The sequence below is a fragment of the Ruegeria sp. AF1 genome (assembly GCF_056542125.1).
The window spans coordinates 1-50,377 of record NZ_JBQFZG010000020.1 but is presented as its reverse complement, the minus strand read 5'-3'; the positions used below and the strand labels follow the sequence as shown (position 1 = coordinate 50,377).

General features: G+C 55.3%; 48 protein-coding genes and 7 pseudogenes. 36 read left to right on the top strand and 19 right to left on the bottom strand.

What is annotated here, in order from left to right; genetic code table 11:
* Window positions 1–827 precede the first annotated feature (827 nt).
* Window positions 828–1,175 carry a hypothetical protein gene (locus ACR0BK_RS18570; RefSeq protein ID WP_480521435.1) on the top strand — a complete coding sequence of 116 codons (348 nt, stop codon included), beginning with the start codon at window positions 828–830 and terminating at the stop codon, window positions 1,173–1,175.
* The gene (locus tag ACR0BK_RS18565; RefSeq protein WP_480555869.1) at window positions 1,165–1,929 is read left to right on the top strand and encodes a hypothetical protein; all 765 of its coding nucleotides are present in this window, start codon (window positions 1,165–1,167) and stop codon (window positions 1,927–1,929) included. The genes ACR0BK_RS18570 and ACR0BK_RS18565 overlap by 11 nt, the downstream gene beginning before the upstream one ends.
* 390 nt (window positions 1,930–2,319) lie before the next feature.
* Here ACR0BK_RS18565 and ACR0BK_RS18560 read toward each other — a convergent pair whose 3' ends face one another.
* The 5 genes and pseudogenes from ACR0BK_RS18560 to ACR0BK_RS18540 form a co-directional block, all read right to left on the bottom strand.
* On the bottom strand, window positions 2,320–2,466 hold the full coding sequence (locus tag ACR0BK_RS18560) for a hypothetical protein (protein ID WP_480555868.1): 147 nt from the start codon (window positions 2,464–2,466) through the stop codon (window positions 2,320–2,322).
* A gap of 35 nt (window positions 2,467–2,501) precedes the next feature.
* Window positions 2,502–2,734, bottom strand: a pseudogene (locus ACR0BK_RS18555) (IS6 family transposase); the annotation flags it as partial.
* 259 nt (window positions 2,735–2,993) lie between these two features.
* A complete protein-coding gene (locus tag ACR0BK_RS18550) occupies window positions 2,994–3,674 on the bottom strand; it encodes a glutathione S-transferase family protein (RefSeq protein ID WP_480555867.1) in 681 nt (226 codons plus the stop codon).
* Window positions 3,675–3,691: 17 nt separating this feature from the next.
* Window positions 3,692–4,237 carry a thioredoxin family protein gene (locus ACR0BK_RS18545; RefSeq protein WP_480555866.1) on the bottom strand — a complete coding sequence of 182 codons (546 nt, stop codon included), beginning with the start codon at window positions 4,235–4,237 and terminating at the stop codon, window positions 3,692–3,694.
* Between the two features lie 107 nt (window positions 4,238–4,344).
* Entirely contained in the window at window positions 4,345–4,926 is a 582-nt protein-coding gene (locus ACR0BK_RS18540) for a TetR/AcrR family transcriptional regulator (protein ID WP_480555865.1), read from the bottom strand.
* 99 nt (window positions 4,927–5,025) lie between these two features.
* Between ACR0BK_RS18540 and ACR0BK_RS18535 the strand changes: the two genes are divergently transcribed.
* From ACR0BK_RS18535 to ACR0BK_RS18515, 5 genes and pseudogenes are all read left to right on the top strand, one after another.
* Window positions 5,026–5,883: a helix-turn-helix domain-containing protein gene (locus tag ACR0BK_RS18535; protein WP_480555864.1), complete on the top strand. Its 858-nt coding sequence runs from the start codon at window positions 5,026–5,028 to the stop codon at window positions 5,881–5,883.
* 77 nt (window positions 5,884–5,960) lie between these two features.
* Window positions 5,961–6,269, top strand: a complete 309-nt coding sequence (locus ACR0BK_RS18530) for a putative quinol monooxygenase (RefSeq protein WP_480474640.1) — start codon at window positions 5,961–5,963, stop codon at window positions 6,267–6,269.
* Between the two features lie 30 nt (window positions 6,270–6,299).
* Window positions 6,300–6,650, top strand: coding sequence for a nuclear transport factor 2 family protein (locus ACR0BK_RS18525; RefSeq protein ID WP_480474642.1), 351 nt, complete (start codon window positions 6,300–6,302; stop codon window positions 6,648–6,650).
* Between the two features lie 9 nt (window positions 6,651–6,659).
* On the top strand, window positions 6,660–7,151 hold the full coding sequence (locus ACR0BK_RS18520) for a VOC family protein (RefSeq protein ID WP_480555863.1): 492 nt from the start codon (window positions 6,660–6,662) through the stop codon (window positions 7,149–7,151).
* 241 nt (window positions 7,152–7,392) lie between these two features.
* Window positions 7,393–7,925 (top strand): annotated as a pseudogene (locus tag ACR0BK_RS18515) (IS6 family transposase); the annotation flags it as partial.
* Between the two features lie 19 nt (window positions 7,926–7,944).
* On the opposite strand, the gene ACR0BK_RS18510 reads toward ACR0BK_RS18515, so the two are convergent.
* Complete coding sequence (locus ACR0BK_RS18510; protein WP_480555871.1) at window positions 7,945–9,153, bottom strand: IS110 family RNA-guided transposase; 1,209 nt, start codon at window positions 9,151–9,153, stop codon at window positions 7,945–7,947.
* Between the two features lie 297 nt (window positions 9,154–9,450).
* Between ACR0BK_RS18510 and ACR0BK_RS18505 the strand changes: the two are divergent.
* A pseudogene (locus ACR0BK_RS18505) lies at window positions 9,451–9,635 on the top strand (DDE-type integrase/transposase/recombinase); the annotation flags it as partial.
* A 619-nt stretch (window positions 9,636–10,254) separates the two neighbouring features.
* Here the strand turns inward: ACR0BK_RS18505 and ACR0BK_RS18500 are convergent.
* Window positions 10,255–10,506 carry a WGR domain-containing protein gene (locus ACR0BK_RS18500; protein ID WP_480555862.1) on the bottom strand — a complete coding sequence of 84 codons (252 nt, stop codon included), beginning with the start codon at window positions 10,504–10,506 and terminating at the stop codon, window positions 10,255–10,257.
* A gap of 154 nt (window positions 10,507–10,660) precedes the next feature.
* Between ACR0BK_RS18500 and ACR0BK_RS18495 the strand changes: the two genes are divergently transcribed.
* Window positions 10,661–11,338: an ankyrin repeat domain-containing protein gene (locus ACR0BK_RS18495; protein WP_480555861.1), complete on the top strand. Its 678-nt coding sequence runs from the start codon at window positions 10,661–10,663 to the stop codon at window positions 11,336–11,338.
* An 88-nt stretch (window positions 11,339–11,426) separates the two neighbouring features.
* Here ACR0BK_RS18495 and ACR0BK_RS18490 read toward each other — a convergent pair whose 3' ends face one another.
* A complete protein-coding gene (locus tag ACR0BK_RS18490; protein WP_480555860.1) occupies window positions 11,427–12,032 on the bottom strand; it encodes a TetR/AcrR family transcriptional regulator in 606 nt (201 codons plus the stop codon).
* 193 nt (window positions 12,033–12,225) lie between these two features.
* On the opposite strand from ACR0BK_RS18490, the gene ACR0BK_RS18485 reads away from it, so the two are divergent.
* The 11 genes and pseudogenes from ACR0BK_RS18485 to ACR0BK_RS18435 all read left to right on the top strand — a co-directional run bounded on the left by ACR0BK_RS18485 (window position 12,226) and on the right by ACR0BK_RS18435 (window position 26,662).
* Window positions 12,226–13,638, top strand: coding sequence for an aminotransferase (locus ACR0BK_RS18485; protein WP_480555859.1), 1,413 nt, complete (start codon window positions 12,226–12,228; stop codon window positions 13,636–13,638).
* Between the two features lie 46 nt (window positions 13,639–13,684).
* Window positions 13,685–14,776, top strand: coding sequence for an extracellular solute-binding protein (locus ACR0BK_RS18480; protein WP_480555858.1), 1,092 nt, complete (start codon window positions 13,685–13,687; stop codon window positions 14,774–14,776).
* A gap of 93 nt (window positions 14,777–14,869) precedes the next feature.
* Window positions 14,870–16,033 carry an ABC transporter ATP-binding protein gene (locus ACR0BK_RS18475; RefSeq protein WP_480555857.1) on the top strand — a complete coding sequence of 388 codons (1,164 nt, stop codon included), beginning with the start codon at window positions 14,870–14,872 and terminating at the stop codon, window positions 16,031–16,033.
* 10 nt (window positions 16,034–16,043) lie between these two features.
* On the top strand, window positions 16,044–16,940 hold the full coding sequence (locus tag ACR0BK_RS18470) for an ABC transporter permease subunit (protein WP_480555856.1): 897 nt from the start codon (window positions 16,044–16,046) through the stop codon (window positions 16,938–16,940).
* Entirely contained in the window at window positions 16,937–17,758 is an 822-nt protein-coding gene (locus ACR0BK_RS18465; RefSeq protein ID WP_480555855.1) for an ABC transporter permease, read from the top strand. Before ACR0BK_RS18470 ends, ACR0BK_RS18465 begins: the two co-directional genes overlap by 4 nt.
* 31 nt (window positions 17,759–17,789) lie before the next feature.
* Window positions 17,790–19,217, top strand: coding sequence for an aldehyde dehydrogenase family protein (locus ACR0BK_RS18460; RefSeq protein ID WP_480555854.1), 1,428 nt, complete (start codon window positions 17,790–17,792; stop codon window positions 19,215–19,217).
* Window positions 19,204–20,601 (top strand): NAD(P)/FAD-dependent oxidoreductase, encoded by a 1,398-nt coding sequence (locus ACR0BK_RS18455; protein ID WP_480555853.1) that lies wholly within the window; start codon window positions 19,204–19,206, stop codon window positions 20,599–20,601. Before ACR0BK_RS18460 ends, ACR0BK_RS18455 begins: the two co-directional genes overlap by 14 nt.
* A 107-nt stretch (window positions 20,602–20,708) precedes the next feature.
* Window positions 20,709–22,090: pseudogene (locus tag ACR0BK_RS18450) on the top strand (IS1182 family transposase).
* Window positions 22,091–22,416: 326 nt separating this feature from the next.
* Window positions 22,417–23,364, top strand: a complete 948-nt coding sequence (locus ACR0BK_RS18445; RefSeq protein WP_480555852.1) for a DMT family transporter — start codon at window positions 22,417–22,419, stop codon at window positions 23,362–23,364.
* Window positions 23,365–23,630: 266 nt separating this feature from the next.
* The gene (locus ACR0BK_RS18440; RefSeq protein ID WP_480555851.1) at window positions 23,631–25,658 is read left to right on the top strand and encodes an oxidoreductase; all 2,028 of its coding nucleotides are present in this window, start codon (window positions 23,631–23,633) and stop codon (window positions 25,656–25,658) included.
* 168 nt (window positions 25,659–25,826) lie between these two features.
* Window positions 25,827–26,662: pseudogene (locus ACR0BK_RS18435) on the top strand (IS5 family transposase).
* A 68-nt stretch (window positions 26,663–26,730) separates the two neighbouring features.
* Here ACR0BK_RS18435 and ACR0BK_RS18430 read toward each other — a convergent pair.
* Window positions 26,731–27,090, bottom strand: coding sequence for a winged helix-turn-helix transcriptional regulator (locus ACR0BK_RS18430; protein WP_480555850.1), 360 nt, complete (start codon window positions 27,088–27,090; stop codon window positions 26,731–26,733).
* Between the two features lie 224 nt (window positions 27,091–27,314).
* Here ACR0BK_RS18430 and ACR0BK_RS18425 point away from each other — a divergent pair, with 224 nt between their 5' ends.
* From ACR0BK_RS18425 to ACR0BK_RS18415, 3 genes are read left to right on the top strand one after another with little or no spacing between them, the layout of a single operon-like run.
* Entirely contained in the window at window positions 27,315–28,091 is a 777-nt protein-coding gene (locus ACR0BK_RS18425; RefSeq protein ID WP_480555849.1) for an SDR family NAD(P)-dependent oxidoreductase, read from the top strand.
* A 54-nt stretch (window positions 28,092–28,145) separates the two neighbouring features.
* Window positions 28,146–29,297: a glutathione S-transferase N-terminal domain-containing protein gene (locus tag ACR0BK_RS18420; RefSeq protein WP_480555848.1), complete on the top strand. Its 1,152-nt coding sequence runs from the start codon at window positions 28,146–28,148 to the stop codon at window positions 29,295–29,297.
* An 18-nt stretch (window positions 29,298–29,315) separates the two neighbouring features.
* Complete coding sequence (locus tag ACR0BK_RS18415; protein WP_480555847.1) at window positions 29,316–30,095, top strand: methyltransferase domain-containing protein; 780 nt, start codon at window positions 29,316–29,318, stop codon at window positions 30,093–30,095.
* A 79-nt stretch (window positions 30,096–30,174) separates the two neighbouring features.
* Here ACR0BK_RS18415 and ACR0BK_RS18410 read toward each other — a convergent pair whose 3' ends face one another.
* Entirely contained in the window at window positions 30,175–30,561 is a 387-nt protein-coding gene (locus tag ACR0BK_RS18410; protein WP_480555846.1) for a DUF2267 domain-containing protein, read from the bottom strand.
* A gap of 75 nt (window positions 30,562–30,636) precedes the next feature.
* Here ACR0BK_RS18410 and ACR0BK_RS18405 point away from each other — a divergent pair, with 75 nt between their 5' ends.
* Complete coding sequence (locus ACR0BK_RS18405) at window positions 30,637–31,032, top strand: GFA family protein (protein WP_480555845.1); 396 nt, start codon at window positions 30,637–30,639, stop codon at window positions 31,030–31,032.
* 11 nt (window positions 31,033–31,043) lie between these two features.
* On the opposite strand, the gene ACR0BK_RS18400 is transcribed toward ACR0BK_RS18405, so the two are convergent.
* The 6 genes and pseudogenes from ACR0BK_RS18400 to ACR0BK_RS18375 form a co-directional block, all read right to left on the bottom strand.
* Window positions 31,044–31,529 (bottom strand): SRPBCC family protein, encoded by a 486-nt coding sequence (locus ACR0BK_RS18400; RefSeq protein WP_480555844.1) that lies wholly within the window; start codon window positions 31,527–31,529, stop codon window positions 31,044–31,046.
* Entirely contained in the window at window positions 31,522–31,992 is a 471-nt protein-coding gene (locus ACR0BK_RS18395) for an ArsR/SmtB family transcription factor (RefSeq protein ID WP_480555843.1), read from the bottom strand. The genes ACR0BK_RS18400 and ACR0BK_RS18395 overlap by 8 nt, the downstream gene beginning before the upstream one ends.
* 21 nt (window positions 31,993–32,013) lie before the next feature.
* Complete coding sequence (locus ACR0BK_RS18390) at window positions 32,014–32,769, bottom strand: SDR family oxidoreductase (RefSeq protein ID WP_480555842.1); 756 nt, start codon at window positions 32,767–32,769, stop codon at window positions 32,014–32,016.
* Between the two features lie 502 nt (window positions 32,770–33,271).
* A pseudogene (locus tag ACR0BK_RS18385) lies at window positions 33,272–33,361 on the bottom strand (IS6 family transposase); the annotation flags it as partial.
* A 9-nt stretch (window positions 33,362–33,370) separates the two neighbouring features.
* Window positions 33,371–33,646 carry a hypothetical protein gene (locus ACR0BK_RS18380; protein WP_480555841.1) on the bottom strand — a complete coding sequence of 92 codons (276 nt, stop codon included), beginning with the start codon at window positions 33,644–33,646 and terminating at the stop codon, window positions 33,371–33,373.
* Window positions 33,647–34,063: 417 nt separating this feature from the next.
* Window positions 34,064–35,011, bottom strand: a complete 948-nt coding sequence (locus tag ACR0BK_RS18375) for a LysR family transcriptional regulator (RefSeq protein ID WP_480473598.1) — start codon at window positions 35,009–35,011, stop codon at window positions 34,064–34,066.
* 128 nt (window positions 35,012–35,139) lie between these two features.
* Between ACR0BK_RS18375 and ACR0BK_RS18370 the strand changes: the two genes are divergently transcribed.
* The 9 genes and pseudogenes from ACR0BK_RS18370 (at window position 35,140) to ACR0BK_RS18330 (ending at window position 44,305) form a co-directional block, all read left to right on the top strand.
* Window positions 35,140–36,144, top strand: a complete 1,005-nt coding sequence (locus tag ACR0BK_RS18370) for a TAXI family TRAP transporter solute-binding subunit (protein WP_480555840.1) — start codon at window positions 35,140–35,142, stop codon at window positions 36,142–36,144.
* Window positions 36,145–36,233: 89 nt separating this feature from the next.
* A complete protein-coding gene (locus ACR0BK_RS18365; protein WP_480555839.1) occupies window positions 36,234–38,447 on the top strand; it encodes a TRAP transporter permease in 2,214 nt (737 codons plus the stop codon).
* A gap of 1 nt (window position 38,448) precedes the next feature.
* Window positions 38,449–39,687: an NAD(P)/FAD-dependent oxidoreductase gene (locus ACR0BK_RS18360; RefSeq protein ID WP_480555838.1), complete on the top strand. Its 1,239-nt coding sequence runs from the start codon at window positions 38,449–38,451 to the stop codon at window positions 39,685–39,687.
* A gap of 28 nt (window positions 39,688–39,715) precedes the next feature.
* Entirely contained in the window at window positions 39,716–40,459 is a 744-nt protein-coding gene (locus tag ACR0BK_RS18355; protein ID WP_480555837.1) for an aspartate/glutamate racemase family protein, read from the top strand.
* Window positions 40,460–40,615: 156 nt separating this feature from the next.
* Window positions 40,616–41,017 (top strand): annotated as a pseudogene (locus ACR0BK_RS18350) (IS110 family RNA-guided transposase); the annotation flags it as partial.
* Between the two features lie 145 nt (window positions 41,018–41,162).
* Window positions 41,163–42,062, top strand: coding sequence for a sterol desaturase family protein (locus ACR0BK_RS18345; protein WP_480521439.1), 900 nt, complete (start codon window positions 41,163–41,165; stop codon window positions 42,060–42,062).
* Between the two features lie 91 nt (window positions 42,063–42,153).
* Complete coding sequence (locus ACR0BK_RS18340) at window positions 42,154–42,552, top strand: IS110 family transposase (protein ID WP_480521441.1); 399 nt, start codon at window positions 42,154–42,156, stop codon at window positions 42,550–42,552.
* 441 nt (window positions 42,553–42,993) lie between these two features.
* Window positions 42,994–43,371, top strand: a complete 378-nt coding sequence (locus ACR0BK_RS18335; protein ID WP_480521443.1) for a SnoaL-like domain-containing protein — start codon at window positions 42,994–42,996, stop codon at window positions 43,369–43,371.
* Between the two features lie 88 nt (window positions 43,372–43,459).
* Window positions 43,460–44,305, top strand: a complete 846-nt coding sequence (locus ACR0BK_RS18330) for a universal stress protein (protein ID WP_480555836.1) — start codon at window positions 43,460–43,462, stop codon at window positions 44,303–44,305.
* Between the two features lie 123 nt (window positions 44,306–44,428).
* Here ACR0BK_RS18330 and ACR0BK_RS18325 read toward each other — a convergent pair whose 3' ends face one another.
* Together ACR0BK_RS18325 and ACR0BK_RS18320 are read right to left on the bottom strand one after the other, a co-directional pair.
* Window positions 44,429–44,950 (bottom strand): flavodoxin domain-containing protein, encoded by a 522-nt coding sequence (locus ACR0BK_RS18325; RefSeq protein ID WP_209508037.1) that lies wholly within the window; start codon window positions 44,948–44,950, stop codon window positions 44,429–44,431.
* A 335-nt stretch (window positions 44,951–45,285) separates the two neighbouring features.
* Window positions 45,286–46,470: a ferredoxin reductase family protein gene (locus tag ACR0BK_RS18320; protein ID WP_480555870.1), complete on the bottom strand. Its 1,185-nt coding sequence runs from the start codon at window positions 46,468–46,470 to the stop codon at window positions 45,286–45,288.
* 400 nt (window positions 46,471–46,870) lie between these two features.
* Between ACR0BK_RS18320 and ACR0BK_RS18315 the strand changes: the two genes are divergently transcribed.
* Together ACR0BK_RS18315 and ACR0BK_RS18310 are read left to right on the top strand one after the other, a co-directional pair.
* The gene (locus ACR0BK_RS18315; RefSeq protein WP_480555835.1) at window positions 46,871–47,374 is read left to right on the top strand and encodes an Hsp20/alpha crystallin family protein; all 504 of its coding nucleotides are present in this window, start codon (window positions 46,871–46,873) and stop codon (window positions 47,372–47,374) included.
* 1,099 nt (window positions 47,375–48,473) lie between these two features.
* The gene (locus ACR0BK_RS18310) at window positions 48,474–48,881 is read left to right on the top strand and encodes a c-type cytochrome (RefSeq protein ID WP_480521453.1); all 408 of its coding nucleotides are present in this window, start codon (window positions 48,474–48,476) and stop codon (window positions 48,879–48,881) included.
* A gap of 15 nt (window positions 48,882–48,896) precedes the next feature.
* Here the strand turns inward: ACR0BK_RS18310 and ACR0BK_RS18305 are convergent, their stop codons facing one another.
* Window positions 48,897–50,054, bottom strand: coding sequence for a cation:proton antiporter (locus ACR0BK_RS18305; RefSeq protein WP_480555834.1), 1,158 nt, complete (start codon window positions 50,052–50,054; stop codon window positions 48,897–48,899).
* A 121-nt stretch (window positions 50,055–50,175) separates the two neighbouring features.
* Between ACR0BK_RS18305 and ACR0BK_RS18300 the strand changes: the two genes are divergently transcribed.
* A partial coding sequence (locus tag ACR0BK_RS18300) for a transposase (protein WP_480555833.1) occupies window positions 50,176–50,377 on the top strand: 202 nt, incomplete at its 3' end.

Sequence of the window (50,377 nt, the reverse complement as noted above, 5' to 3'; positions counted from 1 at the left end):
CAGCGACGCTTGCGCTTCCTGTCTCGGTCCCATCATGGCTGATCCCTCCCTTTAGGAAGAATTGAATCAGCAACTTACCAACCGATCAAGCCCGAGTTTTTCAACAAAATATGCCCAAATTGGTCAAGCGTCTAAAGCAGTAAATCTGTGCGTCCAGAAATCTACTTCAAATTGGTTTGTTAGGGATGTGCCTAATTGATGTTCGATAAAGGCCAAATCCTACTCCCGCAACCAAAATTACCTACATAAAAACAATACACTAGCGTCCAACAGGGCGATTCCTGCGTTTGGCCCTGCCGAACCCGGTGCTACAACGGTGCTACGCCAAAGAGCAAAGAATAGCTATCAAAGCGTTCTCATTCTGGCGCTTCCTGAAGCCGAATCTTACCCCATCATGAAAACCAACCCGCAGTTTCCGTCTGCACTGTCAGCACCGTCAGCCATAACCCGAATGTCCGGTTCGAGCCCAAGGCGGTCGATCGTCAAATCATGTACACACGAGCTCAATGATTTAAATCAAAGTCACATTCAGTAAATGTAATATCTTTGTTTCTCCAGATTTTGCCTTTTGGGGAGGAGAAGCGATGGGACTGTTGAAATTGATTTCGAGGTATCTGGCTACACTTACAGCGCTGATCGGATTGGCGTCATGCGCGGGCGTTCAAGATACCACTGCAAATGCTTCGCTGCAAAGCGCATCCAGCGGAGGCGGAGTCCTTTCTTCAGTCTCACCGCGCGCCTTAAATGTTCAACCATTCACAATGGTACGAGGCGTCGGAGTACTACCCGGCAGAATTGGTGAACGGACAACCGTCGGAGGCGTCACAATGGGCTATGTGACGTTAAACCCTCCGCCGGAGGCATTGTTCACAGAGGCAATCAAGTCTGAGTTATCGGCAGCTGGGCATAGCGTGACCGGCGGGCAGACAAAAGTGTCTGGTGTTGTGGAACGGTTTGCACTCAGCACGCCCGCAACTGCAACCCATTGGGACGTGACAATAGACGCCGCGCTTAAGGTGTCTGTAGGCGGCACGACACGCGCCTATTCGGACGTTTGTGTTTCTCGCACGTATGCTTGGCCTTCTGACAAAATGATCGCCGACTTGTCCAGCAAATGCGTCAGCGGGATCGCAAGAAAATTTGCCGGAGACAGGAGCATCGCCAATGCGCTGTGACCGGAATCCTTCGAACTTGATCGCCTACCATTCAAAAGCAATTTTGCTGTGTTTGGTTGTGACGTTGTCAGCATGTGCCGCATCTCAGGTTGGAGTTCCAGCCGGTGCGAAATCAAAATATCAATCGATCGCCGTAATCCCGCGGGTAAATGACAACCTGCTATCTGTATATCGCCCAAACATGGCAGAGCTTGAAGTTTCAATGTCTCGATTGGGATGGGACGCCGCAGCCGGAACAGGACAGATTTCCAATGAAATCCTTGGGCGCACCGGGGCCTCGGTTGCTGTCACGCGCGACGAAAATAGCGCCGTGGCCAGAGCTGCCGACGCTTTGATCGTTTTGCAACAAACGCCTCTTGATCAGTATGGACAACAGTACACACCCGGACAGGATGTGTTGCTCAGTTCGGTCAGTATTGCGGCTGCCGCTGCTGCAGGAGGTATGGCCTACATCATAATTGATGATCCGCGACGTTACAGTTCTCGGTCAATACTTGAAGTAAACGGTAGCGACGGAAGCGGACCCAATCACTGCGCTATTGGCATAACCCCTGTATTGCTGAATGCAAAAACGGGTGAACTGACCAAGCAAGGAAGGCCGTTAATGGGTGTTGAAAAGCTACCAATCCAGCTTGCAGGAGGTACTTGGGAACGATTAACCCCGGCCGAAAAGTCGAATGTGCGCGCGTACTGTCAGTCAGCTCTCAGGCGGGTCGTCTCGCAATCATTCGTAGAGCTCGACATCGTCCAGTAACTTTGGACCAAGATTTGCTGTGACCGATAACAAAATAAGGAAAGCAACATGACAATTACACTCAGAATTGCATTCGGCGCAGTTGCACTTGCTGCTGTGGTAGCATGTGGTCCGCCGGACAGTGTGCTTTTAAATGATGGCTACGAAGTTGTCCGGACGGAGGGTTCGACGAGCTGTTTGTTTAAGGCCTCAACCGGAGACCGCATATCCTGAGCTTATCGGATCAGTGGGCGAATGACGCTTTTCCCGCATAGCAGACGAAGGTTAAACCCGGCATACGCGACGGCAACCCCCGATTCGCCAACTCAGTGTATAGCCAGTTCGCCATTCGGCCGGTCTCATGCTCGTCGCAACGGATGGTATCGACGTAGTCGCGCAATGCCGCATATTTCACATCCGGGTCCGTGATTTCCCTAACCGAAGATAAAGGACACCATTCTCGTCGAAGATACAAATCGACGTCTCGGCTTTCGAGACACCCAGTCCAACAAAACACTGTTCCATCTTGCTCTCCCATTGCTGTTCCGATGCCATCATGCACCGGCCAAGAGAGCTGCTGTTCAATTACTCAGAGTTCCGTCCATTCTCCACGAACGATCACATGGCCCTTTGCGGCGACGTGCTGCCTCAGCGATTGCACCAGAATACCGTGTTTCCCATCGGTTTAGCGTGGTGTGGTCCACTGAAACACCGCGCTCGGCCATGATTTCTTCCGGATCCCGGTATGATACGCCGTGTCGGACGTAGAAAACACCGCGAACAGGATCACATCCTTTGGATATTGCGCGCCCTTGAAGGAAATCATGGACTAACTTTCAACTGATTTTATCGAAAGTCATTCATCCGCAGCATCTAACCTCGTCAACAGCAAATGAGTCCGCAACAGATCCTCGAAAAACTCTGACGACGGTCACGCCTTGAATATGTCCGCGTCCAGGAAATTTGCGCACTGTGACAATAGTAGAAAACTCCGATTTCAAACGATCCAGTTTTCAGGGGGCAAAGCACTTGGTTGGATCAGAGACCAGGCCGAACGCCAAATGGCAGTCCGGTGTACTTTGTCGTCACTTTGCAAAAATTGACCGTGTCGCAGTGAGGGTTTCTTCTTTGACGCTGTCAGGCAAATGATATTGTGTGGCATGCGGGACCTGAACACCTTTGGAACATCCTTCGCGCACAGCAATGGCTGAAATCCAGCGTTGCAGATTGTCCAGGTCGTCCGCGCGAACGCCAGCCCAGTCATGTATGCGCGCCCAGCTCCAATGAGCGATATCGGCGATGGAGAATTCTCCTGCCAGATACTCGTTATCTACCAGTCTCTTGTCGAGAATTTCCAGCAGCCGACGGGTTTCATCCTGATAACGCTTGATCGCCACTGGTACCTTCTCGGGGAAGTAGCGGTAGAAAACATTCGCCTGACCCTGCATTGGCCCCAACCCGCCAACCTGGAACATCAGCCACTGCAGCACTTCTGAACGTCCCTTTACGTCGGTCGGCATCAGTTTTCCGGCCTTTTCGGCCAGATAAACCATAATCGCTCCGGATTCGAAAATCTGGAAACCACCATTGTCGTTGTCGACAATCGCAGGGATGCGACCATTGGGATTGATCGCGACAAAGTCCGGCTCTTTTTGAATGCCGGTCGTGATGTCGATCGGGTGGACCTGGTAGGGCAGGTCGAGTTCTTCGAGGGTGCAGGAGATTTTCCAGCCGTTTGGAGTTGCCCAAGTATAAAGATCAATCATTTTCCGTCCTTAGCCTGTCATCGCCACTTGATTGAGCAACCCATGCTGGGCGTTTGCCGGCGTGGTCCTTGTCCGGTCCTGGCGATCATCAGCATGGCATCCAAAAGTTCGGGGTTGCGACCAGTCGGATCACCCATCATCGCGCTGTCAATCCGACCGCGATATTGCAGTTCGCCCTTGCCGTTGAAGCCAAAGAAATCAGGAGTGCAGACCGCATCATATGCTTTGGCGACACTTTGATCCTCGTCGACCAGATAGGGAAAGCGGAACCCGAAATGTGCTGCGAATTTCGTCATCATGGGGGGGGCGTCTGAGGGGGCATAGCTGAAATCATTCGACATCACGGCCAAAACACCGATCCCGTTATCCATCAGCACGGATGTGTCCTCGGCAAGTCGTTTGGCAATGGCTTGTACATAGGGGCAATGGTTGCAAATGAATGCGACCAGAAGCCCTTTGGGGGTCAGATGATCGGAAAGGCTGTGTAATTTCCCCTGGGGGTCCGGCAGGGTAAAGGCTGGAGCTTTCCAACCGAATTCACAGACGGGGGTATCAAGTAGCATCGCGGAAATGCTCCTTATGCTGGAGTGGAACAGGTTTTCGCAGTTTTAGAACGATCGGTATAAACAAGTAAAGTCTAAAACGATCAGTCAAATCAAGTTCCCGATGATCAGTCGAGCAAACGTTTTGCCTGATCTGCGACGGCTTGCAGTGTTTCCTGGGTGAAATCGCCTCGGCCCATAACTCGCATGGCCAGCACGGCACCCATCAGCGCTTTGGACGCGGCCTCGGCGTCGACCCCAGACGATATTTCACCTGTCACTTGCCCCGCCCGTAAATTCTGTAAAAAGAAATCTTCGAGGTCATGCAGGCCGTTCATCACCACATTGCGCACGTCATCCCCATGAGTCGGAAGTTCGACAAGCGTATTCACCAGAAAGCAACCGCGTTTCTGGGTGTCGGCGAGCGTATCTTTCACAGTGCCATCCATTAGCGCAATAATAGCATTGCGAGGGGTGTTTTCCACCGACAGGCGCGTCAGCCCTGCGCGCCTGTTTTGGCGGTCGTATTTAAGCAGAGCCCGCAAGAACAGCTCTCTCTTGCCGCCAAACGCATTGTAAAGGCTGCCTTTGTTGATACCCGTGCCTTCAACAAGGTCGGAAATCGATGTCGCGTCATAACCGTGTTTCCAAAACAGAGCGGTTGCTTTGTCCACGGCTTGTTCTTCGTCGAAATTTTTCTGCCAGGGCATTGAGCGGACTCCGGAACAGTAGCGCTTATCCGACAATATTTTGACTGATCGGTACAATCAATAGTATATTGGCGGGAAATCTTTGAAGGGAGGTGTTGCATGACTAGGCCAGACATCATTCCGCTGCACAAGCTGAAGGCGCATGCAGCAAGCCATTTTGCGACGCGTCCGCTGGCGCAGAGGCTGGCAGCGGCCTTCCGGGATGCACACTATCGGCCGAATGAACTTCACAGGCATGATTATTTTGAACTGTTTCTTCTGAGCGATGGTGGCGGAACCTGTTCCATTGAGGGCACAGATCACCAGCTTGACCCCGGTACGGTTCTAACGTTGCCGCCCGGTGTTGTGCATGGCTGGACTGACCGCCGGGAACTCGATGGGTTTGTGGCCCGCGTCCCTTTGCATCTCGGGTTTCACATGCCCGTTCTTTCGGACAACGAGGTTTTCGCCCTTGCCTTACCGCGACGTCTGCGCGGGCATCTGCTGTCGCTGATGAACTGGATCACGGAGGAGGATGAGAGCCGCGCGCAACGCCGTCAACCGTTACAGCAGCAGCAATGGCGGCTGTTTCTTGATTGTGTGGCCTCTGAACAGAATATGCGAAAGCCAGCCGCTCAAAGAAGGCAGACTAGGCCGGATCTGTTTGGCGCTTTCCTGACGCTTCTGGAACGTAAACACCACTTGCGATGGGGTGTGCAGGATTATGCGAATACGTTGTCCGTCAGTCGAAGCAGGCTTTTGCGGATTGTACAGAAGCGGGCTGGCTGTTCTCCGGCCGATATGATCAGGGCTCGGACGCTGAAAGAAGCGGAGCGTCTGTTATTGGTTTCCAAAAAAACCTGCGCCGAAATCAGTGACGAGTTGGGTTATTCCAGTCAAGCACAGTTTTCGCGCTCGTTTTCGGCGCAACACGGTATGTCACCCAGCCAATATCGCAGCAAAATGGCAAATCTCTGACGCAAACAGCTAAAGACTGCCCATCTCAACTTTATTAGCCTTGAGAACTCAACATTGGCTCTTAAGGAGAAATACGAATGAGCAACGATGTTCTCGTCGTCATCGCCATCGTCAAGGCAAAGCCGGAAAAAGCGGATGAGTTGTACCATCTTCTGGTCGACCTGGTCGCACCGACCCGGGCCGAAGAAGGTTGCATCCGATATGAGATGAACGTTTCGGACGACCGTTTGACTTATGTCTTCACCGAGCAATGGGCCAGCAAACCTCTTTGGGAAGCACATATGGAAACGCCGCATCTCGAAGGGTTCAAAGCGGTCATGGACGACCTGGTCGATGGGTTCGAACTGCACACGCTCAATTTGGATCCGGTCAACTCAAGCCTCTGAACGTAAGCGAAAAAAGGGAGGAAACTACAGATGTCTCGTACACCGAAAGAGATCTTCATGCACCACCTGGAAACCCTTGGTGGGCGCGATGTCGACGGAATCGTCGCCGACTATACCGATGAGTCCGTGGTCGTGACCGGCGAACGCGTCTACAAGGGAAAGGCGGAGATTCACGAGTTCTTCACAAAGTTGCTGGCCCACCTGCCAGAGGCGGAATGGGGCCTGCACAAGGAGATTTACGAACAGGACACGCTTTATATCGAGTGGAGCGCGAAGTCGCCCACTCATAACGTGACATCGGGCGTTGATACATTTGTCTTCCAGGACGGAATGATCCGCGTTCAAACGGCTTATGCGCCGTTGATCCGCACAGGGATCTGAGGTGTTCCGATGCAAGTCACAGGCGTGTTCCATATTTCGATCAAGACCCAGAAGCCTAATGCGACAATGCGTTTCTATACCGAAGTTCTTGGTATGGAAGAAGCTCCTCGTCCGCCATTCGAGTTTCCTGGGTTTTGGCTGAAACTCAACACTTCGGTTGGAGAAGTGCCGATCCACCTCTATACCGGTGACGCGGCATTGAACAATGATGGATCAGCACCGGAAGGGACTGGCTGCATCGACCATCTTGCATTCTCTGTGCATGGTTTTCAGGAAATGCGCGAACGCTGTCAGCGTCTTGGTGTAGACTACCGGGAACGGCGCATTCCTTCGCTGACACTGGTGCAGATGTTCATGTACGATCCGAACGGAGTTCAGATCGAACTGAATTTCAACTCGAACAGCGAAGAACCACTGCCGGAAATAAACCCGGAGAACTTTCCCAGTGCTGGCGGACAGTGGTTTGATCCTGCTTCAGTCGCGCACTGGGGGCAGGACTAACGCTAAAGCAAGAGAGCCTGCCCAGCGGGTGGGCTCTTTTGGTATGTAATCTGAGATGCTTAACTGGAAGAAATGCGGAATGGTGGGGTATTCGAAGCATTGACAAAAATGATCTGTTGAATTCTGCGCCTTCCATGTGCTCGTTTCGGGGATGTGTCGCAAACTCTGGGGTTTAGGTGACGTGCATGCGTGATCTGAGGTTTGTACTCGTCGAATAGTTTTCGAATAGGTTTTTTTTAGCATAATCTCATTGAAGGGCTGTCATTTCCCCAAGGATGCAGTTTTGTATGCTGTGTACTTCTATCTGCGATACACGGTGTCGTATCGGGACTTAGAGGAAATCCTGGTAGAACGCGGCGTTCAGGTGGACCATGCCACTCTCAACAGGTGGGTTGTGAAATATTCACGATGATCGCAGCAAGAGCGCAATCGAAGAAACGCCCAACGCTGAGCTCCTGGTGCATGGACGAGACCTATATTCGTTTTCGCGTCAATTGGATGTACCTTTACAGGGCCGTCGACAAGGCAGAGAATACCCTTGATTTCATGCTGTCCGAGCGCAAGAACCGTCCAGCTGCCGCCAAGTTCTTTGCGAAAGCGCTGTCTTCAAATGGAATCCTGATCAAGATTGTCATCGACAAGAACGGTGACAACACCGCGGGCCTCAAGGCCATCAACAAGATGTTGCAAAGCCTTGGCTGCCTGTTCCCAATTGAGATGGTGAGGCGAAAGTACTTGACGGATGTATTTGACAAGAACTTTTTGAGGCACCGCCCCCTTTTCTTTGGGTGAGCTACTGAGGTGCGACGGGCTTTGCCATCGGAGATTTCTGTTTCCACTTTATTACGAAACGCCGGTAAACCTCTTCCGCGTGACCGACAGCTTCTCTCTCCTGATCGCACACTGATTTGAGGCTGTAGTCGGCAGCTGAGCCTTTCGTTCTTCCACCGCGGTGAAAGAGGTAGCCAGCCGTCGGTTCCAGCTTTCGGAGCTTCCAGTCTAGGAGAGCTGGACGACTCCAGACGTATTCTTCGCCCCTGGATAGCATGTGCCAGATGACCACTGTCAGCTTCCGCGCAGTCGCCACCGCTGCGATCAGACTGCCACGCTTTTCTCTGACCCTTCGAAAGAAGGCTCTGAGCGGTCCGGGCGTACGAGAGACCGACCAAGCCGCTTCAACCAGCATCGCTCGCGCATGGGACCGGCCCTGTTTTGTGATGCGGCCGTGATACGCAGCTTTGTCACCCGATTGGCGAACCCGGGGATTGAGGCCGAAATAACTGACGAGTTTCTCCGGAGACGAGAAGCGCCCGATATCGCCAATAGCGGCCAGAACTCTCAGAGCAACGATCATGTTTACGCCGGTAATTGCCATCAACTGTTTTGCGCGCGGCTCCTGAAGTGCTGTCTGTGCCAGGTCTTCATCGATCTGTTTGAGTTCGCAACAGAGACGATCCAGTTCGCCAGCATGACGGAGGATGACGCGTCTCTGGTCTTGCGCGACGGGTTGTTCCTCCAGCCATTTTCTCCCACGCTTTGTAAAAAGAGATGCATTGTACTGCGGGATCAGATTGGCTTGCAGCACCGAATGGGTTCTATTCTTGAGACGGGTCATCTGAGAAACCAGCTGCGCCCGCTCAGCAACGACCCGACGCAGCCGTTCCGTTTCTACATCCGGCATCCAGACTTCTGGCAGAAAGCAACTGGCGTGAAGCTTCGCCAGAACACTTGCATCGATCTTGTCGTTCTTGACTTTGGCCCAGGCGATGGCGCGAACGAGCAGCGGGTTTGAGATGATAACACGTCTCACAAATGGGGACAGTAGCCGCACGATGGCCTTTGTGTTGACCGTCGCTTCCAGGACGATCTCATCCTCGACATTTAGTCGTTCTGCAAATTTCAGGATGTGTTCTCGCTCAAGCTCGAGGCGACCTGCGTCCCCGATCTTACCATTCTCCAAAATCGCCACCTGAGCAAAGGTGCGATGCACATCAAGCGCAATGATTTTCGTAGCGGGCTCCTTTCCAAGGTGAGTAACCAAGGGAGCCAGCGGGCTACACGACAACTACGGATCCGCGCTCGCAGCGGCCGCTAACGAATTGCGCCACCGGTTCAAGCACCAGTAGCGGCGGGCAAGTCGAAGGGGTGGCCAGACAACAACTCGAGCTCACAGCGCATCAGATACTTCGGCCTGCCCGCCATTCGTGCTCCCAACGCCCCAATACCGGTGGATCAATTCTAACCCACCTCGAGTCTTTCAAAACCTCTGATCGGAGCGTCACGCCCATTCATGCCGGATAACAACATCGTCGAGCAGGATCACCGGTTCATCAAGAGACGCGTGCGGCACATGTGCGGGTTTAAATCGTTCAGATCCGCTTCGGCTACTCTGGACGGTATTGAGGTGCGAACATGATCCGAATGCAGCAATTCCCCAACACTACGACATCTGGCTTTCGGCAATTTGCCGATATCGCAGGATGAATGCGTCCGGTAAGTCGATACTTTGGCCATTCTAAAAGTTCGCGACACATCCAGGCTCGTGTCATTTGCGAAGTCTTTTGTCGTCTCAAGGTTCAAATCTGTTTCTCCTTTGTGGTGTGGCCTTCGGGGTTGATCCCCTTTTGGTGCTGGTTTTGAGCCGAGCCCTGAAAGGGCGTCGTCTCTAAAACCTGCCCCGTGGCGAACGCAGAGAGGGGCGAGACATGACAAATCGACAAGAGTGGTGCGGCCCGCAGCGCAACACGCGAGGACACGGTCTTGTCTATTTGTCTTGTCCGAGGGGGGAGGCCGCGCCTTCCCCCTGACGTCGGGGGCGTTTGGCTTGTCCAAATCCCGCCTGACCAACAAAAGAAGCCATAGGTTCTTCGATCCTGCGGGAGCGCAAAAGGGATCGTCTCCCGGAGGGCAGATCACCACGGCATGGAGCGACCATGACCCAAAGCCCCTGCCCCGGCTCGCATGAGACGGGTCAGGGGCTATTGGATCAGGGAGATTATGCCGGGGTGTTCTGGGTGGAAGCCGATAGGTCGGCTGGAACCTAGAGCCCGCTCACGAGGCGATAGGCTCGGGATATGCTACGAAAACAGATTGCAACCTGAAGTCACGCACCGACCGGGACGTAGCCTCGTCGGTGCTTTTGCTTTTTGAGTTTCTGGAGCGCTTCAGCAGCCTGGGCTTCGTCTTCGTACGTCACCATCATGGCTTGCCCATTTGTGCCGATACGCCCCCAGGTACGAAAGACAGACACCTCCCCAAACAGCGTAGGTTGAAGTTCAATCTCATGGAACCGCGCCATGATGAATTCTGAATCCACATGGATCAGGTGGACAAGTGTAGTTGCCGACAGCTCCATACAGCCACTATCCTTCGCTACAGCACGTCTGTCCAATGACTTTACAACAACAATTCGTAGGTTAGGATTCTGATCCTGAATTGAATAGGAAATCGAACACACTCGCTTTTCTTATCAAACCCTCCTGGCCAGTATATGAATAAAAGGATTAGCCATGTTTCGTCTTTTACTGTTTGCGTTCGTGACAGGTCTTGCCGCCAACGCGGGCATGGCGCAGACGCCACCTTCGGCTGGAGAGATCGCGGATTACAACGGTCTCTTCGCGGCCGCTCACACCGGCAACGTAGAAATGATCCGGCAACTTGTGAAGGCGGGAGCAAACGTCAACGCGCGGGATTCGCGAGGGAGAACACCAGCCCATGTTGCCGCCTTTGCTTCTGAGGATGAGGCGTTGCGTGCGATGGCTGAGGCCGGAGCTGACATGAACGCGCTGGAAGGTCAGGCCTACGACGTGATCACAATTGCGGCCGTTGCAAATGATCCAGAACTGATGACGCTCGCAATCGAGTTGGGAAACGATCCCGGACTAACGACCAGCCCTTATGAAGGAACGGCACTGATTGCAGCCGCGCATCTCGGTCATGTCGAGATTGTCAGACGGCTGATCGCCGCTGGCGCGCCTCTGGACCATGTGAACAATCTGCATTGGACCGCAGTTGTCGAAGCCGTTGTGCTTGGCGACGGCGGCCCAGACCATCTTGCGGTTCTGGATGCTTTGTTGGCAGCGGGCGCTGACCGATCGCTTGCCGATCGAAACGGAACTACACCACTCGAACACGCCGAATTACGCGGATTTTCTGAGATGGCAGAACGGCTAAGAAAAGATGACTGAGACCAGTCCAGCAGGCTGAAGCAGTGAAATTACGTGAAAGGCGCTGATGGCAGCTTGGATAAGCCAAACCTCAGGTCTTGGTTAACGCTCAGAAGTAACCTGGGAAGAAAGCACGAGCGGTAGTTTGGCAGATATCCACCGCATTTTCCCTGCAGAACTCATCGGGATGGGCGTGAAAATCGGTCCACAACCCTTCCAGTAAAGACATGATTGCCATGGCCACTTTTTCAGGATCACCTTGAGTTCCGCAAGCCTCGCAGAGCACCTTGCAGCAGCCGCGCACATGATCATGCAAATCAGTTCCACGAGTTTCGATGTAACCTGATCCAATTGCCTGGAGATCAGGTTCAGCGCGGAAGGCGAAGGTCAGTCGTACGCTGCGCTTGTTCAGCACTGCTTCTGAAAAATCCGTCGCGAATAGCGCCTGCAGACGGGCGGCGGCATCTTCCGGAGTGCTAACTTCTTCCGGTGCCTGGCTGGTGAAGCCCTGCCAGGCCTCATTGTATTCCCGCGTCATGTGTATCGCGAGTTCGCGAATCAGATTGTCCTTTGACTGGAAGTGCAGGTTAATCATGCCGCGGGAGAGCCCGGATTCCTCTTGGATTCTGCTGATTGTCGCGCCGCTCACCCCATGACGCAGGATCACATTGGCAGCAGCTTCAAGCAGCACTTCACGGTGCAGATCTTTGTCCATCTTCCGCTTTTTTCTTGTATCTCCAATACTTGTCATTTGCCTGCCCTTTTCTTATCCCGGCCGGGTTAGCGTCTTTAGAACACCTTGCCCAATATCGAAACAAATTTCCATCGACAATGAACGGTCATTCATTTACTTTCAATGTATGTACGTTCATTCATAAAGAAACAACAACTCCGGACAGAGGGCCGTGATGACCAAACTTAGAAACGACTTCAAAAACTTTAAAACCTGGGACAAGGAAAATTACTTCCATCCGTGGGAAGGGCTGGAAGTCCAGGGCGACGGAAAAACCGACAGGACGTTCAGCGAATATGCCGAAGGCATCTATGTATACGACGAGCATGGGAACAAGGTGATCGACGGTCCTGGCGGCATGTGGTGTATGCAGCTTGGCTATGGCAACGCTGAAATTGCCGATGCAATGGCTGCACAGGCCCGCAAGATGGCCTATTGTTCGCCCTTCAGCGAGGCAACATCGGTGAGCGCAGAATTCGCCCACGCCATTGCCGAGCGTGCGCCGGGCGACCTGAACCGGGTCTATTTCACAACTGGCGGCTCAACGGCAGTAGACACCGCTATCCGCTTTGTCCACTTCCGCAATAATCTACTGGGCAATCCGTCCAAGAAGCGCATCATTACCCGGGCGCATGCCTATCACGGCGGCACCTATCTGACTGCGTCACTCAGCGGCAAGCCGAGTGAGCGCCAGTGGTTCGACACCGATAAGGTTATTCCTCATTTCCTGCCGGACGTGAACGCCTTCCGCCGACCGAAAGGCGTAAGCATTGAAGCCTTCCTCGATGAAAAAGTCGCAGATCTGGAAAATGCCATCCTGGATCTGGGCGCGGATAACGTCGCCGCCTTCATCGCCGAACCGGTGCTGGGCTCCGGCGGCGTGATCGTACCGCCCACAGGCTACCACAAACGCTGCCTGGAGGTATGTCGCAAACATGACGTCCTTTACATTTCAGACGAGGTCGTCACCGGCTTTGGCAGACTTGGCCACTGGTTCGCGTCCGAGAAACTCTTCGGTGTCACTCCGGATATAATCACATGCGCCAAGGGGTTGACTTCAGGCTATGCACCGATGGGGGCCGCAATCTTCTCTGACCGTCTGTTCAAGGACATCGAAGGTGATATCTCCAAGGACGTCTATTTCACCAGCGGCTACACTTATTCCGGACACCCGGTTTGCGCCGCCGCCGGTCTCAAAAACATCGAGATCTTTGAGCGCGACGGCATTCTGGAGCACGTCCGCAGCGTGACCCCGCATTTCCAGAAGCGCCTGAGTCAAATGTTGGAACTGCCGATGATTGTGGATGTGCGTGGAATGGGGTTGGTGGGCTGCCTTGAATGCTCGCTGACGCGCGATGGTAAGGCCAATGCCGAGATTGATGCGAGCATTGGTGCCGTCATTGACGCCCGCTGCCAGGAGCTAGGCCTGATGGTCCGCCCCTATGGCAATATGGCGATTTTCTCGCCGCCACTGGTGATCACTGAAGCGCAGATCGACGACATGTTCGACATGCTTACCGAAGGTGTCGAACACGCCACTCTGGAATTGCTGGGTCAGGGGCTCGAACTGGAACGGGAGCGGGCCTGAGGCCCGCACCGCAAGAAAACACTTAACGCCATCACGGGAGGAAACCATGAATACCAAGCTGACAACCAGCCTTATGGCCGGAGCCGCCGCTATCTGGGGCATCGCTGCTGCAGCAGAGGGCGAATTGGTGATCTATAACTGGAGCGACTATCTCGACCCAGCGATCATCGAAGCCTTTGAAGCGGAAACCGGTATCGACGTCACTTATGATACCTATGATTCCAACGCGATGCTGGAAACCAAAGTGCTGGCGGGAAGTTCCGGGTATGACATCATAGTACCCTCCTCCACTGGCACCGCCCGGCTAATCTCGGCTGGAGTTTTACAGAAGATCGACAAATCCAAGATTCCGAACTTGGAACATGTCTGGCCCAAAATCGCCGGGCTGATCGAAACCTTCGATCCTGGCAACGAGTACCTGGTACCTTACAACTGGTGGACCTTCGGCATTGCATATAACACCGACAAGCTGGCCGAGCGTCTGGGCGAAGACCATCCCAAATCCTGGGATCTTCTGTTTGATCCCGAGATTTCCGGCAAGCTGACTGATTGCAGTGTAATGATCGCCGATTCCCCGATTGATGTGATTGGTGCCGCGCTGATCGATATGGGCTATGACCCGAATACCAGTGACAAAGATCAAATCGCAGCGGCGGGAGCGCATATCGGCGCGATCCGTGACAATATCACTCAGATTTCGACCGATGGCATGATCGGCGCGCTATCTGATGGCGACGCCTGCCTCGGCCTGACCTGGAGCGGTGATGCCTACTGGGCCGCAGAAGGTGCCAAAGAGGCCGGCAATGGCGTTACTCTGGAATATATCATTCCAGAAGAAGGAACGATCCTGGACTTTGACGGCCTCGCCATTCTGGCCGATGCCAAAAACGTATATGAGGCCCATGCCTTCCTGAACTATCTGATGCAGCCTTCTGTGTCGGCGCAAAACGCAAACTTCATTCGTTATGGCAGCGCCAACCTCACCGCCCAGGCCGAGATCGACCCGGAATTGACCAGCAACCCAGCCGTCTATCCAACCGAGGAAACGATGGAGGTGCTAACCACCCCAGTGCTGCAGGACCGAAAGACCGAGCGGCTTTACACCCGCACATGGTCGAAGGTCCGCACCGGCGAGTGACCTGACGTACGGCTTTCGGGCCGCGCATCCTTAGCTCTGCCGCAGCCCCCTCCCGGTCCGCGGCAGAGACCAGCAACAGAGGAACCTGTAGCAATGAACCTCTTTGATCCGGCCCATGCCGCCGCCCACGCCGAACCTGCCAGTCCGCAGGAACGGCCCCGGACACCATTGATCCGCTTCGAGAATGTGACCAAGTCCTTTGGTAGCTTCACTGCAATCTCGGATCTGAACCTGGACATTCAGGAACGCGAGTTTTTCTCGCTCCTCGGCCCCTCTGGCTGCGGCAAGACCACGATGATGCGTTTGCTGGCGGGTTTCGAGGAGGCAACTTCGGGCCGAATTCTGCTGGATGGGCAGGATCTTACAGGTATCCCGGCAAATCGGCGGCCGATCAATATGATGTTCCAGTCCTACGCGTTGTTTCCACATATGTCGGTGGCCAAGAACATCGGCTTCGGTCTCAAGCAGGAACGCTGGAAGAAGCGCGACATTCAGGACCGTGTGGACGAGATGCTCGCGCTGGTACAGCTCGAAGGGTTTGCGTACCGCAAGCCGCACCAATTGTCCGGCGGACAGATGCAACGGGTGGCGTTGGCGCGCTCTTTGGCCAAGAAGCCCAAGGTACTGCTGTTGGACGAGCCGCTGGGCGCGCTCGACAAAAAGCTGCGCGAGGAAACGCAGTTTCAGCTGATGGACGTCCAGGACCGGCTGGGCCTTACCTTCATCATCGTCACTCATGACCAGGAAGAGGCGATGACCGTTTCCTCTCGTATCGCTGTCATGAAGGCAGGCAAGCTATTGCAGACCGATACGCCCGCGCGGATATATGAACATCCTGCGTCCAGCTACGTTGCTGACTTCATAGGCAATGTGAACCTGTTGGATATCGAGCTGTCTGGCATGGAGGGAGAATTGGCGATAGCCCGTTGGGACGTCGGTACCCAACTGGTGATCCGCCCACAACCCGGTGATGTTCTGACGCCCGGTGCACGCAAGATTTTGGTGCTGCGCCCCGAGAAAATCCACCTCACCAAGGATCAGCCGGCAGCAGCGCACAACGTGAACTTGGTCGAGGGTACTGTCGAAGAAATTTCCTATACCGGCAGCGCCTCTACCTTTCTGGTTCGGCTTGACGGAGGCCTTTTGATCCGTGCGCAGGAAGCCAACCGGCTGCTGACCTCGCGGCGCGAGATCGACTGGAACGATAGGGTCTGGCTCAGCTGGCGCGCAGGTGCCTGCGTGCTGGTCGATGCGTGAGGGCCAGATCATGATCACATCACGACGCCTGCTTATCTTCGTGCCCTACCTGTGGTTGACGCTTTTTTTTCTGGTGCCCTTCCTGATCGTCATCAAGATTTCCCTGTCGGATTCCGTCACCGCCAGCCCGCCCTACGCCCCTACCTTCAGCCTGGATGAGGGGCTTGCCGGGCTGCGCACTTCCTTCGCGGAACTTGATTTCGAGAATTTCCTCTGGCTGACCGAGGACGGCATTTACCTCAAGGCCTACCTCAACAGCGTCAAGGTCGCCGCCATCGCAACCCTGCTCGCCCTGCTGATCGGCTACCCGGTAGCCTATGCCATGGCCAAGGCACCTCAGGAGTGGCGCAAGACGCTGCTGATGATGGTGATCCTGCCGTTCTGGACCAGCTTCCTGATCCGCATCTACGCCTGGATCGGCATCCTCAAGAACGAGGGTTTCCTGAACCTCACCCTGATAAAGCTCGGCCTCATCGACCAGCCGCTAGCGATCATGCACACAGAAACCGCGGTCTATATCGGCATCGTCTATTCTTATTTGCCTTTCATGATCCTGCCGCTATATGCCTCACTGGAGCGGATTGACGGCCGTCTGCTGGAAGCTGCCGAGAACCTCGGCTGCAGCGCTTTTTCAGCCTTCCGCCAGATCACCTTGCCGCTGTCAAGGCCAGGGGTGATCGCAGGTTGTTTTCTGGTCTTCATTCCCGCAATCGGCGAATTTGTGATCCCTGACCTGCTGGGCGGATCCGGCACACTGATGATCGGCAAGACCCTGTGGCTCGAGTTCTTCTCCAACCGCGACTGGGGCGTCGCCGCGGCCGTGGCCATCGTGCTGCTTACTATCCTGATAGTGCCGATCGTATTGTTTCAACGCCATCAGCAGAAACATCAGGAGGAATTGGGATGATCCGGCGCTTCAACTTGTTCAACCTGACATCGCTGACCTTCGGCTTTGTGTTCCTCTACCTGCCGCTGCTGCTGGTGGTGATCTATTCCTTCAATGCCTCGCGCCTCGTTACCGTCTGGGGCGGTGTCAGCACCAAATGGTATGGTATTGTGCTGAACAATGAGGCTTACCTTGAAGCGGCCTGGATTACACTCCGCATCGCCTTTGTCTCTTCGACGCTTGCCACAATCCTGGGCACCCTCAGCGCCATTGTCATGGTACGTATGGGTCGTTTTCCGGGACGCACTTTATTTTCCGGCATGATCTACGCCCCTCTGGTGATGCCCGAGGTTGTGACAGGCCTTTCGCTTCTGTTATTGTTTGTTGCCATTGGTCTCGACCGTGGGTTTTGGACCATCACCATCGCTCACGCGACCTTTTCCATGTGCTATGCTTCAGTGGTGGTCACCTCCCGGCTGTCAAGTTTTGACAGGTCGCTGGAGGATGCGGCCCTGGACTTGGGTTGCACTCCGATTTCCGCATTCCGTCAGGTGACCCTGCCGGTAATCGCGCCTGCGGTAATCTCGGCCTGGCTTTTGTCATTCACTCTCTCACTCGATGACCTGGTGATCGCTACCTTTACCTCAGGACCCGGCTCCACCACCTTGCCAATGAAGCTCTATTCCTCTGTCCGGCTGGGCGTCTCGCCCGAGATCAACGCTCTTTCGACCATGCTGATAGGTGTCGTCACCACCGGTGTCATCGCCGCGTCGCTCATCAACCGCCGACTAGAACGTCGCCAGAAACAGGAAACCCGCGCAGCAATGGCCTCCGCGTGATACACACTCAGGCAAAATTGGAAACACAATAATGCAGTACAACTTGTCCCAGTTTTACATCGGCGGCAGCTGGACCGATCCCCATGGCACCGGTTCCGTGGACGTTGTCAATCCCGCTACCGAACAGCCTATCGGTTCGCTCGTACTCGGCAATGATGCAGACGTCGATGCCGCAGTTGCTGCAGCCAAGGCCGCGCTGCCAGACTTTGCCGCCATCCATCGTGAGGAACGCGTTGCGCTGCTGGAAAAGGTGCTGGAGGCCTATAGTGCCCGTGTAAAAGACTTCGCTCAGGCCATATCGCTGGAGATGGGCGCCCCGATCACCATGTCGCGCGAGATGCAGGCCCAGGTGGGCATCGACCATCTGGAAGCCATTATTGCTGACCTGAAAACAATTGATTTTGAAGAGAGGCTGACCAATGGCGACACGCTTGTGCGGATGCCGATAGGCGTTTGCGGGCTGATTACCCCGTGGAACTGGCCAATCAACCAGATCGTGCTGAAAGTCGGGCCTGCACTGGCAGCGGGCTGCACCATGGTGCTGAAACCGTCGGAACTAACACCGCTTTCCGCGGTGCTATATGCTGAAGTATTGCATGAGGCCGGTGTACCTGCTGGTGTATTCAACCTGGTTCACGGCGAAGGCCCCTTGGTTGGTGCTGCGCTGTCACGCCACCCGGATGTCGCCATGATGTCTTTCACCGGGTCGACCCGCGGCGGTGTCGCTGTGACTCGGGACGCCTCGGAAACGGTCAAGAAGGTGGCACTGGAACTGGGTGGCAAGTCCCCGAACCTGATTTTCGCCGATTGCGATCTGGAAACTGCTGTCACCGAGGGTATCGAAGCCTGTTTCATCAATGCTGGTCAGAGTTGCGATGCCGCCACCCGGATGTTGGTAGAGTACAACGTCTATGACCGTGCAGTGGAACTGGCGCAGGCGAAATGCGAGCAAATGATCGTCGGCAACCCAGCTGAACCGGGCGATCACATGGGCCCGCTGTCCAGCGCGCAGCAATATACCCGCGCGCAGGAGATGATAGAAGCCGGTATTGCCGAAGGCGCGCGGCTGGTCGCCGGTGGACCTGGCAAGCCTGAAGGATTTGAGACTGGCTACTATGCCCGTCCCACCATTTTTGCCGATGTAAACAATGCAATGCGCATCGCGCAGGAGGAGATCTTCGGCCCGATTCTGGTAATGATCCCTTTCAACAGCGAGGCGGAAGCCATCGCTATTGCCAATGACACGCCTTACGGCCTTTCTGCCTATGTGCAAACCGGCGACAGTGACCGCGCGGCCCGCGTCGCACGCGCCCTGCACTCAGGTATGGTCAATGTGAACGGCGCATTCCTTGGCGCGGGCTCTCCCTTCGGTGGGATCAAGAGATCGGGAGTCGGGCGAGAGGGTGGCCGTGAAGGTATCCTCGAATATCTTGAAACCAAGTTGATTGCAGCGCCCTGAAGGGGCGCCGCTGGAACGGACCGTCGCCATGCTAAATCTCCACCGCATCTACGACGCCCACGCCTATGACACCGAGACACCGGTTGGCAGCTATTGGGAGGCTACGATGCCTGCCACGCCTGCCTTTCCGGCACTGGACGGAGATCGGCGCGCAGGCGTGGCCATTATCGGTGCTGGCTACACCGGTCTCAGTGCGGCTCTGCATCTCGCCAGCGACTACGGCGAGGCGCCGCTTATAGTCGAGGCCGCCCAGCCCGGCTGGGGGGCATCAGGGCGTAATGCCGGCTTCTGCGGCTTCGGCGGCGCCAAACTGGGAGATAGCGCGATCATCCACCGCTTCGGCGAGGATGACCTGCGCGCTTTTTACAGCGCCCAGAAAGAGGCCGTCGGCTTGGTCCGAGATCTCTCCTCCGGCAGTGGCATTGAGGCAGAGGCCCAGGTGGCCGGCGAATACTGCCTGGCCCACAACGCCTCAGCCGCCCGTGCACTACCAGAGGTGGCGGACGGTCTGCGCCGCTATGCCGGGGTTGAATGCCCGGTTCTGTCAGCACAGGAGATGAAACAGGAAGGCTTGCACGGCGACGGTTTTCACGGCGGTTTTCTGCTGCCCCAGGGCTTTGGCTTGAACCCAGGCAAATATGCTGCTGGTCTGGCTCGTCTGGCACAGCAGGCCGGCGCCGTGATCCACGGCAGTACCCCTGCGCTCTCGGTGCAGGAAGAGCCGGGCGGCACTTACATCATAGAAACGCCTACCGGTCGGATTCAGGCTGATCGTCTCATCGTCGCCAGCAACGGCTACAGCAGCGACAACCTTCCGGACTGGCTACGGGGGCGCTACTTGCCGGTGGTGTCACATATCATGGTCACGCGGCCATTGACCGAACTGGAAAAACAGACCCAGGGGTGGACCACACGACGCATCGCCTACGACACCCGTAACCTGCTGCACTATTTTCGCCTGCTGCCGGACGACCGTGTGCTGTTTGGTATGCGCGGCACCAGCAACATCACAGCTGGCTCAATGCAGCGGATGCGGCGTCAGATCCGCCACGAATTCGAGGCCATGTTCCCGGCGCTGATCTGCGCGGAAACTGAGTTTCACTGGAGCGGTCTGGTCTGTCTCACCAGAGGCCTTATTCCTTATGCCGGGCAGATCGGAAACTGGCGGCGCGCCTGGACCGGGTTTGGCTATCACGGCGGCGGTGTTGCAATGGCGACCTATACTGGGCGGCTGCTGGCAGGAATTGCGGCTGGCAAGCCCTACAAATCACCTTTGCCTTCGCTCATGCAGCAAAAGCCTGCGGCAATCCCTTTCCCCCGACTTCGCCGCCACAGCCTGCCGCTTGCATACATGTTTTACGGAGTGAGGGATCTGGGTTGGTAGTTCCCGAAACTCCAATTTTGACAAAGAGCTGATTCCGTTGAGAAACTCTTCCTTGATCGTGGGGCAACTGGCTGATTCAATTTCGGTATTGATGGAGGCGGATCACGATGATGGGACCGAGGCAGGAAGCGCAGGCGGCTCTGTTTTACGAGTTTTCGCTGGAAGATCATGTCCCGCAGGATTACCTTCTGCGATCGGTTGACCGGTTTGTCGATTTGGGCAGCATCCGCGGTCACTTGTCGGGCTTCTACAGCCACACGGGCCGTTCTCCGGTCGATCCGGAGCTGCTGATCCGTATGCTCTTGTGGGCTATTGTTTTGGTATTCGCTCCGAGCGCCGTCTGTGCGAAGAGGTTCATCTGAACCTGGCATATCACTGGTTTTGCCGCCTTGATCTGACCGAGCGCATTCCCGATCATTCAACTTTCTCAAAGAACCGCCATGGCCGGTTCCGCGAGAGCGACCTGTTGCGCCACGTATTCGAGGCGACCGTCGCGCGGTGCATGCAAGAGGGGCTCGTCGGCGGCCAAGGGTTAGCGGTGGATGCCAGCTTTATCGTGGCAGATGTCCAAAAACAAAATTCCAGCAATCCGGAAGACTGGGCGGCCCGAGAGATCAACCCCAATGATGCGCCCCGAGCTGTTCGCGAGTATCTCGAAGTGCTGGACGACGAAGCTTTTGGTGCGGCCAGCGAGGTGAAGCCAAAGTTCACCGCCCATGCAGATCCTTCCAGCCAATGGACGGCGGCCCGCAAGGGACCGGCGTTCTTTGCCTATTCCGACAACTACCTCATTGATACCGATCACGGGATCATCGTCGACGTGGAGGCCAGCCGTTCGGTCAAAACCGCCGAAGTGGGTGCCCTGCGCAAGATGATCGACCGGACAATAGAACGCTTTGGACTGAAGCCCGATTGGGTGACCGCCGACACCGCATATGGCTCTGGCGAGAACTTGGCCTGGCTTGCTCTAAATCGGCAAGTCCTTCCGTTCATTCCCGTGTTCGACAAGTCCGAACGCAAGGATGGCACCTGGTCTCGATCCGACTTCACCTGGGACCCGGACAATGACCGTTACCTCTGCCCCGAAGGCAAGGTGCTGAGGCGCACGCGGCAATATCACAAGGACCCGCACAACAAACAGCAACGGACAGGACGCCGTAAGTATCGGGCTAGCAAGATGGTCTGCAGTATCTGTCAATCCAGGCAGAAATGTTGCCCCAAGGTAGATGCCCGATCTGTTACGCGAGGGCAGTTCGAGGAGGTCCGTGAGTTTACCAAGCTCTGCGAGGCTTCACCTTTCAACCCGACCGCACAGAGGAGGCGAAAGAAGGTTGAGATGCTCTTCGCGCACCTCAAACGTATCCTCGGGCTGGGGCGTCTTCGATTACGTGGCCCCAGCGGCGTTCAAGACGAATTTACCCTCGCAGCAACAGCGCAAAACCTTCGGAAACCGGCAAAGCTCAAGCCGATGGCGCCCGCAACAGGTTGAGTGGGTGGGCTGGAAGCGCATTGCCGCAAGAAATCAGACCAGTCGCCCCGGTAAGGTCAACAAAACCAACGAGTTCTTCAACGCAATCAGCTCTCAACTTCCATCGGATGCGGCGCAGCATCTGGTCAGTCTCAGCTTTGATTGGTGGCACGCCGGCCCATTCCCGCCATTCCCATCACTTTCCGCACGCTGCAATGCGGCCTGCCGAAGGAGACGTTAGCTGAAGGCGCAAAATCCAATCCAACCAGAGCTCGGGGATTTCGAGACTTTCGCCTGGTGTCGCATTGAGAACAGACACGCATTTGGCGACATTTCTACATGATCAAATGACCACCATTGCTTCCATACCTCAATCTGCGGATCGCATCCTTGCAGGCGTTTCGCTGATGCTTGGATTTTGCCTGACTGCTCCTTTGCTGGATGTGGCTGCGAAACTCGCATCAGCCAGCGTTCCAATTGGGCAGATTACGGCTGCCCGCTTTTTAGTGCAGTGCGCGTTGATGGCACCGTTCATCTGGATAATGGGGCTGCCGTTGCGTGTGGCGCGAGGTGACTTGATGGCACTCGCAATCCGCTCACTGCTTTTGCTGTTTGCAACTTTTTGCTTTATTGCGGCAATCCGTGTGATGCCACTTGCCGACGCTTTGGCTATCGTATTTGTGGCCCCGTTCATTGTCTTGCTGGTCGGCAAGTTTTATTTCGGCGAGGATGTCGGCCCTCGTCGAGTGGGAGCGGCTCTTGTGGGATTTGTTGGGGTTTTGTTCGTTATCCAGCCCAGCTTCGCGGCCTTTGGCGCTGTTGCCATAATCCCTCTTGGTACCGCGGTCGCCTTTGCTTTCTACATTCTTGTGACGCGGGGATTGTCACGCCGGATGCACCCCGTGGCTCTGCAATTCCACACTGGCCTGATTGCCAGTCTGTTTTGCATTCCCGTACTGATAGCTGCCCAAGGTTCCGGCTCCGAGCTGTTCGATCCTGTCTGGCCGGCAGGCCTCGCGCTGTTGTGGCTTCTGGGGGCGGGCTTTTTCGCAACGGTGAGCCACCTGATGATGACCTATGCCCTTTCCTTTGCACCTTCGGCTACATTGGCTCCCCTGCAGTACTTTGAGCTGCCGGTAGCGGCCCTGTTTGGCTATCTTGTCTTCAATGACTTCCCGAACATGCTTAGCCTGCTTGGTATTGCCATCATCATCAGTGCCGGGCTGTACATGATCCATCGCGAAAGGGTCATAGCTAGACAGTTGGTCACTGAGCGCGCAGCACCTCCAATCTAAGACTACACGTGGTCGTGGCCCTTAGCTGACCCTGGTGGATTGAGAGGCATCTATCAGGTCCCCGTCTCTGCTCAACGAGTTTTCCACATAGAAGTCTCTTGGCCGGGTCGCCTTTTCACACAGCTATGTCGGAAGCTGCGAATTCTTGCGTGTTGCTTCCCATGTAAAATACTTTCGAAAACAAACTTCATCGGGCGTGAAATCTGACCAGAGGGCCCGACCTTGAACGGTTCTCTGTCAACAGATTTGGCCGAAGGGATACGAAAGTGGCAAACCTACTTGATCCGTTTCAATTGAAACATCTGGCTTTGCGCAATCGTATCGTAAGCACTTCCCATGCACCGAATTTTGTCGAAGATGGCCATCCCCGGGACCGTTACAGATTGTACCACGAAGAAAAGGCCAAGGGCGGAGTCGCCCTGACCATGGTCGGCGGGTCAACCAATATCGCCCCTGACAGCCCATCAGTGTTTGGCCAGCTCTATGCCGGCGATGACAGTATTATCCCATGGTTTCGGAAACTGACGGATGGCGTACACGAACATGGTGCCGCCATCATGTGCCAGATCACCCATATGGGGCGGCGCACAGCCTGGGATGATGGGTATTGGCTTCCGGTTCTGGCTCCGTCCGGTATCCGAGAGCGCGCGCACCGCGCCTTTCCAAAAGTAATGGAACAAGAGGATATCGACCGGGTGATCCGCGATTTCGCAGCTGCCGCGCGACGCTGTCAGCAGGGCGGGTTCGACGGGATCGAGCTTCTGTCCCACTCACACCTTCTGGGGCAATTCCTGTCCCCACTTACCAACAAGCGCGACGATGACTATGGCGGGACGTTGGAGAACCGCATGTGCCTGAGCCTGCAGGTGCTTGACGCGGTGCGCGCTGAAGTCGGCCCCGAGTTCATCCTGTCGATGCGCATCACCGGTGATGAACAAACCGAAGGAGGGCTGAGTGCCGAAGATTGCATAGCCGCCGCCCGGATGCTGGAAAATTCCGGCCATGTCGACATTCTCAATATCCTTGCCGGCGCACCCTACGATGATCTTGGTCTGGCCGAGTGGGTGCGCCCCATGGGGTTGCCTGCGGCCCCGCACATCACCGTGGCCGGACGCATACGTGATGCGGTCGATCTACCGATCCTTCACGCAGGAGGGATTGCGGATATTGCCACGGCCCGTCACGCGGTATCTGGCGGCCATGTCGATCTGGTGGGCATGACCCGCGCACAGATAGCCGACCCCTATTTGGTAGAAAAACTCGCACGCGGGGAAGAAGAGCGTATCCGCCCTTGTGTCGGCTTGGGCTACTGCGTGGACCGTGTCAATCAGGGCAAACCTGCCGTGTGCGGACACAATGCTGCGACGGGACGTGAGCAGACCTTGCCTCATATCATCATCCCCAGCGACACTCGCAAAAAAGTGGTTATCGTCGGTGGCGGGCCCGGAGGGCTGGAGGCCGCGCGGATTTGTGCCCTGCGTGGCCACGACGTGGTGTTGTTCGAGGCGTCGGATCGTCTGGGCGGACAGTTGGGTCTGGCCGCCAAGGGGATGACGCGCAGGCAGGTCTGGGGCGTTGCTGACTGGTTGATTTCAGAAGTGACGGTGCTTGGGGTCAATATCCGCTTGAACACCTATGCCGAAGCCGAAGATGTGCTGTCCGAAGTCCCTGATGTCGTGATCATTGCGACAGGTGGTTGGCCCGGTACCTTAACCATCCCCGGCGGTGACCTGGCAATCTCCAGTTGGGACGTGTTGTCCGGTGAGGTGCGTATCTCGGGCGAGGTGCTATTGTTTGACGAGATCGGCGACCACCCTGCGGCCGTCACGGCTGACGTGCTGGCTGGTAACGGTTGCAGTGTCAATCTGGTGACCCCAGATCGGGCTCTTCTGCATGACCTTGGCCCAACGACCTCTGCTGTCGCATTACGCGATCTGGCCGCTAATGGAGTCGCCTTCACTTGCCTCCAGGAGCTCACCTGCCTTTCGCACGAAGGCGATCGGGTTCTTGCCAGCCTACGTCATTCGTTGACGGGGGGCGTCATTGAACGTCTTGTAGACCATGTGGTCGTTGAACATGGTCTGTCCCCTATGGCCGAACTCTATCACGACCTCAAACCAATCTCGTGCAACCTTGGGCAGGTTGAACACCAAGCGCTCATTGGCGGGACGCTTCCATTTCCTGATACCAATCGGAGCGGTCAGTTCTATTTGGCCCGCATTGGCGACGCGGTTACAAGCCGAAATATGCACGCCGCAATTCTCGATGCCTTGCGTGTTTGTGCACCGATCTGAAAGAAACCAAGCCGCTCTGCCGATTAAGGATGGGAGCGGACTATCAGTTCTGGCTCAACTTATGACAGGAAAGCATCCACTTTCATAGGTATCGAACGGCCCTAGGCTCAGGATTCGTTGATTTTCAAAGCTCTGCATGATTCACGGTTCGAAAAACGGAGCGGTGATATGAGCGACCTTTTCTGGCGGACTGACGAGCAGATGGCCAGACTTTCCCCTTTCTTCCCGCGGTCGCATGGCAAGCCGCGGGTCGATGGCGAGAGGGTGCTGAGCGGGATTATCTTCATCAATCGCAATGGGTTGCGGTGGCGTGACGCACCCAGAGAAAACGGGCCGCACAAGACGCTTTATAGCCGGTGGAAGCGTTGGAGTGAGAAAGGTATCTTCGCTCGGGTGATGGCCGGCCTGGCCGGCGAGCACGGCGAGGAAAAGACCGTGATGATCCCCTCTCATCGAAACTGCGTTTCGACTGCCGGGCAGTGGACGCGACCTATCTGAAAGCACATCGTACCGCGACCAGCATGGCCGCGAAAAAGGGGGGCGTGGCCGCCTGATTCACTGCCCGGCAGGCGCATCCGAAGGATGCTGCCGAGAGGGGCCGAACCAAGGGCGGCATGAATACCAAACTGCATGTTATCTGTGACAGCCAAGCGCGACCGATCAGCCTTTTTGTCACCGCTGGCCAAGTCAGTGACTACATCGGTGCGCGAGCGCTACTAGGCAGTATTTCAGATGTCGACTAGCTGCCCAGGGATCGCGGTTATGATGCCGATTGGTTCCGGGACGCGTTGAAAGACAAAGGAATAAGCGCCTGCATCCCAGGTCGAAAGCAACGCAAGACAACCGTGAAGTATGACAAGCGCCGATACAAACGGCGCAACCGTATTGAGATCATGTTTGGCAGGCTCAAGGACCGGAGGCGCGTAGCGACACGTTATGACCGATGTCCCAAGGTCGTCCTCTCAGCCATCGCTCTCGCAGCAACCGTCATTTATTGGCTATGAATCCTGACACTAGTTTTTGGCGAAATGACGATCCGTCAATCCCGTAGCAGGCCACCATTGAGCCAATCTCATTTCTCACATTCTAGAAGCCACCAATCGTGCATTGCGTGAAACATCTTGGTCAGGGCCATCGCCTTTTGGGTCGCCGTGTATTCTACCCGTGGCGGCACCTCTGGAAATATCTCGCGCGTCACCAGCTCATCTTCCTCCAGCGCCCGAAGCTGCCCAGTCAGCATGGTCTGCGTGATCCCGTCCACGTCCCGCTTGAGTTCGCCGAAGCGCTTCGTGCCCTGGAAGATCAGAACTTGAAGAATGATCAGTTTCCACTTGCCGCCAATCAAGCGGGCGATATCGGGCATGGGGCAGCGCTCGGCAAAGGCGTCGTTCGATGGCCGTGATTCGTCCGTGACGTTTTTCATGACATTCATGGCAGCCTCCCTAGTACTAATTTGCTACCAACCATTATTTTGTAAGTTTGCTCACAAATCAAACCATTTGTATGGAAATTCATCGGGTTGCCCCAAGGCGCGACCAGAGAATCGCCGCCAATAGTAGCAAAAACCTGACCAAGTAAAGAAAAACTGCCTTCTTTTCAATCAGTTGCAAAATCCCATATTGATGCAGCGCACACAGGAACAGGGAAGATCAAGCTATGCTTTTGGAAGGGAAAACCGCAATCGTCCTCGGTGTAAACGGGCATATCGGACGCCATGTCGCCGAGCGTTTTTTGCGGGAAGGGGCAATCGTGTTCGGTGCCGGCCGAAACGGCGCCCGCTCACGTATCGCTGAAGAACTTGCCGACTACCGAGATCTTGACGCTACGGACGCTTTGGCGGTGTCCGACTTTGTGGACGCGGTCTGGGACACGCAAGGCCGCATCGATATTGTCGTGAACCTCGTAGGCGCACGACCGTTGGACTATCATCACGGCCACCCAAGCGTCGAGGTATCCTCTGAGCAGTTCCTTCTGCCACTGTCCGTCGACACCTGCGCTCAGTTCATCTCGGCCAAGGCGGCTCATCCTCACATGGCCCGGCAGGGGTTTGGTACGGTGATCTTCAACACCTCGACACTGGCCAAGGTCGGAGCCCCGTGGTCAGCGGCCGCTTCGGCGTCTCACGCCGCGACTGAGGGGTTGATGCGTGTACTGGCGCATGAATGGGGACCGGCGGGCATTCGTGTTCTGGGTGTGCGGTCCGAAGCGATGCCAGAATCGTCAACCATCGATTACACGTTCAAGACGATGGGCGGGCAAATAGGCCTCGACTACGCGGGTATGAAGGATTTTGTCGAGCAGAACAAGACCGCGCTCAAACGCCCGCCATCTGCCGAAGATACCGCCGGGGTCTTTGCTTTTGCGGCGTCCGATCTCGCCTCTTGCATGGCAGGCACCATGCTCAACCAGTCGGCGGGACATATCCTGGAATGATGATATCCGTGCCGCCCCGTAACAATTCCGCACTTGAGGATTAGGACCTGAACCATGACATTGACCATCCACACAATCAGCGGCGCACCGCGACCCTGGCGAGTGCTTGTGGCACTCGCCCTAAAAGGCATCCCTTGGGAACAGCACGTTCTGCAAGCCTCCGCCGGAGAACACAAATCCGAACCCTTTCTGTCGCTGAATCCGCGCGCCACCGTCCCGGTGTTGGAAGCCGACGGCATCGTCATCCGCGATTCAATCGCCGCCCTTGCCTGGCTGGATCGGCGCTATCCCGAGCCTCCACTCTTTGGCGCAACACCGGACGAGGCCGCGCGAATCTGGCAGGTCACCATGGAAGCTTGCGACTATGTGCGCGAGGCCAATCGTGCTGTGCTGGTGCCGGTCTTGCTGCAGCGGCTCGACCCGGAGCCAGGCAGCGAAGAAGACAAGGCACTGGTCGGAGCCAGTGAAAAGCTGCATGCTGAATGCCGCTGGCTTGAGGGTCTGCTGGCAAATAGTTCCTATTTGGTTGGGAATACGCCGAGTGCGGCTGACGCGGTCGTTTTCCCGGAAATCCGCCTTATCCAGCGGGCGGTCGAGAACCACCACAAGGTAATGGACCGGCTTGGTTTCGGCTATCCGCCTGATCTTTATCCACGGGTATCCGAGTGGAAAGCCCGGATGAGAGAGCTTCCCGGTATTGAGGACACGTTGCCTCCGCATTGGAATGAACAGGAGGCAGTACCTTCCATGCGAAACTATAAAAAGTCTCTCACGGTCGCGGCCACCCCGGAACAGGTCTTCGAAGCACTGACGAAAGGGTTCGAACACTGGTGGACCACTCCTGATCAGCCGATCCGGAAAGAGGGCGACCGGGCCAAGTTCACCTTTCCGCCGGGCCGGTCGTACTGGACTTTCGAAGCCAGGCGGCTTGTTCCCGGAAAACTGGTCGAGTTGGAATGCGTCGAGGCGCTGCACCTGCATGAAGGCAAGCCCAAGGAGATCGAGACAGAATGGCTCGGCACGCGGACGATCTGGACCATCTCGCCCGAAGAAAACGGCGCGCGAGTTCGTTTCGAACATGTGGGGCTTTCACCAAGCCTTCTTTGTTACGAGGTATGCGAGGCCGGATGGGACAGGTTTTTTGTCGACAGCTTAAAGGCCTATCTCGACACCGGTACGGGTATGCCGCACCGCCCACCGGTTTGAGTTTCGGCCGTAAGGACAATGGAAACTGGCTGTTTGGCAGTGAACAACGTTGACCAGATGACTATGGGGCTGCTCGAAGCGGCAGGTATCGGTTCGGGCATGCGCGTGCTTGATATCGGCTGCGGCACCGGCGCGGTGTCATTCATGGCGGCCGAACGGGTCGGATCGCACGGTCAGGTGATCGGTCTTGATCGGGACGCAGGCGCATTGCAATTGGCACGCGCCAGACGGGCCGAGTTGGGTTTGCGCAACGTCACATTCTCTGAAGGAGGTTTTGACGCGACTGGAATCAGGGACGAGACCTGCGACGCCACTATCGGACGGCGTGTGCTGATGTATCAGCGAGATCCCGTGGCAGCGGTAAGCAGCCTTGCCCGCGTCCTCAAGCCGGGTGGTCGCACCGTGTTCCATGAGCATGACCTGGCCACAATCGAACAGGTCGGAGCGCCTTGGCCGCTGCATGATCGGGTCCGTGGCTGGCTTCGCGATATGCTGTTGGCCGAAGGCGCCGACATCCACATGGGCAGCCATATGCACGCCGTTCTTTCGGAAGCGGGACTGGAGGTGGAAGCGATCCGTGCCGAAGCGAACCTTTTGACACCCTCGTCTCGCTATCCGGTTGCTTCGATTGTCCGCGCGGCGCTTCCGCGCATTGAACGATACTCGATTGCATCGAAGACTGACATCGACATCGATACCCTTGAAGACCGGCTTGCCAACGAGCGGCGGCAGTCCCGACCAACCTGTGTTTGGGAAATCGTTTATTGCGCCCAGGCCCGGAAACGACGTTCTGCTTGATGGCCTGAAAGGTGGGGTCGCAACCTAGTGGCCCTTATACACGGCTCTGGGTTCCTCTCAAAGCCGGGCGACTTTTTGCTTAGATAATACGCTGTTCCAGTTCAGATGGATCCGAGACTTCGACGTACCAGAAATCACGGGCCTCTGGGGGCAGCTTGTCGAGCACCCGCTGGAAATTACGCGCGTTTTTGTACTGCCGCAATGCCCAGGCGGCCGCTTGGATGGCATTATCGGGAGTGAGGTTGTGATGTTTTCGGACGGCTTTGACTTCTTCGACAAGAGAGGCGCGGTCACCAAACGGAAGCGGTTGATCCGAGATGTCCCAATCCTTCACGAAAATCGCCCGGGGAACGCACGGGAGCACACTGGCGAAATCTAGCTCCTCCTGGGCGGTTAAGCGCCCTCGAAACACCTGAAATACCACATCAAGTGCGGTATATGTGTTGTTGTCAGAATCCAGGTACATTCTTCATCGCACAAACACCATTGTTCACTTAATGTTCTCATCAAGGTTGTCTGTTTGACACGAAGGAATCGTCTTATGATTCAGGGAAGCTGTTGCTGTGGGGCGGTAAGATTTGAGCTTTCGTCCGAGCCGTCGATGATGGGCACCTGTCATTGCTCGCGCTGCCGCAAGGTTGGCGCCAGCGTCATCGTCTTCGTGAAGAAGGAAGACCTGAACTGGCTGCAGGGAAAGGAGTATGTGGCGACCTATCGGCCCGCTCCGCCCTACAAGTACGCGCGGTGCTTCTGCAGGTTCTGTGGCACGTCGCTTGGGGAAATCCTCTCGGACGATAACAGTTTTCCGATTGCCGCGAATGCTCTGGATACGGAGTTCGGCGTCAGAAACCAGTTTCACGAATTCGTCTTTGAAAAACCGGACTGGTATGAGATTTGCGATGACGCCCCGCAGTCTGATGGCCATCCACCGTCATAGTCTGGATCGAGTCAGGGCGCGCCCTCAACGAGCTTCATGAGCTTCTCGAATGCCTGGGTCCAGCCGCTTTCGCCCGCTGATCCCTCGGGCACACCGATATGGATCATTGTCATGCGTGTCTTGCCGTCCGCTTCCGCCAGTTCCACAATGACGTCCGTCACGTCCGGCGTACCCTCGGGTATTCCCATGCTGGAGGGCGGAATGAGGATGCCGTCGGCATCACACATGCTCTCGGTATAGACCAGGCGGGTGGGCGCCGTGACCTCTTTGTAGACGCCGATGAACCACATGGACATGGTCCGGTCAGGCGTCTTCATCTCCATGCAGATCTTGCGCTGCCCGCCAACGACGACATCCATTTCCGCAAATGGCACGGTCATGCCCATCGGGCCATACCATTGTTTGAAGAGCGCCGGATCGGTCCACATATTCCAGACCGCATCGATTGACGCCGCAAGCTCGCGTTCGATGCGAACCCATCTTTGAACTTCATTCATCGGAAATCTCCCCGATTTGCTTCAGGACGTCGGCCATGGCATCGAACCTTGCCGCCCAGATATGGCGGTATTGTTCTGTCCATTCGGCGATGGCCTCCAGCGGTCTTGCATCCATCCTGCAAGGTCGAAACTGAGCGTTCTTACCGCGTGAGATGAAGCCTGCGTCTTCCAGAACCCGGATATGCTTCGATACGGCCGGCAAACTCATTGCGAACGGTTCGGCCAGTTCGTTCACGGTCGCCTCGCCCTGTGCTAACCTCGCAAGTATGGCTCGCCGTGTCGGATTGGCGAGGGCCGAGAAAGCCGCATCAAGCTTGGTCTGGTCAGTCATACGTACTTTATTAAACCAGTAGGTTAATAAATCAACTGGTAAAATAAGAAATTCGGAGTGCCGGCCTTGGCAACAGGCGTCACGCAGCAACGCAATCCCCACCGAACGGGCCGAATTGAAGCCGTTGGCCATAAGAAGGCCAACGGCAAGATCTCAGAGCAGCCGGACCGACATGCCGCCATCGGCGACGAGTGGCGTCCCGGTTACGAAACTCGCCCGGTCCGATAACAAGTAGAGCGCAGATTGGGCAATCTCCTTTGGCTCGGCAAGGCGTTTTACCGGATGCAGGCCGGCGATGAATGCATGCGTGTCGGGATCGTCGCCGGCCATCGCCGTCATCGTTCCCCCGGGAAGCACGGCGTTGACGCGAACCCCATCCCCGGCATGTTCCGATGCCAGGGCCTGTGTGAAGCCGATCATCCCTGCCTTGGATGCGGCATAGGCGGCCATCCCCGGCATGCCACCATTGCTGAACCCGACGAATGAGCTGGTAAAGACTATCGACCCTTTTCCTTGCGCGGCCATGACCGGGATCTGGGCTTTCGCCGCGTAGAACGCGCTGGTCAGGTTCGCAGCGATTACCGCGTCCCAGTTCGCCGTGCTCATCGAGGAGACCGGGCCCATGTCGCCCATGATGCCCGCATTGTTGAAGGCACCATCGACCGCGCCGTATTTGTCCAGCGCAAGCGCCACCAGCGCCTTCGAGTAAGCTTCGTCAGTGACATCCCCGGCAAGGCAGGTTGCCCTGCCATTGCTTTGAGTGATCTGCCCGACCAGCTGGTCCAGTTCGGCCTGCCGCCGCGCACCGAGGATGACATTGGCGCCTTCGGCGGCAAAGAGCAGCGCCGCGGCTGCCCCGATGCCACTGCTTGCGCCGGTGGCAATTACGGTCTTGTTCTTCAGTTCCATGATCATGCCTTTCAACTTATTTGCATGACCATGGGTCTATCGGGCCGACCGCCGGCCAATCGACCCGTTTCTTGCTACTGGCACGGGTGTGGGACCCAATGCGCAAGAACCGGGTCGTGGGGTGCTGAGGATCGGGCGGGCACGAGACGATGGCGGGCGGCCAGCGCGGGGCCGCCTGCGCCACGGCCCTGCCGGGCTTTCCCGGCTCGCCCTAACTGGCTGGACTTAAATCCAAAGCCCGGTGCGGTATGCCTCGCACGGTATCGAGATAGGCTTTGAGGCTTTCGACGACGAAGCGGTCCCAGCCGGCCTCGCAGACCTCGTTGCTGTGGAGATTTGGCGCAAGACGCACATGTTCGAAGCGGACCACGGCACTGTTCTCGGTACGAGAGATGTTCCAGATCGCGCGAGTGCCGAGCCATTCGGTCTCGGTTCCTCTGGGCTCGCCTTCGTGCAGGTGCAGGGCCTCGACACATTCCAACTCCACCAGTTCGCCGGGGACAAACCGATGGTATGTCCTAACCGCGTAGGCAATGACCTCGCGAGGGTAGCGAAAGCCTTTCAGGCGCGGCATGCCGGACGGAATGTTCATTCATTGCCTTTAGTCGTCGTCGAAACGCCAGACAACTTGGCAATACCGGACCAACAGATCTCGTGCTTTGAAGGTCAGGGCCACTGCTTGATTGTCTTCGCTGCGGACCTGCACAAACTGCATCGTTGATCGCAGCGCTACCTCGTACATGGCCTCAGCGTCAATCGCATCACTCTTGCTGCCTTTCACAAACGGTTTGATATATTTGGGCGCGATCAAACGAAACGTATGTCCGAGGGCTGCAAATTCTCGCCCCCAATAGTGGCTCTCGGAACAAGCCTCCATGGCAATGGTGCACGTCGGTAGTGTAGCAACGAACAATAGAAGGTTGTTGAGTCTGAGTTGTTTGCGAAAACTACTTCGCCCGAGGAATTGCACCCGTGAAGCTGAAACACATTTTTCGCCAGATCTATGCCAACAAGCTCCAAGTCCGCCATTTTGCTAACCACTTGGTGGAACCCATCTCCAAAACCTATCAGATGAGAGATCAGGGGATGTCCATTCCATCAGATACCTAAACAATATCACAAGATGCGGCATGCTGCTCGAATGATAGTGAAGCGCAGGAAGCGGACGTTGCTAAGCGTGGCGGTGGGCCCATTGCGGGGTTTCGTGATTTACTGCAATTGATCCAAACCGGAGTTCCGTCTCGACAGTATCGTTTTGTAACGTCCAAGCTATCCAGTTCTGTTAGCTACTCGCTTAATCTATCCCCACTACAATAGGTTTGGCTTTCACCTCTTCCAACATCGACAATACTTCGGCTTTCCAACCCGCTTTGATCTTCAAAGCCAATTGAGACGGTGGTCGGTGGTCGGGCACAAGGGTTGCATACTCGTATCTTAGCGGTTTTTCGAACGGTAAGAATACAACCTTTCCATTAGACAGGTTCAGTTCTTGTTCAGTGGCAACGGTCAATGGGTCCATGATCGAATAACACTGTCCTGAACTCACAAAGGGTATCAAGGGCAGAAAGTACTGACAGGTCACCGTTGGATTGTAATTCGCGGATACATCCTGAAACTCTTGCCGAATTTTGCGCTGAAACGGGTGCGCGGCATGCAATCCCCCCATCGGGGCTCCGTCAAGATCGGAAATGGAAACGGTCATGCGCGAAGCAAGCGGGCTGTCACGATCAACGGCGCAAAAACAATCTGCCTGGATCAGTTCTGTTGAATACTGAGGCTCTTTCCCGGCCGAATACTCGAAGTCAGCGAAGCCGAAATCAATATTCTGCGTGCCCGCAAGCTCCATGATCTGAGGCGAACTGCGCGTAGATAATGTGATACGTATCTCGGGGTTCTCGCCGACCGATTGGCTGATGAAACGCGGGAAAAGAAAGGCGGACGGGCCTGGCATTGTCGCGATATTCAGGCTGCCGGAATGCCCCTTGATCAATCCTTCCATCGTGCTGGAAATTGTCGCAAGGCGGTCCAGAATGCCTGCGGTTTCGGCCAAAAGGTAATGTGCTTCGGGGACAGGTACCAATCGCCGTCCCTTTCGCTCGAACAGTGTCAGGCCAAGGGTCTTTTCAAGATTTTTCAAGGCCAGACTGATCGCAGGCTGGGTGCGGTTCAGTTTCCTGGCGGTTTGAGAGATGGAGCCGGTCTCCATCACCTCACGGAAAACGGTCAGCTGCGTAAGGTTCATGAGTCATGTATAAGCTAAACTATAGTTTTGTGAAATATAATAAATTTGTCTTTATGCAATTTGCCTCTACGCTTGCAGGATCGAAATTCGGCCAAACCGAATCTGACCATCCAAAAAGGGAGATGATGATGAAATTTGTGAAATGCTTGACCGGACTGGCCCTGGCGGGCGCGCTTGCCGCCCCTGCGCTGGCGCAGGACCCAACGTTTTTCCGCATCGGGACCGGTGGTGCAGGCGGAACCTACTTCCCTATCGGAGGTACCATCGCAAACGGTATCTCCGCCCCTCCGGGCTCGCGCCCCTGTGAAGAAGGCGGCCAGTGCGGTGTTCCGGGCCTGATTGCAATCGCACAATCCACCACCGCTTCGGTCTTCAACAACGCCGCTGTTCAGAACGGAGAGCTTGAGGCCGGTCTGGCCGCTGCAGACGTCACCCGTTCGATGTATCTGGGCGAAGGCAAGTTCGAAGGCAAGCCGCATCCCAAGCTGCGCATTGTGGCAAACTTGTTCCCGGAGGATCTGCATCTGGTTCTGCCTGCAGGACAGACGATCAATGATCTGGGCGATCTGGAAGGCAAGCGTGTAGGTATCGCGCAAGCCGGTTCCGGTACACAAGTTGCCGTGCTGCAGATGCTGGATGCCTGGGGTGTAAACCGGGACAATATGGATGAGGCCGAGCTGAATAACAGCCAGAGCGCAGAGCGTTTGGCGGATGGTCAACTGGACGCCTATTTCTATGCCGCAGGTTGGCCCGTTGCGGCGATGGTTCAACTGTCATCGACCAAGGGCATGAACTTGCATTCCTTCAGCGACGAAGATCTGGCGAAGATCAACGAGATCATCCCGGCCTATATCCCCTCGGTCATTCCGGGTGGCGTCTATGAAGGGATCGACACCGAAACCAAGACCCCTGCGGTTAGCGCGATGCTGGTTGTCTCTTCGGACCTGTCCGAAGATCTGGTCTATCAGCTGACCAAGGCGCTTTGGAATGACAACACGCGCAAACTGCTGGACAACGGCCATGCCAAAGGCAAGCAAATCACACCTGATACGGCACTGGACGGCGTAGAGGCACTGGGTGTTCCGCTGCACCCGGGGGCCGAGAAGTTCTACAAAGAAGCAGGTCTACTTTAACCTACCACTCACAAAACTGACCTGCAGACGCGATGCCTCAATGGGGGCATCGCACTGTCAAGATGCACCAATATGACAGGGAGGCCATCATGTCCGAGACCCAGCAACCTGATGACCGCGAACTGACGGCCGAAGAACTGGCCGCAATTGAGGAACAGTTCGACGAAGGTGCCGCTGTACGTGAAGTTTCGCCCACCACGGGCAAGGTATTGCGCGTCGTCGCCCTGATCTTTGCGTTCTACGAGTTTTTCACCGCTGGGTTCGGCCTGCCTGCGGACCATTGGCACATGGGTATCTACTTGGCCCTGATGTTCATCCTGGTTTATGCCACCATCCCTATTATCGGCGCCAAGAGCCTTTATGCACTCAAGGTCAGCCAGTTTCGCATTGGGAATGTCCCTCTTTACGATTTGGTTTTCATGGCGCTTGGAATCGTCGCTGCGCTTTATGTTGGCGTTGCATGGCGCGGCATTCCCTTTCTTGGGATCGAGGAACAGACATTCCGCATGGGTAACCCCAACACCTACGATGTGATATTGGGTGTGATCATCATCCTGCTGGTACTGGACATCGCGCGCCGCACTTTGGGCTGGGTGCTGCCGCTGATCATCTGCGTCTTTATCTCATATGCCCTGCTTGGGCCGTACTTCCCCGGCTTGTTGCAGCATCCCGGTGTAAACTTCAAAACCTTCGTGTCGTCGATGTACTTTCCGCAGGAAGGCATCTATGGCGTCACGCTTTGGGTCGTTTCGACCATCGTCTTCCATTTCGTTTTGTTTGGTGTGATCGCGCAGCGCACCGGGTTGGGAAAGTTGTTTATCGACAATGCCACCATTCTGGCGGGTCGCTATACAGGTGGTCCGGCCAAGGTGTCGGTCGTATCATCGGCTTTCTTTGGAACGATCTCAGGGTCCTCGGTCGCCAACACGGTTTCAACCGGCGCGCTGACCATCCCGAACATGAAACGCCTGGGCTACCCCGGCCATTTCGCGGGCGGGGTCGAGGCTGCTTCCTCGGCGGGCGGCCAGATCACGCCGCCCATCATGGGGGCCGCGGCCTTTATCATGGCCGAATTCCTGGAGGTGCCTTACACCACTATTGTCATTGCTGCGATCTTCCCAGCGCTTCTGCACTATATTGGCGTCTTCGCGGTTGTGCACTTGATGGCGCGTAAGCTGAACCTGAAGGGTCTGACAAAGGAACAATTGCCGCAACTCAAGGCTGTCTGGGCTGAAGGTTGGGCTAATATCGTGCCCTTGATTGGCCTGCTGGTGGTGCTGTTTACCGGTTACACGCCATTCATGTCTGCCTTCTGCGGCATATCGCTGGCGGTGATCGCGGGTATGTCGCGTATCAAGCAGCCACCAACGCTGATTTACGCGGCGGCGTTTCTGGCCTTTGTGTTATGGAAGTTCTCGGATGGCGGGTTCGACCTGACAATGACCGCGATACTCTGCGCGCTGTCTGTGACTGCCACACTGAACCCGCAAAAACGTATCGAAGTGCCCGAGATGCTAGCTGCTGTAGAACTGGGCGTAAAATACTCGCTGGCGGTGGGTGCCGCTGCCGCCGCTGTGGGTATCGTTGTGGGTGTGATTAACACCACTGGTATCGGCTTTCGTATCGGATTTATGGTCACGCAAGGGGCAGGTAATCTGGCGGCGGATCTTTATAATATGATCTCGTTCGGCAGCTTCCAGCTGTTTGCAATCGAAGACCTGCAACTGTTCATCTCCCTGATCTTCATCGCTGTCGTCTGCATTTTGATGGGGGCGGGTATTCCAACCACCGCGCTTTACATCATGCTGGTTTCTGTCGCGCAGCCCGCGCTGGCCCAGTTGGGTGTTCCGCCCATCGCAAGCCACCTGTTCGTGCTCTACTACGGCGTGGTGTCCGAAATTACGCCTCCGGTCTGTACATCGGCTTATGCGGCGGCTGCGATCGCCAACTCAAATCCGTTCCGCACCGGGCTGTCCGCGTTTACGCTCGGGTTGGGCAAGGTGATAGCGCCGATGGCATTCGTCTATGCACCGGTTTTGTTGTTCGTGTCCTCCACCGGGTTCGATTTTTGGGAGTTCACATACACTGCGGCAAGCTGCATAGCGGGGGTCATCGCCCTGTCCGCGGCGGTCGTCGGTTATTGGCTGCAACCGCTCAACGTATTGTCTCGTATTCTGATGGCTTTTGCCGGGATCATCTTCGTAGCGCCCACGATAACGGCTGACCTGATCGCGCTGGCAGTAGCGTCACCCGTGATCGTTACGCAGTTGATCGCCCGCACCCGAACTCAAGCAACGGCCTGACATGTCTGAACGTGTAACCATTATCGGCGCCGGGATCGTCGGCATCTGCTGCGCCCTGTCATTGCAGGAACGTGGCAAAACCGTGCGGTTGATTGACCGGGGAGAGCCCGGGCAGGAGACCTCATTCGGCAATGCAGGTGTGGTGTCTCCCTGGTCGATCATTCCCCAGGCCGTTCCCGGCATTTGGAAAAAACTTCCTCAAATGCTGTTGGATCCGAAAAGCGCGTTGTCGGTCCGGACATCCTTCTGGCCGAAGATGATCCCGTGGGGGCTGCGCTTTCTGGGTAAGTCCAGCGAAAAGACTGTGCGCGAAGTTTCGGATGCGATGGAGATTTTGTGCCGTCCGTCCATTGATCTTTATCGTCGGCACTTGCAAGGCACTGGGCACGAGAACCTGATCGTCGACAGCTACTACATTCACGCGTTCCGCAATCCGGAAGAGGCCAACCTAGACGGGCTTGGCTATCTGATCCGTCGGGAAAAAGGTGGTGAGTTGGAGCGTGTTGACGGTACTGAACTACGGCGCCTGGAACCTGCACTGTCCAATGAGTTCAAGGCTGCAATCGTGATCAAAGGCCAAGCGCGCGCAACTTCACCGGGGCGTTTGGGCGCTGTTCTGGCCGAAAAAGCGCGTACCCAAGGTGCCGAATTCGTGCGGACCGAAGTCACCAAGATTAGTCGCGCCGGGGAAAGCGGATGGCAGATTTCCACGTCGCAAGATTCGTTGCACGCGCACCATGTTGTACTTGCCGCCGGGGTGTGGTCTGCCGACCTGCTGAAACCCCTCGGACTACCGGTACCGCTTGTGGCTGAGCGGGGGTATCATATCGAGTTCCCGAGCCCTTCGGCTGTGCTGAACAATTCCGTCATGGATGTGGATGCAAAGATCGTCGCAAGTTCGATGTTGGGCGGACTGAGGGTTGCCGGCACGGCCGAGTTTGGCAGCGTAGACGCACCAGCCAACCCGCGAAAAGAAAAGATACTGACCGATCAGGCCAAATCTTTGGTGCCGGACCTTGATACAGGTGGGGCGAAGTTCTGGATGGGACGGCGCCCCTCATTTCCTGACAGCCTGCCTGCGATTGGGCCGCTCAATGGCAAAGACGGGCTCTACGTTGCGTTCGGGCATTCTCACTACGGCCTGATGATGGCACCGAAAACGGGGGAACTAGTGGCGGATCTCGTGTCTGACCGCAGTCCAAATATCAGTTTGGACCCATTCTCGCTGGCCCGATTTTAGATCTCTAAGTCAAAAGGACCCAAGTACCATGCCAATTTACGAAGGTGGTCAAAACATCTGCGGGGCTTCGATCGGGGTTTTGTGCCTTGAAAGCTATTTCCCCAAACCGCCCGGACACATCAAGAATCCGTCCAGCCTTCCGTTTCCCGTGCTCTACGAAATGATCGACGGCATCACCGTCCCGACCCTGCTGAACAACCCATCGCCTGAGTTGCTTGCCCCCTTTGTTGAGGGCGCAAAACGCCTTGAGGCCGAGGGCGTTCGCGCCATTACGGGAAGTTGCGGGTTTCTGGCTTTGTTCCAAAAGGAACTCGCCGCAGCCGTTTCCGTGCCTGTCTTTGCATCGAGCCTGATTCAGGTGCCCCTCGCCTTCCATATGACCGGAGCCAAGGCCCCGGTGGGCGTGCTGACTGCAAATGCGTCAGCCTTGACGCCAAAGCATTTCGAAGGCGTCGGAGCCGCCGGTATACCCGTCGCGGTGCAAGGATTGGAGGACACCAGCGAATTCGCTGAGGTGATCTTGCGGAATACACGGACCCGCATGGACACCGATGTGATCGAGGCCGAAGTCCTTGAAGCAGCACGGCGACTAAAACACCAAACACCGGAAATCAGGTCGCTGGTACTGGAGTGCACCGATTTGCCGCCATATGCCGCGCGTCTTCAGGAAGAGCTGCAGCTTCCCGTTTTTGACCTTACGACATTAGCACAAATGGCGCATTCTGTAGCGGTCCGGGTACCTTACTCTGGAATGATGCCATGGCAACGCTGACTGCGTCGTGCTTTTAGTGGCGAGAAATGAATTGGATCACCGTTTCGTCAAAAGACGAATGCGCCCGATTCTGGGCTCCGGTTCTGAAGGTGTAGACGCCCGCGCTGGCCTCGGTGTGCCATTTTAGGTTTGCAAACAACCTGAATGGAGGCGTTTATGGAAGATATTAGTATGATTGGCCTGGATTTGGCGAAGAACGTTTTCCAGGTGCACGGAGCGGATGGATCAGGTCATCCTGTTTTTCGGAAGAAATTGCGCAGGGGTCAGGTCCTTGAGTTCTTCGCAAAGCTGCCGCGTTGCGTGGTTGTAATGGAGGCCTGTGCCAGTGCGCATTATTGGCCGCGCAAGATCAGTCGCTTGAGTCACGAAGTCAAGCTGATCCATCCGGCCTACGTGAATCCATTCGTCAAATGTCAAAAGAACGATACGGCCGATGCGGAAGCGATCTGCGAAGCCGCGAGTAGACCAACTATGCGCTTTGTTGCCGTGAAAAGTGAAGAGATCCAGGCGTCCGCAATGGTTCTGCGGGCCCGGGAGTTGCTGGTTCGGCAGCGGACGTTCGCTGAAATCTGCTGAACGGCAGAGTTGCGGACCCAAGCCGCCCTCTGATGGTATCGCTTGAATGTCTGCGTTACATTGGAGCGGTCGTCGCCTAGAACAGCTTGCAATTCTATTGCGACAGAAACCCGAATAGTGGATGTCCATGTCCGACACAATCCTTGCTGCTGAACCAACTATCCGCCTTATTGCCTTCTTATCCGTCCTGGCGGCGATGGCACTTTGGGAAGTGGCCGCACCCCGGCGAAGACGGGATATTCCGCGCGTTATCCGATGGACAAACAACCTTGCGCTCGTGGTGCTCGACACCGCCATCCTGCGGCTGACCTTTCCAATCCTCGCAGTTGGTCTCGCAGCTATGTCCGAGGATCGCGGATGGGGGCTCTTCAACAACATCGAGGCGCCGGTTTGGGTTGCCATCGTGGCCTCCATGCTGCTTCTCGATCTCGCAATCTACCTTCAGCATGTGATGTTCCACGCCGTACCGGGGCTTTGGCGTCTGCACCGGATGCATCACGCCGACCTCGATTTTGACGCGACCACTGGCTTGCGTTTCCATCCGGTAGAAATTCTCATCTCGATGGGGATCAAGCTGGCGGTTGTAGCAACCTTGGGGCCGCCCGCTGTCGCCGTGCTCCTGTTCGAGGTGATCGTGAACGCTACTGCGCTCTTCAATCACGCAAACATTGACTTGCCGCGTCCGGTGGATCGAATACTTAGATGGATCGTCGTCACTCCAGACATGCACCGAGTCCACCATTCCGTTGATCCAAGCGAGACCAACTCGAACTTTGGGTTTAATCTACCGTGGTGGGACCGACTTCTAGGCACTTACGTTGCGCAACCCGAGATGGGGCATAAGGGCATGGAAATCGGCATCGAGCAGTTTCGCACACGCCGAGACCTCTGGCTCGACCGAATGCTGATTCAGCCGCTGCGCGGCCCGGCGAGCGGAGGTGCCCTCGACACCCCGAGCCAACGGAAGCGATCTTCATCTGTCTCGTCCGGGCAAACCAAGCTTGGCACTGACCAAATAGACCAATAGCGTTGAGACTGTAGCGCGTGGCGTCTGTCCCGCTGATCCCCAGGGCGTCGCGGGCTGGTTTCGCAACCGCGAACTTACGCCCCGACGGATCGTGCATGAAAGCGGAATGTTGTCGATCTTGTTGCAGCGCGGCCTCGCCGGTCTCGGTCTGCCTGCGACCTGCATTGTTGCCCTCAAGGCGCACAAGAGCTTGTCGGCACGGCTCAACAAGTCTGACGCCACCTATGCCGAAGGATTGGCGCAGCTCGCCCGAACCGGCTGGTTCACTGCGGTGCATATCCGCAGCGAAGAGGTCGACCGGCTGCGATGCCTTGTCGGTGCCCTTGAAAGGCTGATCCGGCAGCGCAAGGACCTCGAAGGTCACATCCGTGGCGTCCTCAAAACCTTCGGCATCCGTATGATCGGTATTGGCCATTCTCCATCGAATTTGGGTCGATGGCACCGTATTCCGGCTCGACGCTGCACTGAACATGGACTGATCGTCTGTTAATCCACCTGTTGCCTGCCTGATAGCAGGCCTTCGAGGTCTCGCAGGGACGTGGTTCCGATGATGTCGTGGTCTGGACCGTCGCTGAATCTAGTCATGCACGCCTATGAGATGGGCACATCGGAAATACATCGAACCAGCATCATGTTGGCAGCCGTCGCGCTGACCACGACCCGAAGCATGTACCCCAAGGATCTCAATCGAAGGCCGTGACAGAAAGCAGAGCGGACACTAACAAGGTAAAGTTACACCGCCATGGCGGATCAATCATGCTACGCAAAACAGCTTGACTGGGACGGCTCCGTTACCGAAGTCCTGACCCTAATGGCTTCGCAGAGGTGAGTGCGAGTTGGCCGCATTACATTTACCCAAATGCTCATTGATCCTTGTCAAGATTTGCGTGGGCAAGAAGTGGTACAGTCACTGGTAATTAAGGGGGTGCTCATGGAAGAGTTGGTTGAATTCGGAAGATCATTCGTCCAGGCCATGCGTAAGCGCAGGGGCCTTGGAAGTGTTGATGAAATGTATGCTGAAAACGCACAGTCGATAGAGGCAGTTGTGCCTCCAGTTCGCCAATTCCGCGTTGCAAAGGGTCGAGAAGCCATAAAGGGAAAAAGAGGGGATTGGTTGGCATCGCACGAAATTCAAGAACTAGACGTGGATGGCCCCTACGTCCACCCACCCAACCGCTTTGGAGTGCGCTTCAGGGCTGAAGTGGTTCAGAAGGCTACGGGTGAGCGTATGACCCTGCGCGAGATCGCAATGTATTCGGTGGCAGAAGGCAAGATTGTGCTGGAAGAGTTCTTCATGCTGCCTAAGTAAGAAGAGCGACTAACAACATCTTCTATTTGTTGGTTTAATCAGTGCGCATGGCTCTTGGGCGAATTGAAATTCCGGACGGAGGTCGGGAATGCAACACAGAACAGTGGCATATTATGTAGGAGTTGATGCTGACGACGCGTCGATTTTGGAATGCGCTGAAACTGCCCGTATTCAGAACGGCCACTTGATTTGTGTAATGATCGCGGCTTTACCTAACCTGCCTTACTTAAAGTATGGATCAAACAGGTTCGTTGAGGGGGGTCTTCCCTCAAACTGGTTGGATGTTCTTAACGCGCAAAATGCCGCCTTGATGTCCCGCGCCACTGAAGTTGAAGCGTTTCTGGTCGAGCAGGGCGTACCGGCAAATGTAATCGCCTTTATGGGATCTGGAGCAGAGTTACAGCATCTTGTGGCAGGACAAGCAAATTGCTCTGATATCGCTTTTCTAGACGCTGAGTTGCGAAAAGACCCCGATTTATTTCACAAGATCGCGTGCGGAGTGTTGTTTCATTCGCCGGTCCCCCTGATGATCAATGGAGATCCGTTTGCCCAACGCGACTGCATTTTTTTGGCATGGAATGATAGCCTGCCTTCGTCTAGGGCTGCGCATTTAGCTTTACCCTATTTTCTGGCGGCCAACGAAGTTGTGATTGGGTGTTTTGATTTGCCGTCGCCTGATGACGTAAAAGATCAAGTGCCCGGAACTGACATTGCTGGATGGCTCAGCCATCACGGTTGCAACGCGACCGTGTCGCAGTTCCCATGTGGTGGGGCTTCGATCGAACACTGCATTCAAGAACGCGCAAGAGAATTGGGGGCCGACCTCGTTGCTATGGGCGCTTATGGGCATTCTCATTTGCGTGAGTCAGTTTTTGGGGGAACGACGCAAGCAATGTTAGAGCAGACGAGGTTGCCAGTGCTTTTCGGACACTGATTAAACGAACCGGCGACTGTGATTTGCTGGGAGCCATAGCTAAAAATGTTCACCTGCAGATGCGGGAGCAGCCAGTTGTTATTAGGAAATCGCTTGAGATTGATGCTGGTTTGCCCGACTGTTTCAGCCAAGGAAATCTATTACAATTGACGTCAGTTCGTCCCAGTCAGTAAATTCCCGTGCCCCATCTTGTGGATCGATTTTTCGACCTAGCAAGACAACGTGCTTAAGGACCTCCCTCTCAAAATACCCGTAGTTCTCGGGCCTCACCGCGCCTGCGATCAACGCCGTCGCATTCGGTTCAAAACCTGTTCGCATAAACATTTCGTTGAGATAGTCGCGTGCTTCTTCTCGACCTGACGCGAAAGAAGCTTTTAGACCAACGGAAAGCACGAGAGACTTTCGTTTAGTTAGGGCATCTCTGTTTGAAGTGACAAAAGCCTCGAATGACTCGGGGTGCCTACGTTCGTGGACAGGGGCCAGAAGAACAACCTTGACCACACCGTCAAGCGATACGTGGCCAGAGAAATCATCGGTATTGATCAGGTTTGTTTTGAAACCGGCATTCTTCGCGACATTACAGATGAAACGCGCAATCTTTGCTGTGTGGCCTTCGACGGTAGCGAAGGCGATGAGTACGGTCATTCCGATCCTCCCAAAATCGGCCTGAATAGATTTTTTATTATGAGTAAGTGGCGAGCGTTGCCCTTGATCTCCATCAAAGGCGTTTCTTGGGAGCATATCGGGATAGTTGTGGTACGTAATTGCTGTCCAAGCGGAGAATGATTTTGAGGAAGTTCGCGACGACAGCTATTTCCAAGAGAACTTGCTTGTTTCGGCTGACAATTTTGAAACTAGCAAGGCCAAATGGTCCGTTTTGCTATCTTAAGGAAAAGGTCAAGGCAGCGGTGAAAATTGTAAAACTGATACACCACACCGAGAACTTCACCTGTTGGCGCGCGGGCAGGTTTCTGAGCAATCTAATCATAGTCAAACCTTTCAGACAAAATCCGGTAGGACGCGGTGCCCCGTGCGATTAGATGATCTTCGACGACGTCCATCATGGCAGGGGGGCCGCAGAGAACATAAAGCCAGCTTTCAAATTGCTTAGAAGATAAATTGCGGTCCAATAGGGGACCGTCGACCAAACCTGTTTCTCCGCGCCAATCCTTTGGCGGTTCGGATAGAACAAATACTGTATCTTCCTTGGATAACTCCTGGCGATAAGCAATCTGTTCCACGACCCGGTTGCCATAGATAAGCTTGATATCCTGCCGTGTCCCACTCGCCCTTGTCTGACGCAAAATGCTCAGCATCGGCGCGATCCCGACGCCACCTGCGATCAGTACAATGCCTTTCTCAGGACGGTGGTCGATCGACAGATTTCCGTATGGGGCGTCCAGATAGACCGGGGTTTGCGGAGCGATCTTTCCGAGGCCGCATGTGAAATCCCCAAGCTCCTTGATCATGAATGAAACTTCGGGTCCTTCGGCCGGTGCAGAACTAATCGAGAATGGGTTCTCGTGTAGCGAGAAGGCACTGTGGCCGACATTTAGCCAAGCAAACTGCCCTGCTTTGAAGGTCAGTCCGTTGTGACCATCGGGCTTGACGCGCAACTCCCATTGCCTCGGTGTTAGTCGACACACAGAAGTGACGTGCCACGGCCTTTTCCTCTGACACAAAGGACGAACGAGATAGACATACAGTGAAGCTCCAACTGCAATACTGGTCAGGGCAAGCCAGAGATACGTCAATAGCGGATGCCCACCGTAGCGCCCAGCATATACCGTGTGGTGCAATAGCAGGCAGGCAATCCCCAAGGCTCCCAGCCCGTGTAAGAGGCGCCATGTCTCGTATTTGTAATCAAGGGATTTACGGGCAATTGCCGGGGCGACCAGAATGAACAGTAAAAAATAAGCGCCGATGCCAGATACCAGCGCAGAAAAGTCGGTCGTAATCGTAAGTTGGTGTGTTTCATCCCACGGGCGGCGTCCGCCAGAAGGCGTTCCCTGATACAGCAGCGGGTGTATAAGCGCAAAGCCGAGTGCGGTACGCGCCATCAACTGATGCACCCGCATGGTCACATCCATACCCAAACTACAAGAGATGAACCGGAACCGCCCAGACAGGACGAACTCCACCAGGATTATTGAAAATGCAAGCATTCCAAGCCCGGACCCGAGATCTTGATGAAATGGTCGCGGTGGCCATCCCAAGGACCAAGAAAAACCCAAGGGAGCCAAGATCAGCAAAACGTAAATCAGCGCCAGATACGGCCATTTCATACGGCTTTGTTCCACTGTGCTAAAGGTAGGCAACTCGGGCTCATTCAGGATAAACGCTAAGCTGACCTGGGACTCCGATCAAGCCTACTGAGATTGGTCTTAATTTCAGCACGACATGGCAAGTTTGTTGGCTGTCGGTTCTTGTTTCTGTTGGCTCAGCCGGTTCGTGCGATTTGGCAAAAGCTGAAGCTGCATGCTTGCGCAAGATCAAGGTTCTTAACCGCGTTTTCTGTCATAATGTTACGCGCGCGAAATCCGACCAAAGGAGGAGGTTCAAAAAATGTTAGAAGACAAAAAGTCCCCGCAACTTTTCACTGGAACGCATCCGCTCTCAGACAATTTTCGACGTGAAATGGAAACCCTGATGTCGCGTTTTTTTGGAGCAAGATCACCTTTCCTACCAATGGAAACGGCTGCGCAACGCACGGGTTTTCCGTCTCTTGATATGACGGGTGCAATTTCACCGGCGATTGATATCCAAGAAACGGATTCTGCGATTGTTCTTACGGCTGAATTGCCGGGGCTCGAAGAGGATGACGTCGAAATTGAAGTCAAGGACCGCAGGCTAATCCTGCGCGGTCAGAAGAAGATTGCGCATGATGAAACGGGCGATCTGCGTGTCAGCGAAAGAAGCTATGGCAGCTTTTCTAGAGCCATGACGCTGCCAGACACCGTGGAAATCGACAAGGTTTCAGCAACATTCGACAAAGGCGTTTTGCATATCGAAATGCCGAAGACTAAGCCTCGGGATCCAAGTCGTAAGATAAAGGTATCGTCGAAATAGACGGCCTGCTGGTTCGCAGCTGTCCTTAAACATGACAGCACTGAGGGCCGATCATCGGTCGGCCTTTTCGAGTTGCGGACCTATAAGTGTTATTGGTTGAATCCGGGCAGACATCGTAAGTGTTTGCAATTATGCTGTTTCTGAGCACTCGTACGTGGCCATACGTTCGGTGTTGCAGCGTGGTAGAATGTCTTCACGCGATTGGATAGGCGTAGTGCTGATCCTGCTGTTCGCTAAACCGTCCGCCAGACTTGTCGAGGCGCTGTTACCCGACAGAGGTGCAGAGTTAACTAGATCTCTAGATCCTCTCATTCCTGGGATCCTAGAAATAGCTGTGGAAACAACAAAAGCTAAAGTCGAACAAATTGTAAGGGCCGAAGTGGCACACTTTCGGTCATGTATGGGGACATCTCAGCCAAACGGAATCGACTTTGTGGGGGGACAACGTTGAGACTGCTGTGTCCGAAGCGCGCTCGTACATAGACAAGATGAAACTGTTCAGCAGGTCCGATTTAGAGATATCCAGTATCAAGGGTATGTACCATATCCTCGGTCATCTTGATTGGCTGCTCTACCGGTGTAGCCAAGATTATCGGATAATCGAGTTGCCGAAGGACCGGCGTTTGAAACGGCTTGCTTCGATGATAGTTCCAGAAACTGACAGTTACTTGGAAACCGACTATCCAGAGAAACGTGAAAACACGCTGAACCGTGTTCGCCGTTTTCTACGACGGAAAAGGAAGCTTCGCAGAGACTTGCTCATTTCCGACGTTGCGACTGACAGCCTGCCAGACGGAGTGGTATCGGTTCGGTTGCGTGCTCTCAGATGGTTGCATTGAGTGTCTTATCACCTTTGGCAGAATTCTCAGGCATATGAACGTATCGGAAGGAGCATCATCTGTGGACGCAGGTGGTGAGGTCAATGTCGAGATGGCGCAATTGGATGTTCGCCTGGATTAGATTTGGCGCGTGCTCAAACTCTATTCCAATGAAACGCCAAAGTTCTTACTGGAGTGAATAAAATGAGCAAGGTCAAAGAAGTTTCCTTGGGATACTGTTTAATTGAATCTTCATCAGAGGTAGGGAATTGGAGGAGCATATGCAGTTTTTTCTAGGAATTTTATTGGCTTTGTTCACCACGGCACCTGCACTGGCGCAGGACGTCAATGTCAGTGCCGGAAGTGATTTGTACCGGAAGTATTGCTGGCAATGCCATGGTTTCGAAGCAACTGGGGATGGGCCGATGGCCGAAATGCTTGCTATTCGAACACCCGACCTCACCAAGCTGGCGAGTGAAAACGATGGAGTGTTTCCTATAGGCCGAATAGCTGAACAGATTGATGGTCGTTCACAATTGCTCGCCCATGGGGGCGAAATGCCAATCTTTGGTGCGGTGTTTGAGACAGACCAACAAATCGCGTTAGCTTTGCCTAATGGGCAACCAATGATGGTAGGCCTGCCGTTGGCGAATTTGCTCGCCTTTCTTGAATCGATCCAGGCTGAATAGTCACTGACTAATCTGCTAATCTGTATCAGCCGTGTGTTTGATAGACATGAGAGTCAATGGCGGCCCTACCACTTCGAAGGCCACAGTACTGGCTAAGGTAAAGGCCAAGATGGACGCGGCCCAATTCGGAAATTGCTCTCCGGCTACAAGGGCCATTCCAACCGCGACACCGGCCTGCGGCAGCAACGCGGGACCATACCAGGGGGCCTGACGGCGAGGCAGGCCCCCAATTCTTGCCCCGCAATAGCCCCCAACTAGGCGGGACACTATGCGCAGGATCAGGAAAAGTGCACCGACCCAGCCCATCAAGCCAAAGGCTTCAATATTCAACGTTGCGCCAGCCAGCAGGAAGAAAAGGATCATAAATGGCCACTGAATGTGCTCGATTTCATGAAAAGCACGGTCATGATGGCGGGCCAGATTCCCGATAACTGCGCCCACAACCATGCCTGTTAAAAGGAACGAAACTTCCAGCCATAATGAAAGACCTGCTGTAAGAAAGACGATTCCCACCGCTTCGGCTTGCATTGGCTCCCCCGGGTTTAAGCGACCAGTTAGGTAAGCGGACGGTACGCCTAGTGCTGCACCCAATAAAATGGCGCCCCCAAAATCCCACATCGCCGTGATCGTGACCGTGGCCAAACCGTCATAATGACCGGCCAGAACCAAGGCGATGCTGAAAACGATCAGACCCCAAGCGTCATCAATTGCGACAACGCCCTTTAAGGTCTCGGTGAAGCTGTTGGACACTCCAGATTGTTTGATTACGTCAGTCATGGCGGCCGGAGCCGTAGCTGTGGCAATTGCCGCCAGCACCAACGCTAACCCGAAGGGTACGCCAACTGCAGTTAGTCCAGCCGACACGATAAGAAAGGTCGCAATTACAATCGATATCGAAATCGTCAGAATGGCACGGCCATGCCGAACCAGGTTCTCTCGGGTTAAAGATCCTCCAAGAAGAAACGCGACCATCGTCAAGGCCACAATGGATACCTCGTCGAACCAAATGGCAACGTCGAGTGGGATCAACCCCATCCCGGCGTTCCCTGCGATCAGACCGAGGAAAAGTAAGGTTGTAACACGAGGAAGATGCGTGGCCCTGCCAAGCTGGTCGGCCGCCAATCCGGCAAGGAAGAGGACACCAAGGGTAATCAGAAAGCCGGCAACGTGCATAGAAAACCAAGCGTTAAGTTCATGTCTAGACTACTCTAACTCCAACTCCGCCTACTAGGGTCAGGATGCATTGATTTCCCGAGCGCTGCGTGTTTCACGGCGCCGAAAACAGAGCGGTGACATGAGCAGTCTTTTCTGGCTGACCGACGCACAGATGGCGCGTCTGAAACCCTACTTTCCAAAGTCGCACGGTAAGCCAAGGGTCGACGACCGGCGGATTCTGAGCGGGATAATTTTCATCAACCGCAATGGGTTAAGGTGGCGCGACGCTCCTGAAGCCTATGGTCCACACAAGACGCTTTATAGCCGTTGGAAGCGCTGGA

Excerpts from the sequence above, each read along its gene's own strand:
- ACR0BK_RS18470 (WP_480555856.1), top strand. The coding sequence starts at position 16,044 with ATGATCACATCACGACGCCTGCTTATCTTCGTGCCCTACCTGTGGTTG.
- ACR0BK_RS18490 (WP_480555860.1), bottom strand. The coding sequence starts at position 12,032 with ATGGACAAAGATCTGCACCGTGAAGTGCTGCTTGAAGCTGCTGCCAAT.
- ACR0BK_RS18400 (WP_480555844.1), bottom strand. The coding sequence starts at position 31,529 with ATGAATGAAGTTCAAAGATGGGTTCGCATCGAACGCGAGCTTGCGGCG.
- ACR0BK_RS18330 (WP_480555836.1), top strand. The coding sequence starts at position 43,460 with ATGCAACACAGAACAGTGGCATATTATGTAGGAGTTGATGCTGACGAC.
- ACR0BK_RS18315 (WP_480555835.1), top strand. The coding sequence starts at position 46,871 with ATGTTAGAAGACAAAAAGTCCCCGCAACTTTTCACTGGAACGCATCCG.
- ACR0BK_RS18535 (WP_480555864.1), top strand. The coding sequence starts at position 5,026 with ATGACTAGGCCAGACATCATTCCGCTGCACAAGCTGAAGGCGCATGCA.
- ACR0BK_RS18545 (WP_480555866.1), bottom strand. The coding sequence starts at position 4,237 with ATGCTACTTGATACCCCCGTCTGTGAATTCGGTTGGAAAGCTCCAGCC.
- ACR0BK_RS18410 (WP_480555846.1), bottom strand. The coding sequence starts at position 30,561 with ATGTACCTGGATTCTGACAACAACACATATACCGCACTTGATGTGGTA.
- ACR0BK_RS18445 (WP_480555852.1), top strand. The coding sequence starts at position 22,417 with ATGACCACCATTGCTTCCATACCTCAATCTGCGGATCGCATCCTTGCA.
- ACR0BK_RS18465 (WP_480555855.1), top strand. The coding sequence starts at position 16,937 with ATGATCCGGCGCTTCAACTTGTTCAACCTGACATCGCTGACCTTCGGC.
- ACR0BK_RS18430 (WP_480555850.1), bottom strand. The coding sequence starts at position 27,090 with ATGAATGTCATGAAAAACGTCACGGACGAATCACGGCCATCGAACGAC.
- ACR0BK_RS18540 (WP_480555865.1), bottom strand. The coding sequence starts at position 4,926 with ATGCCCTGGCAGAAAAATTTCGACGAAGAACAAGCCGTGGACAAAGCA.
- ACR0BK_RS18380 (WP_480555841.1), bottom strand. The coding sequence starts at position 33,646 with ATGGAGGCTTGTTCCGAGAGCCACTATTGGGGGCGAGAATTTGCAGCC.
- ACR0BK_RS18390 (WP_480555842.1), bottom strand. The coding sequence starts at position 32,769 with ATGGAACTGAAGAACAAGACCGTAATTGCCACCGGCGCAAGCAGTGGC.
- ACR0BK_RS18550 (WP_480555867.1), bottom strand. The coding sequence starts at position 3,674 with ATGATTGATCTTTATACTTGGGCAACTCCAAACGGCTGGAAAATCTCC.
- ACR0BK_RS18425 (WP_480555849.1), top strand. The coding sequence starts at position 27,315 with ATGCTTTTGGAAGGGAAAACCGCAATCGTCCTCGGTGTAAACGGGCAT.
- ACR0BK_RS18500 (WP_480555862.1), bottom strand. The coding sequence starts at position 10,506 with ATGGAGCTGTCGGCAACTACACTTGTCCACCTGATCCATGTGGATTCA.
- ACR0BK_RS18495 (WP_480555861.1), top strand. The coding sequence starts at position 10,661 with ATGTTTCGTCTTTTACTGTTTGCGTTCGTGACAGGTCTTGCCGCCAAC.
- ACR0BK_RS18525 (WP_480474642.1), top strand. The coding sequence starts at position 6,300 with ATGTCTCGTACACCGAAAGAGATCTTCATGCACCACCTGGAAACCCTT.
- ACR0BK_RS18345 (WP_480521439.1), top strand. The coding sequence starts at position 41,163 with ATGTCCGACACAATCCTTGCTGCTGAACCAACTATCCGCCTTATTGCC.
- ACR0BK_RS18310 (WP_480521453.1), top strand. The coding sequence starts at position 48,474 with ATGCAGTTTTTTCTAGGAATTTTATTGGCTTTGTTCACCACGGCACCT.
- ACR0BK_RS18320 (WP_480555870.1), bottom strand. The coding sequence starts at position 46,470 with ATGCTTGCATTTTCAATAATCCTGGTGGAGTTCGTCCTGTCTGGGCGG.
- ACR0BK_RS18485 (WP_480555859.1), top strand. The coding sequence starts at position 12,226 with ATGACCAAACTTAGAAACGACTTCAAAAACTTTAAAACCTGGGACAAG.
- ACR0BK_RS18460 (WP_480555854.1), top strand. The coding sequence starts at position 17,790 with ATGCAGTACAACTTGTCCCAGTTTTACATCGGCGGCAGCTGGACCGAT.
- ACR0BK_RS18370 (WP_480555840.1), top strand. The coding sequence starts at position 35,140 with ATGAAATTTGTGAAATGCTTGACCGGACTGGCCCTGGCGGGCGCGCTT.
- ACR0BK_RS18415 (WP_480555847.1), top strand. The coding sequence starts at position 29,316 with ATGGAAACTGGCTGTTTGGCAGTGAACAACGTTGACCAGATGACTATG.
- ACR0BK_RS18305 (WP_480555834.1), bottom strand. The coding sequence starts at position 50,054 with ATGCACGTTGCCGGCTTTCTGATTACCCTTGGTGTCCTCTTCCTTGCC.
- ACR0BK_RS18325 (WP_209508037.1), bottom strand. The coding sequence starts at position 44,950 with ATGACCGTACTCATCGCCTTCGCTACCGTCGAAGGCCACACAGCAAAG.
- ACR0BK_RS18395 (WP_480555843.1), bottom strand. The coding sequence starts at position 31,992 with ATGGCCAACGGCTTCAATTCGGCCCGTTCGGTGGGGATTGCGTTGCTG.
- ACR0BK_RS18560 (WP_480555868.1), bottom strand. The coding sequence starts at position 2,466 with ATGATGGCATCGGAACAGCAATGGGAGAGCAAGATGGAACAGTGTTTT.
- ACR0BK_RS18565 (WP_480555869.1), top strand. The coding sequence starts at position 1,165 with ATGCGCTGTGACCGGAATCCTTCGAACTTGATCGCCTACCATTCAAAA.
- ACR0BK_RS18360 (WP_480555838.1), top strand. The coding sequence starts at position 38,449 with ATGTCTGAACGTGTAACCATTATCGGCGCCGGGATCGTCGGCATCTGC.
- ACR0BK_RS18355 (WP_480555837.1), top strand. The coding sequence starts at position 39,716 with ATGCCAATTTACGAAGGTGGTCAAAACATCTGCGGGGCTTCGATCGGG.
- ACR0BK_RS18365 (WP_480555839.1), top strand. The coding sequence starts at position 36,234 with ATGTCCGAGACCCAGCAACCTGATGACCGCGAACTGACGGCCGAAGAA.
- ACR0BK_RS18405 (WP_480555845.1), top strand. The coding sequence starts at position 30,637 with ATGATTCAGGGAAGCTGTTGCTGTGGGGCGGTAAGATTTGAGCTTTCG.
- ACR0BK_RS18420 (WP_480555848.1), top strand. The coding sequence starts at position 28,146 with ATGACATTGACCATCCACACAATCAGCGGCGCACCGCGACCCTGGCGA.
- ACR0BK_RS18475 (WP_480555857.1), top strand. The coding sequence starts at position 14,870 with ATGAACCTCTTTGATCCGGCCCATGCCGCCGCCCACGCCGAACCTGCC.
- ACR0BK_RS18530 (WP_480474640.1), top strand. The coding sequence starts at position 5,961 with ATGAGCAACGATGTTCTCGTCGTCATCGCCATCGTCAAGGCAAAGCCG.
- ACR0BK_RS18520 (WP_480555863.1), top strand. The coding sequence starts at position 6,660 with ATGCAAGTCACAGGCGTGTTCCATATTTCGATCAAGACCCAGAAGCCT.
- ACR0BK_RS18375 (WP_480473598.1), bottom strand. The coding sequence starts at position 35,011 with ATGAACCTTACGCAGCTGACCGTTTTCCGTGAGGTGATGGAGACCGGC.
- ACR0BK_RS18570 (WP_480521435.1), top strand. The coding sequence starts at position 828 with ATGGGCTATGTGACGTTAAACCCTCCGCCGGAGGCATTGTTCACAGAG.
- ACR0BK_RS18335 (WP_480521443.1), top strand. The coding sequence starts at position 42,994 with ATGGAAGAGTTGGTTGAATTCGGAAGATCATTCGTCCAGGCCATGCGT.
- ACR0BK_RS18480 (WP_480555858.1), top strand. The coding sequence starts at position 13,685 with ATGAATACCAAGCTGACAACCAGCCTTATGGCCGGAGCCGCCGCTATC.